General features: G+C 41.0%; 34 protein-coding genes, 4 tRNA genes and 1 pseudogene. 8 read left to right on the forward strand and 31 right to left on the reverse strand.

What is annotated here, in order from left to right:
• Positions 1-106 precede the first annotated feature (106 nt).
• Positions 107-2,950, forward strand: coding sequence for a YfhO family protein (locus tag A3O17_RS03920; protein ID WP_064212611.1), 2,844 nt, complete (start codon positions 107-109; stop codon positions 2,948-2,950).
• A gap of 35 nt (positions 2,951-2,985) precedes the next feature.
• Here A3O17_RS03920 and wecB read toward each other — a convergent pair whose 3' ends face one another.
• Positions 2,986-4,128 carry a non-hydrolyzing UDP-N-acetylglucosamine 2-epimerase gene (gene wecB / locus A3O17_RS03925; RefSeq protein WP_064212610.1) on the reverse strand — a complete coding sequence of 381 codons (1,143 nt, stop codon included), beginning with the start codon at positions 4,126-4,128 and terminating at the stop codon, positions 2,986-2,988.
• 86 nt (positions 4,129-4,214) lie between these two features.
• On the opposite strand from wecB, the gene A3O17_RS03930 reads away from it, so the two are divergent.
• The gene (locus A3O17_RS03930; protein WP_064212609.1) at positions 4,215-5,450 is read left to right on the forward strand and encodes an aminopeptidase; all 1,236 of its coding nucleotides are present in this window, start codon (positions 4,215-4,217) and stop codon (positions 5,448-5,450) included.
• Positions 5,451-5,582: 132 nt separating this feature from the next.
• Here the strand turns inward: A3O17_RS03930 and A3O17_RS08010 are convergent.
• Positions 5,583-6,915, reverse strand: a pseudogene (locus A3O17_RS08010) (IS3 family transposase).
• An 84-nt stretch (positions 6,916-6,999) separates the two neighbouring features.
• Positions 7,000-7,073, reverse strand: a tRNA-Arg gene (locus tag A3O17_RS03950).
• Positions 7,074-7,289: 216 nt separating this feature from the next.
• Here A3O17_RS03950 and yjeM point away from each other — a divergent pair.
• Positions 7,290-8,798, forward strand: a complete 1,509-nt coding sequence (gene yjeM, locus A3O17_RS03955) for a glutamate/gamma-aminobutyrate family transporter YjeM (RefSeq protein WP_064212605.1) — start codon at positions 7,290-7,292, stop codon at positions 8,796-8,798.
• A 1,040-nt stretch (positions 8,799-9,838) separates the two neighbouring features.
• On the opposite strand, the gene A3O17_RS03965 is transcribed toward yjeM, so the two are convergent.
• From A3O17_RS03965 to A3O17_RS03985, 5 genes are all read right to left on the reverse strand, one after another.
• A tRNA-Gln gene (locus tag A3O17_RS03965) sits at positions 9,839-9,911 on the reverse strand.
• 9 nt (positions 9,912-9,920) lie between these two features.
• Positions 9,921-9,992 (reverse strand) — tRNA-Gln (locus A3O17_RS03970).
• Between the two features lie 9 nt (positions 9,993-10,001).
• Positions 10,002-10,084 (reverse strand) — tRNA-Tyr (locus A3O17_RS03975).
• A 99-nt stretch (positions 10,085-10,183) separates the two neighbouring features.
• On the reverse strand, positions 10,184-11,641 hold the full coding sequence (locus A3O17_RS03980) for a peptide MFS transporter (RefSeq protein ID WP_064215130.1): 1,458 nt from the start codon (positions 11,639-11,641) through the stop codon (positions 10,184-10,186).
• A complete protein-coding gene (locus A3O17_RS03985; protein WP_064212842.1) occupies positions 11,641-12,927 on the reverse strand; it encodes a DEAD/DEAH box helicase in 1,287 nt (428 codons plus the stop codon). Before A3O17_RS03985 ends, A3O17_RS03980 begins: the two co-directional genes overlap by 1 nt.
• Before the next feature lie 322 nt (positions 12,928-13,249).
• Here A3O17_RS03985 and A3O17_RS03990 point away from each other — a divergent pair, with 322 nt between their 5' ends.
• Entirely contained in the window at positions 13,250-14,470 is a 1,221-nt protein-coding gene (locus A3O17_RS03990; RefSeq protein WP_064212844.1) for an MFS transporter, read from the forward strand.
• A 54-nt stretch (positions 14,471-14,524) separates the two neighbouring features.
• Here the strand turns inward: A3O17_RS03990 and A3O17_RS03995 are convergent, their stop codons facing one another.
• The 7 genes from A3O17_RS03995 to A3O17_RS04025 all read right to left on the reverse strand — a co-directional run bounded on the left by A3O17_RS03995 (position 14,525) and on the right by A3O17_RS04025 (position 21,322).
• Positions 14,525-15,280, reverse strand: a complete 756-nt coding sequence (locus A3O17_RS03995; RefSeq protein WP_064207942.1) for an exodeoxyribonuclease III — start codon at positions 15,278-15,280, stop codon at positions 14,525-14,527.
• 124 nt (positions 15,281-15,404) lie between these two features.
• The gene (locus A3O17_RS04000) at positions 15,405-16,139 is read right to left on the reverse strand and encodes an SGNH/GDSL hydrolase family protein (RefSeq protein WP_064212841.1); all 735 of its coding nucleotides are present in this window, start codon (positions 16,137-16,139) and stop codon (positions 15,405-15,407) included.
• Positions 16,140-16,160: 21 nt separating this feature from the next.
• Positions 16,161-16,811, reverse strand: coding sequence for a malonate decarboxylase holo-ACP synthase (locus tag A3O17_RS04005; protein ID WP_064212840.1), 651 nt, complete (start codon positions 16,809-16,811; stop codon positions 16,161-16,163).
• On the reverse strand, positions 16,799-18,469 hold the full coding sequence (gene mdcD, locus A3O17_RS04010) for a biotin-independent malonate decarboxylase subunit beta (protein WP_064212839.1): 1,671 nt from the start codon (positions 18,467-18,469) through the stop codon (positions 16,799-16,801). The genes A3O17_RS04005 and mdcD overlap by 13 nt, the downstream gene beginning before the upstream one ends.
• Positions 18,459-18,758, reverse strand: coding sequence for a malonate decarboxylase subunit delta (locus A3O17_RS04015; protein WP_064212838.1), 300 nt, complete (start codon positions 18,756-18,758; stop codon positions 18,459-18,461). The genes mdcD and A3O17_RS04015 overlap by 11 nt, the downstream gene beginning before the upstream one ends.
• A 12-nt stretch (positions 18,759-18,770) precedes the next feature.
• Positions 18,771-20,414, reverse strand: coding sequence for a malonate decarboxylase subunit alpha (gene mdcA, locus A3O17_RS04020; protein ID WP_155728904.1), 1,644 nt, complete (start codon positions 20,412-20,414; stop codon positions 18,771-18,773).
• A 2-nt stretch (positions 20,415-20,416) separates the two neighbouring features.
• Positions 20,417-21,322 (reverse strand): ACP S-malonyltransferase, encoded by a 906-nt coding sequence (locus A3O17_RS04025; RefSeq protein WP_064207948.1) that lies wholly within the window; start codon positions 21,320-21,322, stop codon positions 20,417-20,419.
• Between the two features lie 117 nt (positions 21,323-21,439).
• Here A3O17_RS04025 and A3O17_RS04030 point away from each other — a divergent pair, with 117 nt between their 5' ends.
• From A3O17_RS04030 to A3O17_RS04040, 3 genes are all read left to right on the forward strand, one after another.
• Positions 21,440-22,285: a LysR family transcriptional regulator gene (locus A3O17_RS04030; protein WP_064212836.1), complete on the forward strand. Its 846-nt coding sequence runs from the start codon at positions 21,440-21,442 to the stop codon at positions 22,283-22,285.
• Between the two features lie 87 nt (positions 22,286-22,372).
• Positions 22,373-23,479: an acyltransferase family protein gene (locus A3O17_RS04035; RefSeq protein WP_064212835.1), complete on the forward strand. Its 1,107-nt coding sequence runs from the start codon at positions 22,373-22,375 to the stop codon at positions 23,477-23,479.
• Positions 23,480-23,481: 2 nt separating this feature from the next.
• Positions 23,482-24,306, forward strand: a complete 825-nt coding sequence (locus A3O17_RS04040; protein WP_064212834.1) for a triphosphoribosyl-dephospho-CoA synthase — start codon at positions 23,482-23,484, stop codon at positions 24,304-24,306.
• Between the two features lie 111 nt (positions 24,307-24,417).
• On the opposite strand, the gene A3O17_RS04045 is transcribed toward A3O17_RS04040, so the two are convergent.
• The 15 genes from A3O17_RS04045 to A3O17_RS04115 form a co-directional block, all read right to left on the reverse strand.
• Positions 24,418-25,305, reverse strand: a complete 888-nt coding sequence (locus A3O17_RS04045) for an SPFH domain-containing protein (protein WP_064212833.1) — start codon at positions 25,303-25,305, stop codon at positions 24,418-24,420.
• A gap of 2 nt (positions 25,306-25,307) precedes the next feature.
• Positions 25,308-25,700 (reverse strand): NfeD family protein, encoded by a 393-nt coding sequence (locus A3O17_RS04050; protein ID WP_064212832.1) that lies wholly within the window; start codon positions 25,698-25,700, stop codon positions 25,308-25,310.
• A gap of 308 nt (positions 25,701-26,008) precedes the next feature.
• Positions 26,009-27,367, reverse strand: a complete 1,359-nt coding sequence (gene rlmD, locus A3O17_RS04055; RefSeq protein ID WP_064212831.1) for a 23S rRNA (uracil(1939)-C(5))-methyltransferase RlmD — start codon at positions 27,365-27,367, stop codon at positions 26,009-26,011.
• A 59-nt stretch (positions 27,368-27,426) separates the two neighbouring features.
• Positions 27,427-28,470, reverse strand: coding sequence for a diacylglycerol kinase (locus tag A3O17_RS04060; RefSeq protein ID WP_057826692.1), 1,044 nt, complete (start codon positions 28,468-28,470; stop codon positions 27,427-27,429).
• A 27-nt stretch (positions 28,471-28,497) separates the two neighbouring features.
• Positions 28,498-29,931, reverse strand: a complete 1,434-nt coding sequence (gene gatB, locus A3O17_RS04065; protein WP_064212830.1) for an Asp-tRNA(Asn)/Glu-tRNA(Gln) amidotransferase subunit GatB — start codon at positions 29,929-29,931, stop codon at positions 28,498-28,500.
• Positions 29,931-31,397: an Asp-tRNA(Asn)/Glu-tRNA(Gln) amidotransferase subunit GatA gene (gene gatA / locus A3O17_RS04070; RefSeq protein WP_064212829.1), complete on the reverse strand. Its 1,467-nt coding sequence runs from the start codon at positions 31,395-31,397 to the stop codon at positions 29,931-29,933. Before gatA ends, gatB begins: the two co-directional genes overlap by 1 nt.
• Positions 31,397-31,702 carry an Asp-tRNA(Asn)/Glu-tRNA(Gln) amidotransferase subunit GatC gene (gatC, locus tag A3O17_RS04075; protein WP_064212828.1) on the reverse strand — a complete coding sequence of 102 codons (306 nt, stop codon included), beginning with the start codon at positions 31,700-31,702 and terminating at the stop codon, positions 31,397-31,399. Before gatC ends, gatA begins: the two co-directional genes overlap by 1 nt.
• A gap of 62 nt (positions 31,703-31,764) precedes the next feature.
• The gene (locus A3O17_RS04080; RefSeq protein WP_064212827.1) at positions 31,765-32,919 is read right to left on the reverse strand and encodes a CamS family sex pheromone protein; all 1,155 of its coding nucleotides are present in this window, start codon (positions 32,917-32,919) and stop codon (positions 31,765-31,767) included.
• Complete coding sequence (gene ligA / locus A3O17_RS04085; protein WP_064212826.1) at positions 32,916-34,934, reverse strand: NAD-dependent DNA ligase LigA; 2,019 nt, start codon at positions 34,932-34,934, stop codon at positions 32,916-32,918. Before ligA ends, A3O17_RS04080 begins: the two co-directional genes overlap by 4 nt.
• 14 nt (positions 34,935-34,948) lie before the next feature.
• The gene (pcrA, locus tag A3O17_RS04090; protein WP_064212843.1) at positions 34,949-37,174 is read right to left on the reverse strand and encodes a DNA helicase PcrA; all 2,226 of its coding nucleotides are present in this window, start codon (positions 37,172-37,174) and stop codon (positions 34,949-34,951) included.
• Between the two features lie 161 nt (positions 37,175-37,335).
• The gene (locus A3O17_RS04095) at positions 37,336-38,469 is read right to left on the reverse strand and encodes a 5-(carboxyamino)imidazole ribonucleotide synthase (RefSeq protein ID WP_064207961.1); all 1,134 of its coding nucleotides are present in this window, start codon (positions 38,467-38,469) and stop codon (positions 37,336-37,338) included.
• Positions 38,470-38,598: 129 nt separating this feature from the next.
• A complete protein-coding gene (locus tag A3O17_RS04100) occupies positions 38,599-39,219 on the reverse strand; it encodes a glycoside hydrolase family 73 protein (protein ID WP_064212825.1) in 621 nt (206 codons plus the stop codon).
• A 12-nt stretch (positions 39,220-39,231) separates the two neighbouring features.
• On the reverse strand, positions 39,232-39,825 hold the full coding sequence (locus tag A3O17_RS04105) for an ECF transporter S component (protein WP_064212824.1): 594 nt from the start codon (positions 39,823-39,825) through the stop codon (positions 39,232-39,234).
• Between the two features lie 105 nt (positions 39,826-39,930).
• Entirely contained in the window at positions 39,931-40,908 is a 978-nt protein-coding gene (locus A3O17_RS04110; RefSeq protein WP_064212823.1) for an AEC family transporter, read from the reverse strand.
• Positions 40,909-40,950: 42 nt separating this feature from the next.
• Positions 40,951-42,570 carry a malolactic enzyme gene (locus A3O17_RS04115; protein ID WP_064207965.1) on the reverse strand — a complete coding sequence of 540 codons (1,620 nt, stop codon included), beginning with the start codon at positions 42,568-42,570 and terminating at the stop codon, positions 40,951-40,953.
• A gap of 136 nt (positions 42,571-42,706) precedes the next feature.
• Here A3O17_RS04115 and A3O17_RS04120 point away from each other — a divergent pair, with 136 nt between their 5' ends.
• On the forward strand, positions 42,707-43,585 hold the full coding sequence (locus tag A3O17_RS04120; protein WP_064207966.1) for a LysR family transcriptional regulator: 879 nt from the start codon (positions 42,707-42,709) through the stop codon (positions 43,583-43,585).
• Here the strand turns inward: A3O17_RS04120 and A3O17_RS04125 are convergent.
• Positions 43,582-44,952 carry a flavocytochrome c gene (locus A3O17_RS04125; RefSeq protein ID WP_064212822.1) on the reverse strand — a complete coding sequence of 457 codons (1,371 nt, stop codon included), beginning with the start codon at positions 44,950-44,952 and terminating at the stop codon, positions 43,582-43,584. The genes A3O17_RS04120 and A3O17_RS04125 overlap by 4 nt on opposite strands.
• Positions 44,953-45,008 lie beyond the last annotated feature (56 nt).

Consider the following 45,008-nt stretch of genomic DNA (forward strand, 5'->3'; position numbering starts at 1 on the left):
GTACCACACAGTACTAAAACAAAGAATTTAATTTTTAAGGAAAATCATCGTGAGATGATTACAAAATATATATTACGAGAGAGAATAATGTAAGGAGGACCTTTTGGTGGAATTTTCGTTTGATCGTCAAAGCCATAAATTCGGATATTTAAAATACACTGCAGCCTTTTTAATCGTTGCTTTATTTGTGTACGGAACTTACTTGGTTACCGGACATTCATTAATTTGGCGACTCGACGGTGCTAACCAGCATTTGCCGCTTTTAATTGAATTTCGCAAATGCTTACTGAACTTTATCCACCATCCATCCCTTGCGGCCCTCCCCGGCTGGTCGTGGCATATGGGACTTGGCGGCGACGCTTTCCAAGTTGATGCTTACTATTTATTTGGTGACATTTTTACATACCTTGTTTTGCTTTTTCCAGCAAGTAAAATTGTTTTTGCATATCAATTCCTGATTGTCTTACGGTTATATTGTGCCGGTTTAGCATTTTGCTGGTGTGCATTCCATTTAAAATTAAAAGATTCGTCGGTTGTTATCGGAGCGCTTGTCTACCTTTTTAATGCTTTTCTGCTTTACTCAAACATTGCTCAACCGTTCTTTACCCTGCCGTTTATTATCTTTCCAATTTTGATCGTCAATCTTGAACGGGTCATTCAAGGAAGATCTGTTTGGCCGTTACTGTTCACATTTACGTGGATGCTGATCAATAACTTTTACTTTGCCTATATCCTTGGTTTAGGAGCCATTGTATATTTAGGCTTGCGCCTATTATGGGATCTTAAAGCCAAGAAAAACTACCTAAAATTGTTTGCTAAGCTGGCGGGCGCAACGGCTTTAAGTATTATCAACGCGGCCGTTCTCTTACTTCCGGAAATTATTGCCGTTCATAATTCAACCCGGACTTCAAGCACCTTTGCCAACGGATTAAAAGTATATCCGGCATATTACTATTTAAGCTTGCCGGGGCAACTGATCAATGGCGGCAACCGCGACTTTTACTTTTGGAGTGCCCTTGGCTTTGCCAGCATCGCATTTTTTGCCATTTTATACACTCTTAAAGCATTCAAACAGTACCGAATCATTAACTCGGTTTTGATCATTAGTTTCATTATTTTACTTATTCCCGCGTGTGCTTCCGTTTTCAACGGCTTTTTGGCTCCGTCTAACCGGTGGACGTTAATGTTATGTCTTCCAGTTGCTTTAGCATGCGCGGCCCTTGCTGATAATCTTGAAACTTTATCTATAAAAACCATCAAAGGGTTTACGATTGGAGCGATTCTTTACATCGCCTATGTTTGTGCGGACTATTTCTTCCAAAATAATGAAAAGATATTTATTCCCGTTGTCTTTCTTTTCGTTACTCTTGGCGCGTTGCTTTTGATTCACCATTATCAACCGCACCATGCGCGGCAAATTCTTCTTGGCGTCGTCTTATTAAACGTGATTTGTAATGCTGTTTACTTTGAGGCTCCTTTTAATGAAGGATATTCAAACGAAATGCTACCGCGGAAAAGTTACTCGCGCCTTGCTGATATTCAATACGGAAAGCTCGCCCAACAACTAACTGATCAAACCGGTTATCGAATCTCAACGATCAGTCAAAATGCAGATTTCGGTGCTGGGTATCATATGTACAATAATCAACAAGCAAACGTCAATTCCATTAATTCGTACTATTCATTACAGAATAAATTAATTGGCGACTTTGCTCAAAATCTGCAAAACACTCAATTTGAGGCTAACATTCCGCTTGCCCAGTTTGATGATCGGACAGTTGCAAATAACTTTTTCGGGGTTAAATACATCTTTGTTCACCGCCAACAACCAAATAGTGCTAAGATTCCGGCCGGCTATACGCTCGATGCCAGCCAAATGCTGAATACGTATACAAACGACCGGATCCTGCGGTATCGTACCCAACAGAATTTTCCACTAATGTACTGGCAATCAAAGGTCTTTACCCCTAACCAGTACACAGCCTACGGTCCGACTCAAAAAGAGCGGGCCCTTGCTGATGGTGTTTTAGTCAACCAATCAAACGGTCTACCGCAAGCGTCTGTTAAGGGACAGGTTATCAACCTTCCGTTTAAATTGATTTCAAGCAATGGAAACCTGATTGATCCGCAACACCTCGAGCATCTTGATTCAAATGAAAGTTACAAAGTTGTTCTCGATCTTCAAAATTTGACCCCTGAACAGCAAAAAGCATTGAAGAATTCTGAACTGCACCTTGAATTTGAAAACTTGCATTATCAACCATTAACGTTGAAACAACAAATTACAATGCAGCAAACCAATGCCGACTATCATTTGAGCGATGGAAAGTTGACCCAAAACTCGAAATTAAGTGCTTACCAAGCATTCCGAAACAATATCATTAGCGGTCTGCCTGATCAAAGCTTTAAAATTCAGGCAACTACCCCACTTGGAAAAGAAGTTATCAAACAACCGAAGGCTCAAATTTTGTCATTCTATAAACAAGTCAAAAACGGAACGATGAATTTAGGGTTTTACCCTCAGATTCCACAAACGATTGCGTTAAACTTTAACCATTTAGGGACTTACTCGTTTAATTTGAAACTGGTTGCCGAACCCCTTGGAAGCCAATATGCTCACCAAGTTCAAACTATTCAAAAGAATCGGCTACGGCAGCTGAAATTATCACCGAACCATCTTCAAGGGACGATCAAGACCACCCGTCCGGGAATCTTGACCTCTTCGATTCCGTACTCCGATGGGTGGCAAGCCACGGTCAATGGCAAAAAGGTTCCGCTCCTGCGCACGAACACCGCATTTATTGGAATCAAGCTTCCTGCCGGCGTTCATCACGTTGAATTGAGCTACCATACTCCAGGATTAAAACTTGGGATCCTCATTTCAGCGATTGGAATAATCATTACGTTAGTTAGCGGTGGAATCACGCTCGTTCGCAAGAAAAAAGAATAGATAAAAAAACGCGACAATCAATGTCGCGTTTTTTTCTATTTAAATTCTTCCGGACGTTCTTTAAGCTGGCCAAAATGATACTGGATTGCTTCAACGATTCGTTGAGCGGCATGGCCATCACCGTATGGATTTTTAGCATTTGCCATTGCTTCATATTCTTTTTGGTCATCCAGTAGCGTTTCCATTTCAGTCTTAACCGTTTGATAATCCGTTCCGACGAGTTTTAATGTTCCCGCCTTGATCCCTTCCGGACGCTCGGTTGTATCCCGCAGCACAAGGACTGGTTTTCCAAGTGCTGGAGCTTCTTCTTGAACACCGCCAGAATCTGACATGATGAAGAAACTGCGGGCAGCGAGATTGTGAAAATCAACCACATCAAGCGGATCGATCAAATGAACGCGGTCAACATGATCAAAAATCTCATGGGCTGTCTTTTGAACCGCTGGGCTTAAATGAACCGGGTAAATCACTTCAATCTCCGGATGAGTTTCAACAACATCACGAATGGCCTTAAAGACCCGTTTCATCGGTTCACCTTGATTTTCCCGCCGGTGCATCGTTACTAAAATCAATTTCTTTTGTGGATCAACAAGTTCTAAAATGTCATGGTGATAATCATCCTGTACGGTTTCATGCAACGCATCAATCGCTGTATTACCGGTAATAAAGATCTTTGCGGCTGCATGATTTTCCTTCAACAGATTATCCTTACTTTGCTGCGTTGGCGCAAAATATAAATCAGCAAGGTCATCCGTCATTTGCCGGTTCATTTCTTCCGGATATGGTGAATATTTATTCCAGGTCCGCAAACCGGCTTCAACGTGGCCGACTGCAACTTGTTGATAAAAAGCCGCTAAACTTGCTGCAAACGTTGTGGTCGTATCACCATGAACCAGGATAATATCTGGCTTTTCAGTTTCAATGACCGCTTTTAATTTGTTCAAAACTTCAATCGTAATGTCATTTAAACTCTGCCCCTGGTGCATAATATTCAAATCGTAATCCGGTTTGATCTTAAAAATTTCAAGAACCTGGTCCAGCATTTCCCGGTGCTGAGCCGTAACGGTCGTCACCGCTTCAATTTGATCGGCATGCTTGTTCAATTCTAATACAAGCGGGGCCATTTTAATTGCTTCTGGCCGCGTCCCAAAAACGGTCATTACTTTGATTTTTTCCATATAGATCCTCCTCTTGCCCTATATAATCAATTTCACTTACATTTCTATGCTATCATATATATTAAGATGAGTGGAGGTTCCTTACTATGACAATTGCAAATTTTGAAGAAAAGTTACAAAAATATGCTGAATTAATCGTCAAGGTCGGCATCAACGTCCAACCAGGGCAAGAAGTTGTTCTCTACATTAATGTTGATCAACAACATCTCGCCCACCTAATCGTCAAAGAAGCTTACAAGGCCGGTGCCGGAAAAGTAATGATCAAATGGAGCGATACCTTTACCCAACGTGAATTTCTTGAACATGCAAGCGATGAATTTCTTGAAAATGTTCCGGAATTTGCCAAGGAAGAAGCCCAATACATTGCTGATCACCGGTGCTGCCGGATCTCAGTGATGTCAGAAGATCCCGGTGCATTTGGCGGAATTGACCAAAAACGGGTTGCCGCATACCAGAGTGCGAATGGAAAAGCCTTAATGCCTGTTCGGCAAGCAACCCAAAACAATGATTTAAGTTGGACAGTTGTTGCCGCTGCCAGTCCAGCATGGGCTGAACGCGTCTTTCCTGATTTAAAGGGTGAAGCCGCCGTTGATCGTTTATGGGAAGAGATTTTCAAAACAACCCGGATCGACCGCGAAGACCCAATTCAAGCTTGGAAAGATCACGATGCTAAGTTGCACGAAAAAGAGGACTGGTTAAATAAAGAACAATTCAGTGCATTACACTACACTTCACCGCGAACTGATTTAACGATCGGTCTTCCTGAAAATCACGTTTGGGAAGGTGGCGGAAGCAAAAACGCTGCCGGGATCGAATTCATGGCTAACATGCCAACCGAAGAATGCTTCACTGCGCCTGATAACCGCCGAATCGACGGTTACGTAACCTCAACCAAACCGTTAAGTTATGCCGGCAACATTCTTGAAAATATGAAATTCACATTTAAAGACGGAAAAGTTGTTGAAGCAACGGCTGAAAAAGGCCAAGCTGTCCTTGATCACCTTCTTGAAACTGATGACGGTGTTCGTTCACTTGGTGAAGTTTCCCTTGTTCCGGATCCATCACCGATTTCACAATCAGGGATTACATTCTTTAACACCCTCTTTGATGAAAACGCAAGCGATCACCTTGCTTTAGGGGCTGCTTACCCATTTAACGTTCAGGGCGGAACCAAGATGAACGAAGATCAACTTAAAGCTAAGGGAATTAACTTTAGTCAAGCCCATGTTGATTTTATGGTCGGCTCAGCTGATATGAACATTGACGGAATCAAAAAGGACGGGACGATTGTTCCTGTATTCCGAAACGGTGATTGGGCTTAATTATCAAAGAAGGTATAACAAAACGTTAAAAAGAGCTTCCTCATGGCTCGTTTGTTTTGGAACTCGATTATACGGATACAATAAAGAGGCTGCGACTTTGAAGTGAACCCCAAAAGTTGGACACTTTATTAGCTAGGCAATCTGGGACTGAGTTCTGTACTGAACAGGACTCAGTCCTTTTAGTTTTACCTTAATTCTGTCGTTATTATAATATTGGATATACTGGTGAATTGCTTGAATCAATTCATCAGTATTTTTGTATTGGTCTTCATAACCATAAAACATTTCACGTTTCAGAACACTGAAGAAATTTTCCATTAATCCATTATCCAAACTATTTCCTTTACGGGACATACTTTGGATAATTCCGCGTTCCTTTAAAAATCGTTGGTATGCCGCATTTTGATATTGCCATCCTTGATCACTGTGTAAAATCATTCCATTTAGTGATCCATATCGATCAAGCTGATTTAACATCTTAAACGTTTGGTGGAGATTAGGCGAATTGGGAACATCATAGGCAATAATCTCTCCGTTGAATCCGTCTAAAATCGGTGATAAATATACTTTTTCGCCGTTATTAAGTCTAAACTCAGTAACGTCAGTATATGTGGCTGATCAGCACTGAAGTGACGGTTGATTTCGTTTCCCGCAATTTTACCGACTGTTCCTTTATAAGAGCTATAACGATTACGTTTCCGGATAACTTTGCCAAATAATCCCATAGTTTTCATCAAACGTTTAACTTTTTTATGGTTGATTGTCATTCCTTCATTACGTAATACACACGTTATGCGACGATAACCGTAGTTTCCGTGATGTTGATCAAAAATTTCTTTGATCCGTTTCATGATTTTATGGTTCTGCCGGTCTTTCTTATGAGATCGTTGATAATAGAAGGTTGAACGACTCATCTTAGCGACCTTCAACAGAACTGCCAGTGGGAATTGACAACGAAGTCGTTCAATTACTTTTGCTTTTTTTGATCTTCGATTGCCAATTCCCTTAATGCTTTTAAATAGGCATTTTCAGCTCTTAGATAGAGTAATTCTTCCTCAAGTTCCTTGATTTTCTTGTCTTCTGGTTTAATTTTCTTTTGATTACGTTTTGTGATTGTCTTTTTCCTCGGTCTTCCTATTGGTTTATCAATCACATTATAACCATTTTTTCGATAATCTCGAATCCAATTAGCTAATATGCCATCTGAAGATAGTCCTAAGTCTAAGGCAACACCTATTTGGGTTTCATGATTAAGCAATACTCGATTAATTGCTTTCATTTTTTCTTCTTTGGTCCATTTATGCCGAGGACGATCCAACCAACAAACTCCAAAACGATCTAATACTTGAGTCAAGTAATAAAAATTACTTTTCCCAATTGGATAATATCGCTGTATCTCTGAATATGGGTATCCTTTCTGATAAAGGAGATAAATATTAATCTTATCTTGTTTTGAAAAACGCATAAAAAACACTCCAAATCTTGGATTTATTTTGTCCAAGATTTGGGGTGCATATCACTTATGGTCACAACCTCTTTTTGATGTTTATGCGCTTGATCGGAATTGAACCGATGACCTACCGCTTAGGAGGCGGTTGCTCTATCCTGCTGAGCTACAAGCGCAACTGATTAAAACAATAGTTTAAGTATAATTAATCTTTGAAAGGCACGCAAGTATCTCCATTTTTTAAAATTTAATAATAATTATTGGATAAGTCTCTTTTATTTTTAAATATTTTCTAATAATTTGGTTTTATGTTACATTTTTTGCCATAAATCGTGTATAATATGCTTTATAAAACATTTTTTGTTTAAAAATATTCTAAGGAGAATTATTAGATGAGTGAAAACAACAATGCAAAGAAAATCACAACTGGTGCATTAGTCTTGATGATCTTCTCAACGATCTTCGGGTTTGCCAATACACCGGTTGCCTTTATGCAAATGGGATACGGTGCGATCCTATGGTACATTTTAGGTGCATTGCTCTACTTCCTTCCAAGTAGTTTGATGTACGCTGAATACGGTTCTGCTTTAAAAGAAAGCAAAGGTGGAATTTATTCATGGCTTGATGCCTCAATCAGTGAAAAATGGTCATTTATTGCTACCTTTATTTGGTTATCCGCGTGGGTAATTTGGCAAGTAATGGTTTCTCAAAAGATCTGTATCACGATTTCAACCATTATCTTCGGCCATGATACAACAAACACATGGCATCTGTTCGGATTAAATTCAACTTTAACGGTTGCATTGATTTCAATCATCGGTGTAATTGCAATTACCTGGCTTGTTAACCATGGGATTGATACAATTGCCAAGATTTCGTCAATTGGTGGGTTAGCCGTTATGCTGCTTAACGTAACATTGATTCTTTCAAGTGTCTTTATCTTATTTAAGAATCATTTCCAATTGGCTCAACCAATTCAACATGTTTCACAATTTGCAACATCAGTTAACCCACAATTCCAATCACCGATTGCAATGATTAGCTTCATGATTTATGCAATCTTCGCATATGGTGGTCTTGAATCAATGGGTGGCGTTACCGATTCATTGGATAAACCGGAAAAGACCTTCCCCCGGGCAATTATCATCAGTACGATCGTTATTGGAATTGGCTATGCTTTGAACATTTTCCTTTGGGGAATTTCAACTAACTGGAATCACGTAATTAATCATCCTGACGTAAACTTAGGTAACATTACATACGTCTTGATGCAAAACCTTGGATTAGAATTAGGGAAAGCTTTCCACTTATCAACGCACACTGCGTTGACAATGGGAACGGTCTTCTCCCGGTTATCAGCAATTGGAATGTTATGTGCTTACTTAGGTTCATTCTTCGTTTTGATCTACTCACCATTGAAGTCATTCATTATGGGTTCACCAAAAGAACTTTGGCCAGAAAAAGTTACAAAGTTAAATAAGAAAGGCATGCCTTCATTTGCTCTTTGGGTTCAAACCGCAATCGTGTGTGTCATTATTGGTGGGGTTGCAATTGCATCAACTTTGATTCACCAAGATTCAAAGTTCTTGTTCAACCTCTTAACTTCAATGAGTAACGTTGCATCAACATTACCATACCTCTTCTTAGTTGCAGCCTTTCCGTTCTTTAAGAAACGGCAAGACCTCGACCGGCCATTTGAAGCTTTCCATAGTCGGAAAACAATGTTAGTGATCGTAACGATTACCTTAATTACTTTGGTAATTGCAAATGGATTCACAATTATCCAACCGTTTATTGAAAAGGATTGGGTTGGTGCCACAGCAACCGTTGCCGGTCCATTAGTCTTTGGAATTTTTGCATGGGCTCTTTACACGATTCGTTCGAAAAAGATTAAACAATAGCAATTAATAGTCAGTTAAGTGCCTAAATCCTGAATTTTTCTTATTTAGGCTCCAGAGTTTTTTATACTTTTCTCAAAAATATAAGTCTATAGCATTTAGTATTGGTGAAATTATCATCAATACTATTTTTTTGATTTTAGACAAAATAAAAAGGACATTTCTGTCCTTCTATAATACAATATAAAGCGACCAAACCCCATTGAAAGAAGTGTTAGGGAATTGTTCATAAGTAACTATATCTTAAAATTGGTCGAAATTGAAGATAATAATATTTCTCATCAGACTATTATGGGATATTATTGAAGCCAAACTTTCTTAGGACGTTGAACTTGTGAAAAATGCAGGTTTCTCGACGTAATTAAAAACGAAACATGCCAAACAAAAATCCGCTTAAGTAATCTTAGCGATGATCGTTATATTCTCAACGGTTAAACAACGTTATCGGTGCTACCGTTGTAACTCCTTAAATTCCATTGGAAATTATTCCACAAATATGAGAAAGAAATCATTGACACAAATCGGTATTCCTTAACGGAATCAATGAATAACATGCCTCAACGTAATGCATCAGACCTTATTTTTGATTTTTCATTAAAATTCAAACGGTTTTATCAAGTATATCAAGGAATTTTAGAAGCAACTAGAGAAAAAAATGAATCAATCCTTCATATTTATAATTACAATCCGACACGAAGTGACATGGGTGACGCCGTTTCAACTCTAAAACAAAATATTTCATCATCGAAAATGCTTGTTATTCCAATTACTCCAGCGGTCCTATTGAAGGAATTAATCGTAAAATAAAAGCACTACTATTACGGGCTCCGTAATTAAATAATTTTTTTAATCACATTGATTGTATTTTCCTTTCAAATCAAAAAAGCATCAACTGCATAACAGCAGTTAATGCTTCAAGTTCTTCACCAGTACAACTTAACAAAAAGTCATAAAAAATACTAAACCTTAACTATAAAAAATCATACTCCACAACCAACAGTCAAAATTAATACTCCCATTGGCCCAAGAAATAATAATCTAAATTGGGGTAGCTGGATTCGAACCAGCGCATCACGGTACCAAAAACCGTTGCCTTACCGCTTGGCTACACCCCCAATAAAAAAATTGGGGTAGCTGGATTCGAACCAGCGCATCACGGTACCAAAAACCGTTGCCTTACCGCTTGGCTATACCCCAATAATATAATGGAGGGGAGTGGATTCGAACCACCGAACCCGAAGGAGCGGATTTACAGTCCGCCGCGTTTAGCCAGACTTCGCTACCCCTCCATGTTCAATTAAAATCAAATGCCTTATCACACCCGACTTAATTATCATACATGCTATTTAGAAAAAATGCAAGGACTTTTTTCAAAAAAAATTATTTTTTTAGTCTGACATTGCTAATTGTTTGATCTTGGGGGCAATCATCAATAAGATCAGTCCTAAAATAATCGTTACTCCCCCAATGATTCCAAAGTAATGAATCTCGGTTGTCTGGTTGTAAAACTTTACGATCTGCGAGTTGATTGCTTGCGCGACCGCGTCCGTTAAGAACCACATGCTCATCATTTGTGACCGAAATGCTTGTGGAGCCAGTTTAGTGGTCGTTGAAAGTCCAATCGGTGAAATCAACATTTCTCCAATAATGACCAGTGCCCAACTCATAACCAGCCAGAGAGGCGAAACTTTGGTATGAGTCCCATAAATCATTCCCGGAAGCATCATCCATAAGAACGAAATTCCCGCAAAAAATAATCCCAATGAAAATTTGGTTGCTGATGATGGTTGATGATTCTTGAGTTTACTCCATAGCCAAGCAAAGCATGGAACGTACAGCATAATGAATAGCGGATTCATGCTTTGGAACCAGCTTGCTGGGAATGAGTGGCCAAACACCGTCAATTTAGTCTGTTCTTCAGCAAAAATCGCCAAAATAACTGACCCCTGCTCTTCAATGATCCAGAAGACGATTGCAGCTAAAAATAATGGAAGATAGGCCACGACCCGCTTACGTTCGTTCACCGTTACTTTTTGACTGGTCAGCATTACAACAAAGTAATAAATCGGAATTCCAATTGAAAGGACCGATAATACAAGGATCACGTTACTAATATTAAACAGATTAAATTCAATCATAATTACGCAAGTCAAAACGATCCCAATAACCCACGCAATCCCCTTTTTAATCAGTCCGCGAACTTCTTCCGGTTCAAGCGGATCATTTGGAAACATGCTGTCAGGCGATAAGTACAACTTGCCATCGATCGAATACTGAACAAGTCCAAAAAACATTCCAATTGCGGCAAGTGAAAAGCCAATATGAAAATTATATGTTTGCCCAATGTACCCCACAATGATTGGCGCAATAAAGGCCCCCACGTTAATTCCAAATACGAAAATATTAAATCCGGCTTCCCGGCGATAATCGTCTTTATCATACAAGCTGCCAACCATTTCAGAAACGTTGGGTTTTAACATTCCGGTTCCAAAAGTGATCAGAATGATCGAAATAAACAATGCGGCTTTGCCGTACGGCGTTGCTAAAACGATGTGCCCAAGCATGATCAAAATTCCACCGATCAAAACCGTTTTCCGGCTGCCCCACAGGCGATCACTCATAAAACCGCCAAGAACACTTGTCAGGTAAACTAGCGCCCCGTAAATCGACATGATCGATGCGGCCGTCGCTTTACTAAAGCCCAATCCGCCTTCCGTTACCGAATAAAACATGTAAAACAGCAGAATTGCCCGCATGCCATAGTAGCTAAAACGTTCCCACATCTCAGTGAAAAATAGGGTTGCCAATCCACGCGGGTGTCCTAAAAATGTTTTTTGCGACTTAATTATTGAAGACAATTTTTAATTCCTTTCATAGTTATCCTATATTTTTTCTTATGAGCAGATGGCTTTCCCTTGTTCTTTCGATTCCGTTTCCGATTCTTCTTTTTCTTCTTTGCTTGCTCTTCATTTTTAACAACTGGCTTCTGGTGTTGGCGTCGTTTCTTCAAATCAAGATCAGCCATTGCCTCTTCGCCGTAAAGCATTCCTTGATAAAGAATTCCGTTCTGAATATCAAGTTTGCTTTGATCCATGAGCTGTTTAAAATTGCGTAATTCATGTTCATTCCCTAAATTCAAGACGGCTCCCGGCGCGCCCATCCGACCAGTCCGTCCGGCCCGGTGGATATACGTCGTTTGGTCTTTTGGAATGTCATAATTAATCACAGCCGGTAATCCTGGAATGTCAATTCCCCGGGCTGCAATATCAGTAGTTAAAATAAAGGTCAGTTTACCCTTTTTCAACGCCGCTAATGCCTGTTGCCGGTCCGTTTGCCGGCCATTACTGCTTAACATTGCAACCGGAATATGGTGATGTTGTAATTTTTGATAAACCTCTTCAAGGGTTGCCGTTTGTTTGAAGAAAACCAATGCATGCATTTCAGGTAAATTGGCGATTTTCCGCAACATATCAACCCGCTTACGGGTCGGAGTCTCCATCAAATAATGGGTAACCTGGCCCCCAGTAATATCCTGATCAGAAACATCGATGACTTGCGGTTCAATTCCAAACCATTGATGAAATTCATTAAAGACCGGCGCTTTCGTTGCGGAGAAGAAAACTAACTGAATTTCTGATGGAGCATGACTCAAAATATCACGAATCGTATCCATTGATTCTTTTTCCTGAAGCATTTCATCTGCTTCATCGATTACGGCTGCAATTACCTTATGCAACCGCAATTTCCGTTGTTCGATCAACTGCAGCATCCGGCCCGGCGTTCCAACGACAATTTCAGGATGTTTTTTTAACCGTTCAATTTGCCGTTTAATGTTGGTCCCACCAATTAAGGAAATTGTATTTAACCCAATCAATTTCCCCCATTCACGGATGACATCCGTAATTTGGGCAGCTAGTTCCTGGGAAGGCGCCATGACAACTAATTGAGTTCCATCCCCAGGCATCACCTTTTCAAGTAATGGCCACGCATATGCTAAAGTTTTTCCTGACCCAGTTGGCGCAATTCCCAGAACATTTTCGCCGGCTTGCAATGCTTCTTGCGTTGCTTGCTGAATCGGCGTTAATTCAGCAAATCCTTGTTCTTTAAAATATTGTTTAAATTTTTCGTTCATAATTATAATTCCTCATTTATTTAATGCCTTTTTATTGTAGCATTTTCCTTTTCAGATTACACTTTTTCGTTGCAATTAAACTTTACTCTGCTTTTAAAACACACTTTAAATTTCAACTAAAACCGACGCATTTTTAAAGTATACTTTAAAAATATGCAGTTCATCGTCAATATTTAAAATACGTTTTAAATTAATTCAAAAAATTTCCCCCATTGGTCCTCAAAAAGTGTATAATCGTTCTTTGAAAAATAAATGATGCCCGTGAGCATCGATTTTGGAGGGACTTAAATTGAATAGTAAAAATGATTGCACAGCTGGAAAAATGACCAGGAATCAAAAGTGGACGATTGCTTCAACAGCAGCCGGATTTTCACTTGAAAACATGGATATCATGTTTTTGTCATTTGCATTAACCCCAATCATTGCCAGCCTCCATATTTCACAAGGAGCGGCTGGCTTGATTGGAACGATGACTAACCTGGGAATGTTATTCGGCGGTGCAATTTTTGGTTTATTAGGTGATAAAATTGGGCGAATCAAAACATTCAGCTATACCATTTTTATCTTCGCATTCGCAACCGGCGCAATGTTCTTTGCTCATTCGCTACCCGTAATCTATATTTTACGGTTCTTAGCCGGAATTGGGGCTGGCGGTGAATACGGCGTTGGGATGGCCTTAATTGCTGAAAACTTTGAAACCAAGCAGGTTGGCCGCATGACTTCGGTTGCCGCAATTGGCGGTCAAGTTGGGGCAATTTTTGCTGCCCTTGCTGCTTCATTTATCATTCCACACTTTGGCTGGAATGCCCTTTTCCTTCTCGGAATCATTCCCGTGATCCTAACCTACTTTGTTCGGCGGCATTTAACCGAAAGTCAAGAATTCTTAACCGCGAAGGAAGATGCCCAAAAGAACCATCGCAAAATTTCGTTTACCCGTTTATTTGCAACCCCGCGGTTAACATTTCAAACGTTAGGATTAATGGTAATGACGATCGTTCAAATCGCCGGCTACTTCGGCTTAATGAACTGGTTACCATCAATCGTTCAAAAGCAACAGGGCCTCTCCGTTTCCAAATCTTCCATTTGGATGATTGCCACGATTGTTGGGATGAGCCTTGGAATGGTCGTTTTCGGCTATATCATGGATAAGTTCAGTGCGAAAACGGCATTCAGCATTTTCTTGATTGGGTCCGCATGCGTCCTTTTCATTATCCTTGCAGCTCACACCGCCTTGACAATGATTCTTGCGGGAATGTTAATTGGTTTCTTCTCAAATGGAATGTTTGGCGGATATGGCGCAGTAATCAGTCGCCTTTACCCAACCGAAATTCGGTCAACTGCCAATAACCTGATCATGAATGTTGGCCGGGCAATCGGCGGGTTCTCATCATTCATCATTGGGCTATTGATGCAATACTTTAACTTGAAAGTTACCATGATGTTCTTATCAGGGCTTTATTTGATCAGTTTCATTGTCATGCAACTGTTACCTGGTTTTCGCCAACTTAAAAATGTCCCGGCTCCGGACGTTGAACCTGAATAAAGATAATTTCACATGAAACAAAGAGGTTGTGATACGAGTCACAACCTCTTTTAATTACAACTTAATTTTCAATTCAACCGGACAATGATCTGATCCCATCACATCGCTTAAAATCGCAGCTTCTTGCAACTGATCTTTAAGATCATCTGAAACAATAAAGTAATCGATCCGCCAACCAGCATTCCGCTTCCGAGCACCAAACCGATAACTCCACCATGAGTAAGCTCCGGTTTGATCCGGATTGAAATACCGGTAAGTGTCAATAAAACCACTATCTAATAACTTTGTCATGTCTTCCCGTTCTTCATTTGAAAAACCGCCATGATGGTGATTGCTTGAAGGATTCTTTAAATCGATCTCTTCATGCGCAACGTTTAAGTCGCCACATAAAATAACCGATTTTTGAGCTTTTAACTTAAGCAAGTATTCTCGAAAGGCATTATCCCATTTAACCCGATAATCAAGCCGTTCCAATTTCGGCTTGGCATTTGGCGTATAACATGCAACCACATAAAAGTTATCAAATTCCAGCGTGATTACCCGACCTTCATCATCAAACTCCGCAATTCCAATTCCATTTTGAACACTTAACGGCTTCTTTTTCGTAAAGACAGCCGTTCCCGAATACCCTTTTCGTTCAGCATAGTTCCAATAAGATTGATACCCAGGAAAGTTCAAATCTAATTGTCCCGCACTTAGCTTTGTTTCATTGATACAGAAAATATCTGCATCCAATTCTTTGAAAACATCTTCAAAACCATGCTTAATGGCTGCACGGATACCGTTCACATTCCAACTGACCAGTTTCATTCTGATTACTCCTTTAAGTTTTGATCCTAATTTCAGGGTAACGCAAATGGATTGGAGATTGAAATGTTAACTATTAAAAAAAGAATGGAAATGTAAAAATTCACTTCCATTCCTTTACTTCAAATTATTTATTACTTAAAATTTCACCTAACCGTTTTTCAAAAACCGGCAACCAAATTTTCAAGTATCCTTCTTGCGTTGGATGAATGTTATCAAACATTGCATTTTTACGAATCTTAGTTGTCGCTAAGACGCCGCAATCATTATACAGATCAATAATTGAAAAATTCCACTTCTGCGATAATTGATATAAAATCTGAACCAATTTGGCGTAATTAGGATCCATTAACGTATCAACACACGTGTAAAATGCAATTGGACAATTAAATTTCGTTTGCACTTCATGACACAGAAACTCAATCGCTCCAATCGTCGTGTTTAAATCAAAATCATTCGTCTGCGCAATTTCACCTAATTTCTTTCCTTGACGGCCATCGTTGGTTGAAAGTTGGCAAACAATCAAATCGTAATTATCATCAGGATCAAAATCGCGGCTAAACCGCGTTACATATGCATCCGTATCATTTCCGGCTAACGTCGTCCCTGACACGGCAGATTTAACTGCATCAACCCCATCGCAAGCCTGTAAGTAATCAACAAATGAAATTCCATGCGAAAACGCACCATAGGTAATCGACGATCCTAAAAAGCCGATTTTCCTTCCTTGCAATGGTGAATCAGCATTATACGTTTGCTTTTCAATCCCAAATTCAGCTAAATTTCCGAATTGATATGGTTGCGAATTTTGCAAACCATCAACAAACGCTTGCATTTGAGCACCATTTTCAATTTTTTCCATTCCACTCAACTTCTTCCTGCTTCAGCAATGTTTTCCCTGAATTAAATCACTCCAAGGACAATTTGAAATAAACGGTCCGGTGCCAGATTTCATCAAAACCTGCTTGCCGTTCTGTTGAACAAACTCTTCTAATGAAAATCCGCGATCATCATTAACCAACTGAACATCAGCATGCACCGAAAATTGATTCAAATTTTCCCATAACTTTTTCAATTTATCAAACGAAATTTGATGATCAACTTTCAAAACTAAATCAAGATCGCTTGTTTCCTTTACCATCATATCACCAGTTACGATTTCGTAACCGGCACTTCCAGTAATTCCAAAATCTGCAGATAAAAAGTGTTTACCTTGAATACTTCGCAAAGCCTGAAAGACAGGAAAACCTTTTCGTGATTCAGGTAGTCGATTAAATTTAAATTGCTCCAACGCCTCATAAGGAGTTACTCGTTTCTGAATCCTTTGCTTGTTGATTTCAAAAGCAAACCGTTGATTGCGCTGGTTTCCACGCACCCCGACAACAATCTTATTTTTAGAAAGCGGCTTTTGCCGGGTGACGATCACCGTTTGAAATTCAGTTAACTTTAACTGGGCCCATTCCGGAAAAGACGATAACTCATCCTTTTCAAGGGTAATTGTTAATAGATCATGCGGATAGACTAATTGTTCCATTGATCCTCAACGGCTTTCCGCATCTTCAGCGTTGCAACGCGCCCTTCATTAACTGCAATTTCATTCGTATAACGGTAACTTAAATCTGTTGGTTGCCCCTTTGTACTGTCAATTGCAGCATCAATTTCTTTTTGAATACGGGCAACGTTTTTATCCGAAGCATCCCATGACTTAATACTGTCAATCCGCTTGTATAATGCCCCTAACTTAGTATAGTTAAAAACGTCATAAGCCATCGCCGGTACATGTTTAGTTGCTTCTTCAAGTTCTTCAATTGTCCGTAAGGTAATCCGAGCTGCACTAGCCTTCGACATTGCTTGAATTGTAATTGAATCATCGCCTAGCGCAATCATCCGGTTAGATTGTAGTCCGTGAGCCAGGAATCCGCCTGAAACTGCATCGCCCGGAATAAAGTCGATTACCGGATGGCCTGCTTGACGCGCCTTCGCATATGCTGCTGCACTTGAAGCCAATGCCACGTTGATTCCAATCAATTCTTCCTTGTAGCCGTATGCTTGACTTGGAACATCAACGATACATACAATTGGGCGTTTTTGTTCTTTATCTTGATCTTCTTCAATTACTTGGTTAACGATTTTAGCAACCGTGAATCCTTCCATTAATCCAACTTCACCAGCCCGAACGCGAGGGAACCGTTTATTTTGAGTATCGGGAACGATTGCAATAAATTCTTTTCCATCAACGGTCGCATGTAACACAGTTGAAACTTCGCTCTCCGCATTTTCAATTCCCGTTAACTTTTCAAACCAGAGACGGCCCCGACTCTTATCTTTCGGAGTTGATGATTTCTGAGCTTCAACAATATGATGGTTACCCGCTTTAACCGTCGGAAAAAGTTTCCGGTATTCTTCAGTATCCATTGGTTGGTTAAAATCAATGTCCTTTAATAAACTCAAATAAAAATCAACGTTTTCTGTTCGATGACTATCCTTTTTCGCTTGAATTGCAGCCACAATTGCGTCCTTAATCAAGTCAACGTCATCATCAACGATTTCGTCAACTAAGCCCGTTGCTGCCCGTTGCTTGGTTCCTAAAGTATTCCAAATCAAGTTCTTATCTGATGAATCAAATTCACGAACCCCGGCTTCTTGTTCAATAACTTCTGGTCCGTTCAATGCAACCCGTGCCTCATCCGTTGCAATCAAATATGACATCATTGCACTTGTAATCGACATTCCGCCAAACGCGCCGACTCGTCCTGGAACAACCCCAATTACCGGAACATACTTCTTCAACGCAATAATCATGTTTTGAATTTCAGAAATCGATAATAAACCATAATTTGCTTCTTGCAACCGAACACCACCAGTATCAAACACAATGATTGGGTATTCTTTGTGGCCGTTTTGATTATCCTTTAAGGTTTGTTCCAACGCTGCGACAATTTTGGCACCGCCAACTTCACCAATTCCGCCGCCTTGGAAAGCTCCTTCCATTGAGATGACAACTGAATCTAATCCTTTGATTTGACCCTTCATCAAAATAATTCCATCATCACTTTCCGGAACAATTCCTTGAGGCATCAAATGCGGTGAGTATAAATTATCTAACGGCCCCACAAGTTCGCGGGCTGTCCCATGATCGAATAATGCTTTTGCACGATCACGTCCATTTAATTCAACAAAACTATTCTCCATGCTTAATCTCCTCCATTGCTTGTGCCAGCCGTAAGTTTACTACGCCTGGGGTAGCGCCAAAATCATTAATCTTAAAATCTGCATGTAATGGGTAACGAGCAAAGAAACGGTCTAAAACGTTTTTCCAAACTTTACCAAAGCCATTGCTTCCGGTTACAATTTCAACCGTTGTTTGCGGATCAGTCGTTGGATAGACCAGGACTTCAAGGTCGCCTGATGCAACGACACCAACATGAACCGGCTCCTTCACTTCTTCTTGAGTGTCGAATTTATAATTTAATTTTTCCATGATTGATTCCTCCTATGACCAGCTTCTGAATTTTGCAGGCGGATTATAAAGCCCATCTGACCATTTGACTAAGTCACTCATATTTTGAGCTGCAAGCAACGAACGTTTTGCTTCACCGCGATGAACTCCTAAATCTTCAGGTAATGCAACGATCCCGCGATTCCGTAAATCTTGAAGCTGGCTTGCATTGCTCCGTAATCCAACCGGAGTTACCCCTGCAATGGCTTCGATTGCAGCTTGCCGTTCTGCCATACTATCAGTCTTATACAAGTATGCAATTCCTTCTTCAGTTACAATGTGCGTTGTGTCTTCGCTGTAAATCATGATTGGCGCATTTTCCATATTGATTTCTTTTTGAACATCAACTGCATCCAGCTTATCAACAAAGACCGGTTGTTTGTTTGCACCAAACGTTTCAACCATTTGCACAACCAATTTTTGTCCCTTGTCTAACGGATTATCCGTCGTCTTCATTGCTTGCCAAGCTGGGGTTGAGTGGCGCCGTCCTGTTGGATTGCTTCCCATATTCGGTGCCCCACCAAAACCAGGAACCCGACCAGCAGTAACCGTTGATGAATTTCCATACTTGTCAATCTGTAATGTCGATCCAATAAACATGTCGATGGCATATTGGCCTGCAACTTGCCCTAAGGCGCGGTTGGAACGCATTGAACCATCTTTTCCAACAAAGAAAATATCCGGCCGAGCAGCAATGTATTTTTCCATTCCAACTTCACCACCAAAGCTGTGAACCGATTCGACCCAGCCGCTTTCAATTGCCGGGATCAACGTTGGAGTTGGGTTAAGTTCCCAGTTTCGACAAATCTTTCCTTTCAAGCCTAATTTTTCACCATAGGTTGGTAATAACAATTCAATTGCACTGGTGTTAAAGCCAACTCCGTGATTTAATGATTGAACATTGTGCTTTTCATAAATTCCACGAATAGCCATCATTGCCATCAAAATTTGAATTTCAGTAATGTTTTGTGGATCACGAGTGAACAACGGTTCCAATTCATACGGCTTATCAGCAGGGATAATCACATCAATTTGGTCACCAGGAATATCAACCCGCGGAACTTGGTCAACAATTTCATTGGCCTGAACAATTACAATTCCATTCTTGAAAGCTGCGGATTCAACAATTGTTGGCGTTTCTTCGGTATTAAATCCAGTATATAGATTACCGTTGCGGTCTGCTTTTTCAGCCGCAACCAGAACCACATTCGGAATTAAATCAATAAACAACCGCCCAAATAATTCCAAGTATGTATGAATTGCGCCGACCTTCATTCGCCCGGATGAAATCATTTGTGAAACCCGGGTACTTTGAGCACCAGAATATGCAAAATCAATTTTCGATGCAATTCCCTTATCAAAAATATCAAGATGTTCTGGACGTGAAATACTTGAAATGATCATGTGTAAGTCATGAACTCTTTCAGGATCAACACTTGCTAAAGTCCGTGAAAGAAAATCAGCCTGTTTTTGATTATCGCCTTCAACTACGACCTTATCGTTGGGTTCAATCAATCGTTCTAAAATTTCTTTGGCATCCTCTGTCTTGGCAAATTTACCATTCAACAAACTGCTGACTTTTTCCATCCGCGCATTTTTAGCATCGCGCTGCTGTGTCCAACTTCTTTTAACTTTCATCTTTATCCTCTTTTCCATTTTTCAAGTAGAAACAAACTATCTTCTATTCCATAATCATCAATTGCAAAAGTTCGAATATCAGATTTCGTTTTAATCAGTTTTGAAAATGCATGACCAGGCGAGAATTCAACAATCAAATCCGGCGAAAACTCAAGGGCCACATCCGTCATTTGTTCCCAATATACCGGGTGAACAAGATTATTTCCGAGATCATATCGAATATCATCTACAGATTGAGTCACCATTCCTGAATAGTTTGTTAAATAACGAATTTGGCTTGGAACAATTTGAATCTTTTGCAAATCCGCACTTAATATTTGAGCAACGTTCTTCATTAACGGTGAATGCGACGGAACCGGAACCTTAATTAACTTTGCCGTTTGCGCGCCGTTTTTTTTAGCTAATTCAATTACCTTTTGAATTGCCGTTAACTTACCTGAAAGCGCAATTTGAACGGCAGAATTTTGATTTGATGCAAAAACTGGTTCGGTCGGCGAATCAACTTGGGCTACAAGCTGCTCAACCTGCGTTCGGGAAAGGCCAACCACAACTCCCATCCCATAGCCATCATGGTATGCATTTTGCATTAACTTTGCCCGTTGATAAACCATTCGGATTGCATCTTCACATCGAAGATTTTCAGCTGCATAAGCTGCACCGAAAACTCCCAGCGAATGACCACCAACGATTTGCGGATTGATTCCTGCTTTTTTAAGTCGGTTAACCTGATCAATTTGCAAAGTCAAAATTCCGAGTTGAATCTGAATTGAATCCTGATATACTTCATCGGTATCCGTTAATTCAATTCCAGTTAGGTCGTATACCTTATCAATTAAGTTACGTGGAACATTTTGCAACATTCCGGCATGCTGATATCCCTGTCCCGGAAACATCCAAAATTCACCCATTTTGATTACCTCTTATCATTTTCTATCCTGATTACAATTTTATTGTAATCTCTTACATAGCCTGCGTATAATATATATTAGGCATAACTATTAACCATTTAGTTAAGGATGATCCCAATGAATTTAAATCAATTAACATACTTTTTAATGGTCGTTGACAATGGAAGCGTGACCCAAGCCGCTAAGAAAGCATTTGTCAGTCAGGCAGCTGTTAGTAAAATGATTCATCAGCTTGAAAACGAACTTGGAACTGAACTTTTCATTCATGAAGGACGCTCGCTAAAATTAAGCCGTGAAGGAAAACTCTTTTATAGCTACGTTTCAGACAGTTTGCATCTTTTAAACCGCGGTGTTCAATCACTAAACCAAATCGATACTGATTACTATCCCGTATCGATTCTTTTTAAAGTCGCATCTCCACTGATCGTCAAAATTGTGATGCAAATCAAACAAGAATTACCAAATGTTAAGTTAAATATTACCCAACATATCAATGGTGATACCGACCTTGAACAGTTTGACTTTATTGTTAACGATGAACCGCAGCTGCATTTTAAAAGTGAACCTGTCATCACCGAAGATATTTTGATTGGATGGAATTTCTCATCCGGATCAAAAAAATACGTTACCCTTGATGAACTGCAACAAACCCCGTGTATTGCAATGAGTCCGGGACACTCTTTACGCGGAATTTTAGACACTTTTAACGCCGATTTTCATTTAAAAATCGTTCCTCAATATGAAACTGATGATCCGTCAACGATTCGACATTTAATTGAAAATCAAATCGGCTGGAGTTTTGTGCCGACAAAATCATGGAGCGGAATTAAAGAAAACTTTAATCTTGTTCAACTGCAAAAGAATCTTCCCCACCGAACAATCTACTTAAATACCAAGCATCAGCAACTTTCACGTCCTTTACAAGAAGTTCGCAACGAGATTTTTAATGTATTTAACTCGTAATCCTATTGAATTTTGAAAAAAGATTTTGTAGAATGCTTAAAGATTACTTCACTTTCTATCCTGAAATCTATATAGGAAGTGGTCCATATGAATTCAAATCAAAAAGATGAGTATATTGCAGATATTGGCGACTACCTAAAAGTTTTCGCTTGTACTGCAGTGATGCTTCAACCAATTCTCGGATTAGTTTTAAAACTCCATCCGTCAGTCGAAATTCAATCTCTCGTAGGAGTTCTTTATAACCTTGTAAAATATACTGCTCCAGCCTTTATCTTTGGAATTTTATATACGACTTTACGAACCAATCCTAATTCAAACTGGCAAGATTATGGCTCATATCTTGGTAAGCAGTGGCATGCCTTGCTTGTTCCGACAATTTGGTGGACTTTAATTTACTTGATTGGAATGCCATGGGTTCAACAACGTGAACATTTTCATAATTTCAAATCATTCTTATGGCAATTTGTGAATGGAAACGCAGCGCCACATTTATGGTATAACACCATGATGCTTCAGTTTATTATCTTAATGCCGCTATTTTGGCAATTAGGACGATTTGTGAATAATAATCCGCGGCGTGGAAAGATGGTTGCTTTAATCACAAGTATCCTTTATTTGGGATGGCTCATATTTTATGATATTGAGGTTTTTCATGGTCCTCATCAAAATAATTGGTATTTGCTTGATCGAGTCTTTATCAGTTTCATCATTTACGGTGTTTTTGGTGTTTTAGCATGGAAATTTGCACCTCAAGTCAATCAGTGGCTCCGTAAGCATTGGAAATTGATGGTTGGATTTGTAATTCTAATGTTCTGCTGGACCAATCTTGAACTTTTTCATTTTGGATTTCCGGTTTCATTAGCAAATGCGCCATACTATAAAGTTTCAATGACCCTGTACTCATTAGGAATCATTGCCCTCGTTGCCACCCTTTGCATTTGGCATATGGAAGTTAAAAAAGACCGTCTTTTAAAAATTTTCCATTTTCTGGCAACTTATGCATACCGGGCATATTTATCGAACATTTTTTGGACCCAGATCATTTGGCGGATCACTCCCGCTCAAATTCATACTGTCCATCCAATTCTTTCACTTTTTGTAAATTGGATCATCACATGGATTTTTTCGTTTGCGTCTGCAATCGGCCTTCACGTTGGATGGTCAAAATTAAAATCATTAGTAGGAGTTAAATAAAAATGAATTCATTGACTCAAAATGCGTTGCGGGCACTTTTATACGAAGTTGTTACCTTCCCGAAACCGGGGTTGGTTGATCCGGTTGATCATTCAACGCATCCGGATATGAATGTCTATACCTTTATTGATAGTTCGGCTTCGCTTATCCCGTATTTTGAAAACTGTATTGCAGCGGCTCAAACCGCTGATGATGATCTTCTCAACCTCTTTGAAAAAATTCGAAATCTTGGAATTAAAGCCGAAAAAAAGATGTTTATCGCAACTGACAGCGTTAATACTCATAAGGGAGCAATTTTTTCCCTTGGAATCATTTTAACCGCTTTGGCCTACGCTCAAAAAAATTATCCAAATTATACTTTGAATGATATCCAAGCTATTATTCAACAAATGACATGCAATATTTTGGATGATTTCCATCATCACCAAGATACGGCCGGTGAAAAACAATTTACAAAATATCACTTGACGGGTGCCCGCGGCGAAGCGTACCGTGGTTTTCCAACCGTCTTTAAAATTGGGGTTCCTTATTTGACCCAAGCCGATGGAACAACGCAAGAAAAATTAATAAATACCCTTTTGTTTCTTGCCGCAAATACTAAAGATAGTAACCTTCTAAAACGCTCAAATGACCCGCAAATTTTTGAATGGGTTAAATCGCAAATTAAAGAATTTTTCAAATACGGCGGATACCAGACCAATGCAGGAAAGCAATTTCTCAATCAGTTAAACCATGAATTTACCAAACAAAATCTCAGTTTAGGCGGAACAGCTGACATGTTGATTGCAACAATTTTCGTTTGTTTAGTTCAAGGAATTCAAATTTAAAATACTCATTCTCCTAACGGCTTCAATTGAATAATGGGGCCGTTTTTGATTGTCAAAATAAAAAACAAGACCTGTAAAAATCTACAAGTCTTGTGTAATCGATGGATTAAATTATTTTTGCTCTTTTTCGGCTGAAACTTTTAACGCTGAACCTAAAGTGGTTAAGTCTTGCAACTCACTTGGAACAATCAGCTTCGTGGCATTTCCGTTGGCGACATCTTTCAATGCTTCAAAGGCCTTCAACTTCAAAGCCGCATCACTGATATCGGCATTACTGATCATTGTCAAACTGTCAGCATACGCTTGTTGAACTTCACGAATTGCTTGGGCTTTCCCTTTAGCTTCTTCAATTTCAGCATTTGCCCGTCCTTTGGCTTCGGTCTCAGCGGCTTCAGCTTCGGCTTGGGCTTGTAAAATTTGAGATTCCTTATTTCCTTTAGCTTCGGTAACTTGAGCCCGCCGTTCACGTTCGGCCTTCATTTGCCGTTCCATGGCATTTTGAATTTCCTTCGGCGGCACAATGTTCTTCAATTCAACCCGGTTAACCTTGACACCCCATTTTCCAGTAACTTCATCCATGTAGTTCTGCATTTTAGCATTAATTGAATCACGTTCTGATAAGGTTTGGTCTAATTCGAGTTCACCAACCACGTTTCGCAACGCCGTTCCAACTGATTTTTCCAACGCATTTTCTAAATTATCGACCCCATAAGTTGCCAATTTAGGGTCCGTAATTTCGATGGCCATCACTGTATCGATGTTCATTGAAACGTTATCTTTTGTAATTACGCTTTGAGCCGGTAAATCCATCACGTGTTCTTTCAACGAGATCTTATTTACAATATTATCAATGAATGGAACTTTAAAATGGATTCCATTATTCCAAGTTTGAAAATAACTTCCCATCCGTTCAATGACATAGGCCTCAGATTGCTGAACAACCTTCACACACCGAACTGCTAAAATAACAATAATGACTAATAAAACTAAAAACAACATTCCTATTCCTCTCTACCCTTAATTTTTTGGACCTGTAATGTGACTCCATTCAACGCTACGACTTTAACCGCATCACCAGTATTCAACTTTTCAACTGCCGCATACTTCCATGACTGACCATCGACCTTTACGCGTTGATCATTCAAAACGGTCCCGGTTTTTCCGACGATTCCATCTGCAGCGTTCATTGGATGAAATTTCGGCTGCAATTTTTTCGCAAGTGGTCTGAAAATCAATAGCAGGATCACACCCGTTACAATAAACTGAATTAACTGCCATTTAAGACCGATATGCATTGAAACCAAAAATAAATTAATCAGTGCACTGACTGCAAACCAAATCGAAATTAATTGAGTTGTGAAAATCTCAATTCCGAATCCTAAAATTGCGATCATAATCCAAATACCAAATGAACTCGTTCCAATCCCTCTTTTCTTTCGTAAATTAATTTTATCTGTTAACTTGATTTAAAATTTACCCTATTAAATTGATTTTTGCAAGCAGATTTTAAAATAAAAAAACTCGCAACAACTTAAAGTCGTTACGAGTTTCTTGTCGTTTCTAAGCTTTCTCGCTCCTTTTTAGTCGCGCTCAAGCAAAGTATCCTGCTCTCCGCGGTTCGCCACTTTCCAATCACTCGTCCCTTTGCTCCTCTTTCTTGGGTGGCTATCGCGCGGAGGATCACTAGCAAAGCCTGCGTCGCCTAGCTCCTTGTCATTACTGTAATACTCTCGACATGTTGCGTCATCGGGAATTGGTCCACAGGTTGGATTGGCTGAGATACATGGTACCCTTCATCCATGAATTGTTGAATATCACGAATTAGGGTTGCCGGATTGCAACTCACATAGACAATTTTCTTCGGATTCATAGCAGCGGCACTGTGGATCAAACTATTTGTAAGTCCTTTGCGTGGTGGATCAACCATAATCACATCAGGACTGATTCCTTGACTTTCCCATTTGGCCATCCACTCTTCAGCATTCCCAACTTCAAAATCCACATTATCAATGTGATTAAGTTGGGCATTTTCCTTCGCATCCGCAATTGCTTCCGGCACAATTTCCACGCCGTATACCTTACGAGCATGCTCAGCAAGGTTCAATGAAATCGTTCCAATCCCGCAGTAAGCGTCAATGACGGTTTCATTACCCGTTAATCCAGCTTGCTTAATCGCTTCATTGTACAAAACTTCTGTCTGCTGCGGGTTAACTTGATAAAATGAATGAGCTGAAATCTTAAACTTCAAACCATTTAACGTATCGGTAATCGTCGCAGCGCCTGCAAGGACAATGTCTTGGTTTCCAAGAATCACATTAGTGTTGCGGTTATTCACATTTTGAATCACACTTTTCACATCCGGCATCGATTCAATGATTTCACTGGCAATCTTATCCCCATGTGGAAAACTTTTCCCGTTTGTTACGATCACAACCATCGCTTCGTGCGAGTAGTAACCGCGCCGAACCATCAAATGCCGGATCAATCCCTTTTGCGTTTGTTCATCATAAGCGGATAAATCATACTTATTCAAAATCGCCAATGTGGCCTGTAAAATCTCATCAATCCGCTGATCCTGGATCGTAAAGTTTTTCATCGGAACAAAATGATGGCTTCCTTTGCGATAAAAACCGACTTCCAATTTGCCATTGATTTTGCGCACTGGAACTTGGGCTTTATTCCGATAATGGATTGGATTTTTCATCCCCAATGTGGATAACACTTTGATTTGATCATCAAGGTGGGCCTTTTTCAACAACTGTTGAATTTGATTCTGTTTAAATTTCAACTGAGCGGCATATTTTAAGTGTCCTAGCGGCGTCACGCCATCTTGTTGGGCATCATCTTCCACCCGATCCGGACTTTTCGAAAACCATTTAAGTGCTCGCGCGAAAGCAAAGTTTTTCCGCGCCTTGACCACAACAACTTCAATTTTTTCACCCGGAAGAGCCCCCGCAATAAACAACGGATAGCCGTCGACTTTCGCAACGCCCATTCCTTCGTAGGTCAAGTCTTCCACAGTGACTGTTAATTTCTCATTTTTTGATACTGGTGTTTTCATTTCCTACCTCATTTACTGAAAAGGAGAGAAGACTTATCCACAGCTTCTCTCCTGATTAATTATTTATCCTCTAATTGGTGATCAGCATCATTCATTTCAAGTTCTTCGTGGGATAAGTTTTCCACGCCTTGAATCAAATGCTCGCGGGCATCTTCAGCCTGCTCGTCTTCTTCTTGCTGCCGAATTGCATCGTCGGGAATGTCCTTGACGTTTGCAAAAATCTCAATGTGTTGCTTCAAATTCTTAAACGTCATTGGCGCATCACCGCCGTATTCGCCGTCAATGTTGATCATCATCTTTTCGTTTACTGGTTTGGCTACAACCTTTGAAGTCTTAACATACAAAATCCGCGGATCATCAATGTGTTTTCCACCATTTAAAATCTTGGTGAATAACTGGAGAATTTCCATTAAGTTGCTGGTTTTAACCACAATTAACGTGAATTTTCCATCATCCAATGATGCATCTGGAACAAGCTGTTCAAACCCGCCGACTGAATTGGTCAACGCAAGGAAAAACATTGAGGCTTTTCCATCGTATACGCCGTCATCATATTCCAGGTGCATGTCGATCGGCTTCATACGCGGAAGCATTTCAGCCCCCTTAACAAAGTATGCAAGGTAGCCGAACAGTGATTTAACCTCTGACGGAACAACATAGGTCAATTCTGTTAATAAGCCGCCCCCGGCAATGTTAACAAAATACTTTTCCCCGGCCATTCCAATATCGATCTTGATCGTTTCACCGCGCGCAATTACCTTCGCTGCTTCAACCGGACTTTCACGTGGAATCTTTAATGCCCGCGCATAGTCATTCGTTGTTCCGGCAGGAATGATTCCCAGTTTTGGCCGGTGCTTCAATCCGGCAATTCCGTTTACGACTTCATTGATCGTTCCATCACCGCCGGCAGCCACAATTAAATTGAAGCCAGCGCGCGCAGCCCGTTCAGCTTCATTGCGGGCCGAATTTTCTTCGGGGGTCGTCGCAAAAGCGCTAGTTTCATAACCTGCACGTTCCAAAATATTCAAGATTTCAACAAGGTCGCTTTTGATCGCCTCGCGTCCAGATGTCGGATTATAAATAATACGACAACGTTTTTGCATTGTTAATCCCTCTTTCGCCAGCAAATTTTATCTACTCTTTAAGCTTTCCGTTAATAATTTATTAACGACTTTCGGGTTCGCCTTGCCCCGTGTTTGCTTCATAATGTTTCCAACCAAGAAGCCAAATGCCCGGTCTTTACCGTTCTTAAAGTCTTCAATTGATTGTTGGTTGTTATCAAGCACTTCATCAATGATCGGTTGCAATTTTGCAGGATCTGACAATTGAACCATGCCTTTTTCTTCAACCCATGCCTTTGGTTCAGTGTCATTGGTAATGATTTCCTTAAAGACCTTCTTCGCGATCTTGGATGAAATCGTTCCGTCCTTGATCAATTGGATCATGGTTGCTAAGTGTTCAGGCGTCAATGCCGTGTCGCCAAGTTCAATTTGCTTGTCGTTTAAGTAAGCATTTACTTCACCCATCAACCAGTTTGAAGCCAATTTTGGATCGCCGCCATGGGCAACCGTTGCTTCATAAAAGTCTGACATTTCCTTTGTTTGGGTCAAAACTTTGGCGTCGTAAGCTGGAATACCCCATTCATTAATGTAGCGTTCCCGCCGCTTATCTGGCATTTCAGGAATTGATTCACGAACTTCTTCGATCCATTCGTTTGAAATGTGATATGTTGGCAAATCTGGTTCTGGGAAGTAACGGTAATCGTTGGCTTCTTCCTTTGACCGCATTAAAACGGTCGTTCCGGTTGGTTCATCGAACCGGCGCGTTTCCTGTTCTATTTCGCCACCCTTAAGTAAAATGCCGCGTTGCCGCTTTTCTTCGTATTCGATTCCTTTCCGAACGTGATCAAGTGAGTTCAAGTTCTTCATTTCGGTCCGAACACCAGGTTTATCAGAACCAATTGGCCGCACAGAAACGTTAACGTCGGCCCGCATTGAACCTTGTTCCATCTTTACATCTGAAATTCCGGTAAACTTGATGATTTGACGAAGCCGTGACAAGTATGCGTAAGCTTCATCTGCTGAATGAAGGTCTGGTTTTGAAACAATTTCGATCAACGGGGTTCCCTGACGATTCAAATCAACGTATGAATAGCCGTTTGGATTGTGGGTATTCTTCCCCGCATCTTCTTCGACGTGCATTTCTTCGATCCCGATTTTCTTCTTCGTTCCGTCTTCAAGTTCGATTTCCAACCAACCATCATGAGCAATTGGAGTATCTTTTTGGGTAATCTGGTATGCTTTCGGGTTATCCGGATAAAAGTAGTTCTTCCGGTCAAAATGCAAGTCCTGTTCAATTTCACAGTTCAAAGCCATTGCAGCCCGCATGCCGTATTCCAAAACACCCTTGTTAACTTCTGGCAAAACCCCTGGATATGCCCAGTCAATTACATTAGTATTGGTGTTCGGTTCAGCCCCGTAAACAACCGGTGCCGGCGAGTAAGCCTTTGACTTTGTTTGCATTTCAATGTGGACTTCAAGTCCAATCGTTGTTTCAAAGTTCATTAATTTTGACCTCCAATCGTTGGAATTTGATTATGAAAATCAGTTGCTTGTTCAAATGCATAACCTGCTTGGTAAAGCGTTTCTTCATCAAACCGCGGTGCAACCAAGTGGATTCCAACTGGTAATCCATCCTTCGTGAAACCGCCAGGAATCGACATTGCAGGAACGCCGGCCAAGTTCATTGGAATTGTCAATAAATCGTTCATGTACATGGCAATCGGATCATCGGTCTTTTCACCAAAACCAAATGCTGCCGTTGTCGTTGTTGGTCCTAAGATCAAGTCGTAATCCTTAAAGACATTGTCAAATTCGTTGCAGATCAATGTCCGCACCTTAGTTGCCTTGCCAAAGAATTCGTCGTAAAGGCCTGATGAAAGCGAGAATGTTCCAAGCATGATCCGCCGTTTAACTTCGTCGCCAAAGCCTTCTGAACGTGAACGAACGTAAACATCTTCAAGGTTCTTCACGTCTTTTGCCCGGAAACCGTAACGAATTCCGTCATACCGTTGCAAGTTTGATGAAGCTTCAGAAGTTGCAACAATGTAGTAAACTTGAATCCCGTTAAGCGAGTGCGGCAATGAAATTTCATCAACCGTTGCCCCTAAACTTTCAAATGTCTTAATGGCATTTTGGACAGCTTCCCGGACTTCAGATTGTAAATCAACATCCATGAATTCTTTTGGAACCCCGATGCGCATGCCCTTGATATCTTTCCCGATTTTTGATGTAAAGTCGGGAACTTCCCGTGGAGAAGTTGTAAAGTCATGCTTATCTTGACCAGCAATTGCGTTTAACATCAACGCATTATCCTTAACGTTCCGGGTCATTGGACCAATTTGGTCAAGGCTTGATGAGAAGGCAATTAATCCGTACCGTGACACCCGACCATACGTTGGTTTGAAGCCAACAACCCCATTAAATGCGGCTGGTTGCCGAATTGAACCACCAGTATCAGAACCTAAAGCAGCGATCAATTCACCTGAAGCAACAGCTGCTGCTGGGCCACCTGAAGAACCACCGGGAACCTTCGTTTGATCCCACGCATTTTTCGTTTTCTTAAAAGCTGAAGTTTCCGTTGAACTTCCCATTGCGAATTCATCAAGGTTCAACTTTCCAGCAACGACCATTCCGGCATTTTCAAGCCGTTCAACCGCCGTTGCAGTGTAAATCGGATTAAAGTTTTCAAGCATCTTGCTGGCTGCGGTCGTTGTTAATCCCTTTGTCACCATGTTATCTTTGATTCCAACCGGGATTCCGTCTAAAACATTGTCCGCGTTGATTCCCCGTTGATCGATAGCGGCCGCTTGCTTTAATGCTTCATCCTTATTCATTGCAAGGAATGCATCGATTTGCGGTTCGCGCTTCGCAATCCCATCAAATGTTGCTTGCATTAATTCGCTTGCACTCAATTCCTTGTTTACTAACATTTGGTGTAAACTTGTTAAATCATTCTTCAAGTAATCCATTATTCGTTATCCTCCCCTTCATCAATAATTGCGGGAACTTTAATAAACCCGTCTTCGTGTTCAGGGACATTCTTCATTAATTCATTCCGGTCAACACCCTTTTCAGCAACATCTTCACGCATAATGTTAACTGCATCCGTTACGTTGATCGTTGGCTTAACCCCATCTGTATTGATCTTACTTAACTGGTGTGACATGTTCATGATGTCTTCTAATTGCTTGGTAAACTTTTCAAGTTCTTGATCAGTAAATTCAAGCTTTGATAAGGAAGCAATTTTTTTAACGTCATCCTTTGTGATTTCCATCATTTTTCCTTCTTTCTAGCCTTAAATCATTACTTTTATTTTAGCATATACAAAATTCTAAATTAGTTTCCGGTGAGAATGTGGCTTTCAAATTTTCCTTCGCCTGCGTTCCGTGAAAGGAATGCTTGGGTCTTACCGTCAGATCCTAAGATTTGAATGTCAATCGGGATCTTGTTTGGCAAGTAACTTTGGGCAGCCTGAGCAACGTATTGCGTAAAGCTGATGATTTCAGTTTCACTATAGAACTGCGTTGTAATATTCACGTTCATTCCTTTAAGGGTGTTGCCGTCATATTGAGCTTGGGCCGTTACCCCTGCAAGGTTCGGGAAGAAGTTTTGAATTTTGTCCTTAAAGTTTTCAAAACTGTGTTCATCGTTGCTGTTTGGGACTGAATTAGTTGATGTTGCTGGGAACACAACGTTCTTAATATCAAGGTTCTTCCAGTCGCCAAGCTGCGTTCCGCTGTTACTTACTGCATATGCATAGAACGATCCACCAACTAAACTATCATTCGGGGCCTGTTCAAACATTGCGATCACGATTGGAATGTTATTGGGAACCCCGTCAATTTTCCGGACCCGTTCCAAAACTTTTTGAGCGTCTGCCTTTCCTTGCGCAACCATCTTATCGTGCGGAATTGATTGCGTAAATGTTGGGCCATACTGTTGCTTTTGGTAATAATCCTTTTGGTTCATTCCGATTCCGATCGTCATTCCGGCCAACGTCAATTTACCATTGTTGTTCTTCATGTAATCTTGTTCGCCGATTTGTTGAACATACATTGGATTCCGGTTTGAACCATTACCGTTATCAACTGGGTTCAAGCCATCCGGATTACTCTTTGATTGCCGGCCTAACCATTTTTCAACCGTTGACGTGGATAAGTATTGGCCTTCTTGGAAAATATAACTTTGCGTTGAAAAGAATTTCTTTGAAATGTCTGTCATTCCAATATCGAAGTTCTTCAAGTTCAGCATGTTATTCGCATCCTGTTGGACGCCAACGCCCCGCGACTTACTTACCCGGTACCGGCCGTTTTCAATTACGCCGCGGTACTGGTCGCTATCCGCATCACCTGTAATTTGAAATTTATCTGTCTTCTTTGTCGTTGTTGTATCATTACTGCCCGATGACGAGCTGTTATTTGATTTGCCGCATCCTACAAGGAGTAAAGCAGCTAAGCAAATTCCGACAAAGGCTCCTGCTTTTCGTTTCAATCTTCTGCCTCCATTTGTTCCATAAAGGTTGCTTCATTGATAATTTTAACATTTAATTGCTGTGCTTTGGCAAGTTTGCTTCCAGCATCGTGACCAGCAATCAATAAATCCGTTTTCCCGGAAACACTGCCGGTCACTTTCGCTCCGTGGGCTTCAAGCCATTTCTTCGCATCTGCACGTTTCAAATGATCTAACGTTCCTGTCAAAACGACCCGTAAGCCATTAAACGGACTTTCTGCAGCCGCCGCAGCCTGTTCTTCTTCAGATTGACCCAGAAATTCCATATTGACTCCCGCTTGAACAAGTTCTTCAAGCAACTCATCGACTTGCGGGTTTTGGAAATATGTAACCACACTTTCCGCAATGGTCTGGCCCACCGTTTTGATTGCCGCGATTTCATCGACCGTTGCGTTTTTAACCGCATCCATCGTCTTAAAATGCTGAGCGATCAGGCGGGCTGCTTTCGCTCCAACGTGCCGAATTCCTAAGCCGAATAACAATCGCTCCAACGAATTATGCCGGCTGTTATCGATCGCCGTTAGTAAATTATTGGCTGACTTATCCTTAAACTTATCAAGTTGTAACAGTTCTTCAAAGTTAAGTTGATAAAGATCCGCCACGTCCTGAACCATTTTTCGTTCATACAACTGGGCAATAATTTTGGTCCCCAGTCCCCGAATGTCCATTGCGTTGCGGGAAGCAAAGTGGGTCAAGCTTTCCTTTACCAACGCCGGACACTTCGGATTGATACACCGCAAAGCCACCTCATCATCGAGATGAACAAGCGGTGCATGGCATTCCGGACATTCAGTTGGGATCGAATACGGTTGTGAATCTGCCGGCCGTTTTTTCAAAACAACGGTTGCCACTTCCGGAATAATATCCCCGGCTTTAAACAACTTTACGGTATCGCCGATACGAATATCCTTTTCTTTAATGTAATCTGGATTATGCAGGGAAGCCCGACTGACCGTTGTTCCGGCTAATTGAACCGGATCCATCACGGCCGTGGGGGTAACAACACCCGTTCGACCGACCGTCCATTCGATCTGGTGAACAATGGTTTCCTGCTCATCTGGCGGAAACTTATACGCGATTGCCCACCGCGGAACCTTCACGGTATTGCCCACTTCTTCATGCACTTTAAACGGATTAGCTTTAATTACAATGCCGTCAATATCATATGGCAACGATGCCCGCTTTTGTTGATACTCATCAATGTAGGCCCGAATCTCATCCATATTATGTGCAACTTGATAGTCAGGATTAACCTTAAAGCCCCACGAACGCATCTTCTCAAGGGCTTCACTTTGCGTTGTGACCCCAAACTTTTCCGGTTCCATCAAGTAGTAGATAAACGTGCTTAATTTCCGCTCAGCAGTAATTCGACTATCAAGCTGCCGTAATGATCCGGCAGCCGCATTCCGCGCATTGGCGAAAATTTGCTTTCCCTGTTCTTCCTGTCGTTGATTGAGTTCAACAAATGATGCTTTCGGCATGTAACATTCGCCCCGAACTTCAACATCAACGGGTTCAGATAATTCAAGCGGGATCGCATTGATCGTCTTTAAATTTTGGGTAATGTCTTCGCCAATTTGGCCATTGCCCCGGGTCGACCCTTGAACAAACTTGCCCGCCCGATAAACGAGTGAAATTGCCAACCCATCAATTTTTAATTCACAGTTGTAATCAATTTGCTGATGAACCGTTTGATCAAGGTTAGCAACAAAATCCGCGAGTTCTTCCTTTGAAAAAACATCGCCTAACGAAAGCATTGGAATTTCATGTCCAATCTTTTCAAATCCAGTCAGGACCTGGCCACCGACCCGCTGCGTTGGCGAATCCGGGGTGATCATTTCCGGATGAGCCTTTTCCAATTTCACTAGTTCCTGGTATTTCTGATCGTAAACATCATCCGGAACACTTGGCTTATCAAGTGAATAATATTCACGGGACCACGTATTTAATTGTGACCGCAACTCATCAAATTGCTGCTGAAGTTTTTCATTTGCCACCAACTTCACCCTCTTTATTTCTTCGTAATCGGTGCAAAGGCCGCTAATAAACGCTTAATTCCTTGATCCTTGAATGCAATATCAAGTTCCATATCTTCACCGCTGCCGGTCACCTTCACAACCGTGCCTTCACCCCAAGCCTTGTGTTGAACCTTATCGCCAACCTTCCAGCTCTTTTTATCTGCGCCGGTTCCTTGAGGACGATCGACCGTTCCTGCTGGTTTCCGGTAAACCGGTGTCTTCCGAGCAAATGGCGCATTTGTTCGCCGCACTGCTGAATTTCCAGAGCTAATATAATTTGCTCCTTCATTTTCAGAATGCAATAAGTTATCGCCGATTTCAGTAATAAAACGGGAAGCGGCATTGATTTGCCGTTTACCGTATAACATCCGTGACAAAGCATTTGTGATGTATAGCTCTTGCTGAGCCCGCGTAATTCCAACGTACGCAAGCCGCCGTTCTTCTTCTAATTCATCTTCATCCATTTGGGCCCGTGAAAGCGGGAAGATTCCTTCTTCCATTCCCATTAAGAAAACAACTGGGAACTCGAGCCCTTTAGCTGCATGCAATGTCATTAACGTCACTTCATTTGAATCATCAACGTCATCTTGATCAGATACTAAAGCTAAATCTGCAAGGAAATCTGCAAACGGATCACTTTCTTCATCTTCAGGTTGCCATTGGGCATCAAACTGTTTCGTAACCGTTAAGAATTCATCCAAGTTTTCAAGCCGGCTTTGATTTTCAAGCGACTTTGTTTTTTCTAATTCTGCCCGGTAACCTGTCATTTCAAGAATATCCTCCGTTAATTCCGTAACGTTTTCTTTTTTTTCAAGATCATGCAATTTGCGAATCAATTGGGCAAACTTTTGCAACTCATTCACTGCTTTTCCCTTAATTTCGGTTAATGCCACATTTTCAGCAGCCTCTTCGAGTGAAATTCCGTGAAGATCAGCAAATGCTTGAAGCTTCTGCATGCTCGTTGCCCCAATTCCTCGTTTCGGCGAATTAACGATCCGTTCAAAACTCAATGAGTCTTGCGGATTAGTTGCCAGCCGTAAATATGCCAAAACGTCAAGAATTTCTTTCCGTTCATAGAATTTATGGGCACCAACTAACTTGTAAGGAATGTTAGCTTTCACAAATGTTTCTTCGATTTTCCGCGACTGCGCGTTTGTCCGATACAAAATCGCAAAATCACGGTATTGCCGCCCTTTTTGCTGCATCTGTTCTTTAATTGCCTTAACCACAAAATAGGCTTCATCACTATCGGTATTGCCCCGATAATAATGGATCTTTTCGCCCTGCGCATTTTCCGTCCACAACGTTTTGGCTTTCCGGTTAACGTTATTTTCAATTACCTTATTGGCTGCTTCCAAAATGGTCTTCGTTGACCGGTAATTTTGTTCCAGCTTGATGACCGTCGCATCCGGATAATCCTTTTCAAAGTTCAGAATGTTTTCCATGTTAGCACCGCGCCAACCATAAATGCTCTGATCGGCATCTCCAACAACACATAGATTACGGTTAGCCTTAGCTAACATATTAACTAATTCATACTGAGCTTCATTTGTATCCTGGTATTCATCAACGTGAATGTACTTGAATTTCCGTTGATAAAATTCAAGAACTGCTGGGGCTTCCTTAAACAAATCGATCGTCTTCATGATCAAATCGTCAAAGTCCATCGCTTGATCCTGTTGCAACCGGTCCTGATATTCAACATACGCCTTTGCCACAAGGTCTTCGAACATTCCGCTTGCTTGTTCTTGGTACTGTTCTGGAGTTAATAAATCGTTTTTGGCATTTGAAATGGCACTTAAAATTGCCCGCGGATTATACTTTTTCGGATCAATGTTTAAATCTGCCATAATATGCTTCATCAGCGTCCGTTGCTCACTCGAGCTGGCAATCGTAAAGCCGCGATTATAACCGATTTTTTCACCATCGCGCCGTAAAATCCGAACACAAAGGGCATGGAACGTTGATACCCAAATTTCTTCCGCACCTTCACCAATTAATTTATCGATCCGTTCCCGCATTTCACGGGCCGCTTTATTGGTAAAGGTAATTGCAAGGATGTTCCACGGGTTAATGCTCTTTTCTTCAATTAAGTAGGCCACCCGGTGAGTCAATACCCGGGTCTTCCCGCTTCCTGCACCGGCCATTACCAGCAACGGGCCTTCCGTTGTTTGAACGGCTTCTGCTTGTTTATCGTTCATCTTTGCTAATAAATCCATCACAGCCAATTCATTTCCTCCTATGCAAGCTACAATCAAGTTTTATTATATCAAAATCAGGCTTACTTTTTAAGGTAAAAAAGACAAAGAGACTGGCGTCTAAAGCAACCGTTTTCGCCGATTTGCTTTAGATGTTCAGCCTCTTTAAATGATCCAACATCCTAAATTTTATTATCCCAGATTCCCGTTGACTCAACCTGTTCCCGCACGGTTTCAATCGTTGGTCCTAACGCCAACAAATATCCTTCCGTATCATGAACCCGCATTGAAAGCGGATAGCGGAAGAAGTTGTAATACCAGTTATCTTTAAGAACCCACTGTGTTCGCAAGTCATCTTGATCGTGACTTTCAATCGTAATTGCCACTGTTGGTTCCATTAATTCGGTCTTTACAAGCGGCATTTGAGCTAACGCCCGCAAATGCTGTTCAAACATCGTAACATTTGTGGCTTTATCAAATACATAGCCGCTCGCATGCAATCCCGGAACGACCCGTTTGACGTAAATTGCACCACTTTCAGTCAGGAAGAAGGCAATTTCCATCGTGCCGACATAGTTTAAACTCTTCGCGATTTTATCAGCCAACCGGCGGACTTCGGCTTCAACGTCATTATTGATCATTGCTGGAACAAGTGATTCATGAAGAACATGATCATGATAGATGTTTTCAATTACCGGGAAGAAATTGACCGTTCCCTTCGCATCCTTTGTCAAAACGACTGATAATTCCTTTGTATATGGAATCCACGATTCAAGGATGTACGTTCCCATATCGATAATATCCGCACACTTTGCAATATCTGATTGTTTGCGAATAATTTGTTGATGAGCTTTTCCAAGTCCCTTTTGAATTGGCTTTAAGACACATGGATAACCGATCGATGTTACGGCTTGGTAAACATCGTCAAGGTTAACGATCGTTGCATACGGGGCAATATTAACGTTCAATTGTTCAAAAAAGGCCCGTTCAAGCAGCCGGTCTTGCATGTACTCCAATGCATCGGTCCCCTGCGGAACTGATGTATATTGGGCAATATACTTAATTACTTCTGAATTAACATGTTCCGATTCATACGTCACAACATCGCACCGTTGAGCAAAACTTTGAAGTTTTAATTTATCGTTCATTTTGCCAACGATTCGAACATCGGCTTCTGCCAAAGTCGGACTTTCTTCATACCGGCTGTATGCCACAACCTTATATCCCATTTTTTTAGCAGCCCGCGCTAACATAATTCCGTTTGGACTATCGCCAATGATTCCCAATGTACTTCCAGGAAAAAGCGTTTTTGTCATTTTCCTCACTACTCTCCATTCAAACCTATATAATTTCGATTTCCAATTATTAGTTTATCAATAACTAATCATATCAATTTTAATGATACCATAATTGCAACTTTGAATATTATAAATTTCCTTTAGATTTTAATCGTTATCGTACTGATATAACTTATATTTTTGAATAATTGCGATCAGCTTTTGGGCATAATTGGGGTCGGTCGCATACCCGTTAGCTTGCAAGGCTTCCGCAGCCGTTTCATAATTCGTTGCGTTTACAACCTGTTCGTAATGGTCTTGATCACCTTCAAGTCCATCAACCAACAATTTTGTATGGGCCGCAATCGAAGCCGCCCACGATGGATAAACCGCAAAGCTGGCTTTGACCGTGGTCCATTGACCGTTTACGTACTCTTTGGTCGTCATCATCGCGCTGTTCGTTCCGGTTCCCTTGACTCCAAAAAGATTATTATATTTTTGCGAAAGCTCACTTTGACCCCAGTCTGATTCTAACGCTGCTTGTGCAATCGTAATACTTGCAAGCACATGACTTTGTCGTTGTTCACTTTCCGCAATCGGCGCAACTTTTTGAATAAAATTCAGTTTGACCTGTTCACTTTGGGGAATTGCTGCCTGACTTTGCCGAATTTCGCGTCCGCTCCATCGAATAACTTGGATCGACATCATCAGTCCAAGAATAACGATCAAAACCACGTCGGTGATTTTTAAATGCCGTTGTTTCAAAAAACGTTTTAATTTTCTCTTCATTCTTTTCAACCCTCAAGCATGCTTCTTCAAAACCTTTAATAACGCGGTGGCAATTAGCGGAACCGTTACCGCTGCTAACAGCATTTCCGGAATTCCGTTCGTTCCTACTACTCCCAACAAATACGGAAGCAGTTGGCGAACATCGACCGCATACAATCGTGGTGCTTGATTATGATAAAAAAGATAAATTTGGCCAAGAACCAGTAAGGTGTTGGTCATACTTCCGGCCATTGCCGCCATCACCATTGATTTTCGGATTGAAAAATGCCTTTTCAGCCATAAAAAACCATATCCTGCAACCGTTCCAACTAAAATTCGGGGAAGGACGGAAATCAGCGGATTGGTAAAACAAATAACTGCAAGCGGACTTGTCGGCCAAATAAATGCCCGAATAAAGGTGATCATTCCCCAAATTCCGCCAACAATCATTCCTTGAACGGGGCCTAAAACAATTGCTGCAACAATTACCGTAACATGGATCAGCGTAATACTTAACGGTCCAATTGGGATGTTTCCCAAAATCGGAACTAAGTTTTGGACGATCACGATCGTTCCAAAAAGCGCTAATAATGTATTTCGCCGTAATTTTTGACGCGGATCAAGCACGCGATCACTCCCTGATAATTATTACCGCTGATTATAACTTAAAAGAAAAAGCCGTGCAATCGCACAGCCTTTTCAAACTCTTTCTCATCTTAAACCCATAATAAATTAGATAAATTGTAAGATTCCCATCAATACTGGAACAACGACAATGAACAATACCGTACTCATAACAACGACGTTGGTTGCGTATTCAACATCGCCGTGGGCTTCGCCAGCCAAAACAGGTAATACGGCTAACATTGGCGTTGCTGATTGAACGATCAATGTTTGTTGCATCAAACGTGGTAAATCAAAGTGAAGGATCGGTGCTCCGAACTTGATCAAAAGAATCAATACAAGTGGTGATACTACGAACCGGCCAAGTAAGGCAACGATCGAATCACGGTCAAACTTGAAGTTCTTCAAACCGGCATCGCATAAAACAACCCCAATGTAAATCAATGATAACGGCGTTACCAAGTTACCTACATAACCAAGTGTTTGGAACAGGAAGTCTGGTTTGCTGCTTGGTAAACCAAGAAGTAACCAAATGATCGCAACAACGAATCCAACAAGCGGCATTGGTAAAAGTTTTTGCAAACTGATCTTGTGCTTCTTCTTGCTGTCTTTATCAGCCGTTGGATCATCATTGTAGATCAAGAAGACCCCAAAGGCCCATGTTGAAACCGTATTGATTACGTAGTAGATCAAGAAGTCAGCCATTGACTTTGTTCCGAATAAAGCCATGTTTAATGGCATTCCGATAAAGATCGTGTTGGCGTTGACGATCGCGTTCATCATGATTCCGCGCCGACCTGGACGAACCTTTAAGACCTTAACAACGAGCCATGCAATTAAGTATCCAATAATTACACCTAAGGCTGGGAAAATCAATCCCTTACCTAAACCTACTAAACTTGACCGGGTCAAGTGTTTTTGAACAGATACGAAAATTGAAGCTGGCAAAGCGATCTTCGTAATTAAACCTGAAATACTCTTTGCGAAATCATCGCCAAACCATCTAAATTTCCGAAGTAAAAATCCAAGTGCCATAATCAAAACGATTACGACAATACTTGATACTGAAGTTAAAAATACAGACATCCCTCTTACGCTCCTCTATAAATTCGCTTACTTATCTTTTTATTAATATTTCGGTTCCCACTTCATATCAGCAACTGCTTTGTGAGCATCTGATACACCAGCGATGCCTTGATCAATTGCACTTTGAGCAACTGTTTCAGCAACTGTTTGGGTGAATTCAGTCAACTTAGCAACTGGTGGTAATACTGGGGCACCTGGTTGGCTTGCGTCAACAATTCCGCCTAATGCGTGAGCAGCAGCAGCAAGCATCTTTTCGTTTACAACCTTTGCCTTAGCAGCGATTGAACCGAAACCAACTCCTGGATATACCAAAGCGTTGTTTGCTTGACCGATCGTGTATGTGACGCCGTTGTATTCAACAGGATCTGAAGGAATTCCAGTTGCAACTAATGCCCGGCCGTCTGTCCACTTGATCAAGTCTTCAGCCTTAGCTTCCAATAACTTCGTTGGGTTTGAAATTGGGAAGATGATTGGCCGTTCTGTGTGGGCAGCCATTTCCTTAACGATTGATTCTGTAAAGGCACCTGGTTGCTTTGAAGTTCCGATCATAACGGTTGGGTGAACAGCCTTTACAATGGCTTCAAGGTTAGTTAATTCGTCAGCATTATCAAATTCGCTGCGTTGACGAACAAATGGTTTTTGAGCAGGAGTTAAGCCTTCTGTGTCTTCAAACAATAATCCTTGCTTGTCAACCAGGTAGAAGTGCTTCTTTGCTTCTTCTTCGCTCATTCCGTTGCGAACTAATTCGTCGCACATCATTTGAGCAATTCCGCATCCGGCAGTCCCGGCACCAAATGTCAAGAAGATTTGGTCTTCAAGTTTTTCCTTTGAAATGTTCAAAGCTCCAAGAACACCTGCTAAGCAGATAATTCCGGTTCCTTGAATATCATCATTAAATACCGGAATTTCATTTTGATACTTTTGTAAGATAACGTCGGCGTTTGAACGGCCAAAGTCTTCAAAGTGAATCAAAACGTCTGGGAACAACTTCCGAGCTGATTCAACGAACTTGTCAACCATTTCATAGTACTTGTCACCGTAGATCCGCTTGTGGTGGTTACCTAAGTACAATGGATCGTTTAATAATTCTTCATTATCTGTTCCGGCATCCAATGAAACTGGCAATACATTGCGCGGATCAATTCCTGAAGCAGCCGTGTAAACCATTAATTTACCAACTGAAATGTCAACCCCTTGAGTACCCCAGTCGCCGATTCCAAGAATTGCTTCAGCATCTGAAACAACGATCAACTTGATGTCGCGGCCTTCTGCAGCGTTCTTCAATGTGTCTTCAATATCATCTTGAGCATCAATTGAAATAAATGCAGCGTCTTGTGGTTGAACAAAGACGTGACTGTAATTTTCAATTGAATCTGCGATTACCGGATCATAAACGATTGGCATGAATTCAACCAAGTGCTTGCTCATCAAATAGTAGAACAATGTCCGGTTTGTGTTGAAGATTTCCATTAAGAACTTCCGCTTTTCAAAGTTGTTTGGCTTTGATTGGTAGTGTTCGTATGTTTGCTTTGCTTGTTCTTCAATTGATTGAACACCGATTGGCAACATTCCGACCAAACCATATTCTTTCCGTTCTTCGTTTGTAAATGCAGTTCCTTTATTTAAGAAAGGATCTCTTAAAACGTCAATTCCACGTTTCATATCTTAACGCCTCTTCTTTTCCTTTAATATTTACTCTTGCATTTTATTTTTTCTTAATATTCATAGTCAAATTCATGTGCTATTATAAATAGTATTTATATGACAAAATAAATCATTGATAAATCAGGTGATTAACATGAACATCAAAGATATTGAATATTTTAATGAATTGATGACGACTAAAAATTTTTCAATTGTTGCCCAAAATTTTAATGTCAGTCAGCCAACGATCACGATGGCCATTAAACGCTTGGAAGAAGAATTCAACACAAAGTTCTTTATCCGCAACAAATCGCATAAGGAATTGATCGTAACCGATTCCGGAAAGCAATTCTATGAACATAGTAAACACATCATGCAAGAGCTGAAAGTCGCTTCCAAAGAAATTCGCGATGCCGACGAGCAAAAAATCATTTTCGGCCTTCCGCCAATTATCGGGACATATTACTTTCCGCCGGTTACGCCTGAGCTGCTTCGCAACGGTCTGCTTGATGACCTTACAATCGTCAGTCGCGGATCAAGTTTCTGCCGGAAAATGCTTTTAAACGGTGACCTTGATATTGCGCTGCTTGGATCAAACTATCCGTTAAAGGAACCGAATTTAATTACCGAAACCTTCGCCCGTTCACCATATAAAATCATCGTTGGATACGACCACCCGTGGGCTAACCGCCAGTCCGTCAGCATTGAAGAACTCCGCGGGCAACGCTTTATTTCGCAAAATGAAAGTTTCGTCCAACACCGGGCATTAAAAAAAATGGCCCGCCTTGGCCATTTTCGGTTAAACATTGTGTGTCAAACAGATAACGTTAATATTTTAAAAGCCCTTGTTGCCGAAAATATCGGTATTAGTCTCCAAACGGCCATTTCCATTAATCCGGACGATCGTTTGCACGCAATTGACATTGAGGCTGAGGATTTTCCAACCTTTAACATGTCGATTGCCTACCATGCACGGCATTACTTAACCGATAAACAGCAACAACTTTTAGATATTTTACGAAAATCAATTTAATCCTTGCTTGATTGAATCCCTGCTTGGCGGCCAAAAACAATTGTTTCGGCAATCGAATTTCCACCGACCCGGTTGTTTCCGTGCAATCCGCCGGCAACCTCGCCAGCTGCAAATAATCCTGGAATAACATTTCCGTTTTCATCTAAAACGCGAGTCTTCTTATCAATATGAATTCCGCCCATTGTATAGTGAACAGCCGGGGCAACATGAATTGCATAAAACGGGGCAACATCAAGCGTGCGCATCCCTGTATGACGTCCAAATTGGGCGTCTTTTTGATTTTCAACCGCGGTATTCCATTCGGTAACCGTTTCGTCAAGCTGCCGCGGATCAACGTTGGTTTGATCAGCCAGCTCAGCTAACGTATTGGCTTGTTCAACCAATCCGACGCTTTGGTAGAACCCGAGGGCTTTGACCCGCTGAAAGACTTTTTGATCTAAAATCAGGTACGCATGCCCTGTCGGCTGAGCAATGATCGCGTTTGAAACCTTTTTCCGGGTATCAAGTTCATTAACGAACCGCTTGCCGGCATTATTTACCAAAATTGCCCCTTCGCCGCGGACCGTTTCGCCAATCAAATACGTGTGCGGATTATCTTGCTGAACCGTTGGATGAATTTGAACTAAATTAAGTTGAACCAACTGGGCTCCAAGGTTCTGGGCTAACTTTAAGCCGTCTCCCGTTGCCCCGTCCTGATTCGTTGTCTTAAAGTCAGCATATTGTGGCGCATACCGCTTAATCAATTTCTTTGAAGCCCCGAAGCCGCCAGTAGCAAGAATCACTTTGCGGCATTCAAGATGAATCTGGGCTTCATTTTGAATAACCGTTAATTGAAATCCCATTGCGGTTCGTTGAAGATCCGTAACCTTACAATCCGTTCGAATTTCGATTCCGGCATTTTCAACCGCAGCGGCAAGTTTCTTTACGAGATAAGCTCCAATCGGTGAAGTATCCGTTGGCCGGTGAGTCCGGGCTAAACTCATTCCCCCAAGCGTTGTCAGGTCGCCCAAATCAACATCATACTGTTTAAGCCATTCAATTGCCCCATTTGTATGCGTTGTAAAGTATTGCAATAACTGGGGGTCATTCATTTTACCGCCTGCTTGGAACGTTTCATTATAGAACTGTTCTGAACAATCAATGATTCCATTTTTAAGCTGCAAATCAGTTTCCGCGGCATTCATTCCTGATGATGCGCGCATCGAATTGCCGCCGATCCGCGGCATTTTTTCTAAAATCATTACCTTTTTGCCGATTTCGTGGGCTTGCAATGCCGCAGTCAGTCCGGCACATCCAGCACCAATAACGATCGTTTCAACCTGATTTTTCATTTCAATTCCTCCTCGTAATATATGTTTTGTAATCATCTCACGATGATTTTCCTTAAAAATAATCTTTTTGTTTTAGTACTGTGTGGTACCTG

Source organism: Ligilactobacillus aviarius (assembly GCF_001654615.1).
Taxonomy (GTDB): domain Bacteria; phylum Bacillota; class Bacilli; order Lactobacillales; family Lactobacillaceae; genus Ligilactobacillus; species Ligilactobacillus aviarius_B.

Excerpts from the sequence above, each read along its gene's own strand:
- A3O17_RS04035 (WP_064212835.1), top strand. The coding sequence starts at position 22,373 with ATGAATTCAAATCAAAAAGATGAGTATATTGCAGATATTGGCGACTAC.
- A3O17_RS03995 (WP_064207942.1), bottom strand. The coding sequence starts at position 15,280 with ATGAAACTGGTCAGTTGGAATGTGAACGGTATCCGTGCAGCCATTAAG.
- yjeM (WP_064212605.1), top strand. The coding sequence starts at position 7,290 with ATGAGTGAAAACAACAATGCAAAGAAAATCACAACTGGTGCATTAGTC.
- mdcA (WP_155728904.1), bottom strand. The coding sequence starts at position 20,414 with ATGAAAGTTAAAAGAAGTTGGACACAGCAGCGCGATGCTAAAAATGCG.
- A3O17_RS03930 (WP_064212609.1), top strand. The coding sequence starts at position 4,215 with ATGACAATTGCAAATTTTGAAGAAAAGTTACAAAAATATGCTGAATTA.
- A3O17_RS04045 (WP_064212833.1), bottom strand. The coding sequence starts at position 25,305 with ATGTTGTTTTTAGTTTTATTAGTCATTATTGTTATTTTAGCAGTTCGG.
- A3O17_RS04025 (WP_064207948.1), bottom strand. The coding sequence starts at position 21,322 with ATGGGTGAATTTTGGATGTTTCCGGGACAGGGATATCAGCATGCCGGA.
- gatC (WP_064212828.1), bottom strand. The coding sequence starts at position 31,702 with ATGGAAATCACAAAGGATGACGTTAAAAAAATTGCTTCCTTATCAAAG.
- A3O17_RS04015 (WP_064212838.1), bottom strand. The coding sequence starts at position 18,758 with ATGGAAAAATTAAATTATAAATTCGACACTCAAGAAGAAGTGAAGGAG.
- A3O17_RS04040 (WP_064212834.1), top strand. The coding sequence starts at position 23,482 with ATGAATTCATTGACTCAAAATGCGTTGCGGGCACTTTTATACGAAGTT.
- A3O17_RS04095 (WP_064207961.1), bottom strand. The coding sequence starts at position 38,469 with ATGACAAAAACGCTTTTTCCTGGAAGTACATTGGGAATCATTGGCGAT.
- gatA (WP_064212829.1), bottom strand. The coding sequence starts at position 31,397 with ATGGATTACTTGAAGAATGATTTAACAAGTTTACACCAAATGTTAGTA.
- rlmD (WP_064212831.1), bottom strand. The coding sequence starts at position 27,367 with ATGAAAACACCAGTATCAAAAAATGAGAAATTAACAGTCACTGTGGAA.
- wecB (WP_064212610.1), bottom strand. The coding sequence starts at position 4,128 with ATGGAAAAAATCAAAGTAATGACCGTTTTTGGGACGCGGCCAGAAGCA.
- A3O17_RS04110 (WP_064212823.1), bottom strand. The coding sequence starts at position 40,908 with ATGTCTGTATTTTTAACTTCAGTATCAAGTATTGTCGTAATCGTTTTG.
- pcrA (WP_064212843.1), bottom strand. The coding sequence starts at position 37,174 with ATGGATTTATTAGCAAAGATGAACGATAAACAAGCAGAAGCCGTTCAA.
- mdcD (WP_064212839.1), bottom strand. The coding sequence starts at position 18,469 with ATGGAGAATAGTTTTGTTGAATTAAATGGACGTGATCGTGCAAAAGCA.
- A3O17_RS04050 (WP_064212832.1), bottom strand. The coding sequence starts at position 25,700 with ATGATCGCAATTTTAGGATTCGGAATTGAGATTTTCACAACTCAATTA.
- A3O17_RS04120 (WP_064207966.1), top strand. The coding sequence starts at position 42,707 with ATGAACATCAAAGATATTGAATATTTTAATGAATTGATGACGACTAAA.
- A3O17_RS03990 (WP_064212844.1), top strand. The coding sequence starts at position 13,250 with ATGACCAGGAATCAAAAGTGGACGATTGCTTCAACAGCAGCCGGATTT.
- gatB (WP_064212830.1), bottom strand. The coding sequence starts at position 29,931 with ATGAACTTTGAAACAACGATTGGACTTGAAGTCCACATTGAAATGCAA.
- A3O17_RS04125 (WP_064212822.1), bottom strand. The coding sequence starts at position 44,952 with ATGATTACAAAACATATATTACGAGGAGGAATTGAAATGAAAAATCAG.
- A3O17_RS03985 (WP_064212842.1), bottom strand. The coding sequence starts at position 12,927 with ATGAACGAAAAATTTAAACAATATTTTAAAGAACAAGGATTTGCTGAA.
- A3O17_RS04115 (WP_064207965.1), bottom strand. The coding sequence starts at position 42,570 with ATGAAACGTGGAATTGACGTTTTAAGAGATCCTTTCTTAAATAAAGGA.
- A3O17_RS04000 (WP_064212841.1), bottom strand. The coding sequence starts at position 16,139 with ATGGAAAAAATTGAAAATGGTGCTCAAATGCAAGCGTTTGTTGATGGT.
- A3O17_RS04060 (WP_057826692.1), bottom strand. The coding sequence starts at position 28,470 with ATGCAAAAACGTTGTCGTATTATTTATAATCCGACATCTGGACGCGAG.
- A3O17_RS04100 (WP_064212825.1), bottom strand. The coding sequence starts at position 39,219 with ATGAAGAGAAAATTAAAACGTTTTTTGAAACAACGGCATTTAAAAATC.
- A3O17_RS04030 (WP_064212836.1), top strand. The coding sequence starts at position 21,440 with ATGAATTTAAATCAATTAACATACTTTTTAATGGTCGTTGACAATGGA.
- A3O17_RS04005 (WP_064212840.1), bottom strand. The coding sequence starts at position 16,811 with ATGGAACAATTAGTCTATCCGCATGATCTATTAACAATTACCCTTGAA.